Source organism: Methylobacterium hispanicum, from assembly GCF_022179285.1.
GTDB lineage: Bacteria > Pseudomonadota > Alphaproteobacteria > Rhizobiales > Beijerinckiaceae > Methylobacterium > Methylobacterium hispanicum.
The window spans coordinates 1-46902 of the sequence record NZ_BPQO01000040.1 but is presented as its reverse complement, the minus strand read 5'-3'; the positions used below and the strand labels follow the sequence as shown (position 1 = coordinate 46902).

At 73.3% G+C, this 46902-nt stretch carries 36 protein-coding genes and 1 pseudogene; 16 read left to right on the top strand and 21 right to left on the bottom strand.

Features of this window, described 5'->3' with window-relative positions:
• Both MFF56_RS29035 and MFF56_RS29030 read right to left on the bottom strand, forming a co-directional pair.
• Positions 1-222, bottom strand: a pseudogene (locus MFF56_RS29035) (Holliday junction branch migration DNA helicase RuvB); the annotation flags it as partial.
• Between the two features lie 7 nt (positions 223-229).
• Positions 230-472: a DUF6894 family protein gene (locus tag MFF56_RS29030; RefSeq protein WP_066920416.1), complete on the bottom strand. Its 243-nt coding sequence runs from the start codon at positions 470-472 to the stop codon at positions 230-232.
• 786 nt (positions 473-1258) lie between these two features.
• Here MFF56_RS29030 and MFF56_RS29025 point away from each other — a divergent pair.
• Positions 1259-2902 carry a porin gene (locus MFF56_RS29025; protein WP_238231928.1) on the top strand — a complete coding sequence of 548 codons (1644 nt, stop codon included), beginning with the start codon at positions 1259-1261 and terminating at the stop codon, positions 2900-2902.
• Between the two features lie 173 nt (positions 2903-3075).
• Here MFF56_RS29025 and MFF56_RS29020 read toward each other — a convergent pair whose 3' ends face one another.
• The gene (locus MFF56_RS29020) at positions 3076-4197 is read right to left on the bottom strand and encodes an aminotransferase class I/II-fold pyridoxal phosphate-dependent enzyme (RefSeq protein ID WP_066926998.1); all 1122 of its coding nucleotides are present in this window, start codon (positions 4195-4197) and stop codon (positions 3076-3078) included.
• An 89-nt stretch (positions 4198-4286) separates the two neighbouring features.
• Here MFF56_RS29020 and MFF56_RS29015 point away from each other — a divergent pair, with 89 nt between their 5' ends.
• From MFF56_RS29015 to MFF56_RS29000, 4 genes are all read left to right on the top strand, one after another.
• Positions 4287-5558, top strand: coding sequence for an adenosylmethionine--8-amino-7-oxononanoate transaminase (locus tag MFF56_RS29015; protein WP_066927000.1), 1272 nt, complete (start codon positions 4287-4289; stop codon positions 5556-5558).
• Positions 5559-5648: 90 nt separating this feature from the next.
• On the top strand, positions 5649-6047 hold the full coding sequence (locus MFF56_RS29010) for a response regulator (protein ID WP_197430740.1): 399 nt from the start codon (positions 5649-5651) through the stop codon (positions 6045-6047).
• Between the two features lie 160 nt (positions 6048-6207).
• Positions 6208-6915 carry a MarR family winged helix-turn-helix transcriptional regulator gene (locus MFF56_RS29005; protein WP_082773333.1) on the top strand — a complete coding sequence of 236 codons (708 nt, stop codon included), beginning with the start codon at positions 6208-6210 and terminating at the stop codon, positions 6913-6915.
• Positions 6916-7421: 506 nt separating this feature from the next.
• Entirely contained in the window at positions 7422-9515 is a 2094-nt protein-coding gene (locus MFF56_RS29000; RefSeq protein ID WP_238231930.1) for a TonB-dependent receptor, read from the top strand.
• 278 nt (positions 9516-9793) lie between these two features.
• Here MFF56_RS29000 and MFF56_RS28995 read toward each other — a convergent pair whose 3' ends face one another.
• Entirely contained in the window at positions 9794-9967 is a 174-nt protein-coding gene (locus MFF56_RS28995; protein WP_066922734.1) for a metallothionein, read from the bottom strand.
• 168 nt (positions 9968-10135) lie between these two features.
• Here MFF56_RS28995 and MFF56_RS28990 point away from each other — a divergent pair, with 168 nt between their 5' ends.
• From MFF56_RS28990 to MFF56_RS28980, 3 genes are all read left to right on the top strand, one after another.
• Entirely contained in the window at positions 10136-12445 is a 2310-nt protein-coding gene (locus tag MFF56_RS28990) for an FdhF/YdeP family oxidoreductase (RefSeq protein WP_066922736.1), read from the top strand.
• Between the two features lie 84 nt (positions 12446-12529).
• Positions 12530-13864: a pentapeptide repeat-containing protein gene (locus MFF56_RS28985; RefSeq protein ID WP_066922738.1), complete on the top strand. Its 1335-nt coding sequence runs from the start codon at positions 12530-12532 to the stop codon at positions 13862-13864.
• Between the two features lie 22 nt (positions 13865-13886).
• Positions 13887-15152: a lytic murein transglycosylase gene (locus MFF56_RS28980; RefSeq protein WP_066922740.1), complete on the top strand. Its 1266-nt coding sequence runs from the start codon at positions 13887-13889 to the stop codon at positions 15150-15152.
• A 48-nt stretch (positions 15153-15200) separates the two neighbouring features.
• On the opposite strand, the gene MFF56_RS28975 is transcribed toward MFF56_RS28980, so the two are convergent.
• From MFF56_RS28975 to MFF56_RS28935, 9 genes are all read right to left on the bottom strand, one after another.
• The gene (locus tag MFF56_RS28975) at positions 15201-16535 is read right to left on the bottom strand and encodes a nucleotide sugar dehydrogenase (protein ID WP_066922742.1); all 1335 of its coding nucleotides are present in this window, start codon (positions 16533-16535) and stop codon (positions 15201-15203) included.
• Between the two features lie 10 nt (positions 16536-16545).
• On the bottom strand, positions 16546-17676 hold the full coding sequence (locus MFF56_RS28970; protein WP_238231926.1) for an ABC transporter permease: 1131 nt from the start codon (positions 17674-17676) through the stop codon (positions 16546-16548).
• A complete protein-coding gene (locus MFF56_RS28965; protein WP_373324227.1) occupies positions 17676-18707 on the bottom strand; it encodes an ABC transporter permease in 1032 nt (343 codons plus the stop codon). The genes MFF56_RS28970 and MFF56_RS28965 overlap by 1 nt, the downstream gene beginning before the upstream one ends.
• A 229-nt stretch (positions 18708-18936) precedes the next feature.
• Positions 18937-20805, bottom strand: a complete 1869-nt coding sequence (locus MFF56_RS28960; protein WP_082773378.1) for an ABC transporter substrate-binding protein — start codon at positions 20803-20805, stop codon at positions 18937-18939.
• Between the two features lie 326 nt (positions 20806-21131).
• A complete protein-coding gene (locus MFF56_RS28955; RefSeq protein ID WP_238231924.1) occupies positions 21132-22001 on the bottom strand; it encodes a hypothetical protein in 870 nt (289 codons plus the stop codon).
• Positions 22001-23833, bottom strand: coding sequence for an ABC transporter ATP-binding protein (locus tag MFF56_RS28950; RefSeq protein ID WP_066925946.1), 1833 nt, complete (start codon positions 23831-23833; stop codon positions 22001-22003). The genes MFF56_RS28955 and MFF56_RS28950 overlap by 1 nt, the downstream gene beginning before the upstream one ends.
• Positions 23830-25797: a glycosyltransferase gene (locus MFF56_RS28945; protein WP_066925943.1), complete on the bottom strand. Its 1968-nt coding sequence runs from the start codon at positions 25795-25797 to the stop codon at positions 23830-23832. The genes MFF56_RS28950 and MFF56_RS28945 overlap by 4 nt, the downstream gene beginning before the upstream one ends.
• Positions 25785-27119 carry a glycosyltransferase gene (locus MFF56_RS28940; protein WP_238231922.1) on the bottom strand — a complete coding sequence of 445 codons (1335 nt, stop codon included), beginning with the start codon at positions 27117-27119 and terminating at the stop codon, positions 25785-25787. Before MFF56_RS28940 ends, MFF56_RS28945 begins: the two co-directional genes overlap by 13 nt.
• On the bottom strand, positions 27116-28300 hold the full coding sequence (locus MFF56_RS28935) for a glycosyltransferase family protein (RefSeq protein WP_238231920.1): 1185 nt from the start codon (positions 28298-28300) through the stop codon (positions 27116-27118). The genes MFF56_RS28940 and MFF56_RS28935 overlap by 4 nt, the downstream gene beginning before the upstream one ends.
• Before the next feature lie 171 nt (positions 28301-28471).
• Here MFF56_RS28935 and MFF56_RS28930 point away from each other — a divergent pair, with 171 nt between their 5' ends.
• Positions 28472-31141, top strand: coding sequence for an ABC transporter ATP-binding protein (locus MFF56_RS28930; protein WP_238231918.1), 2670 nt, complete (start codon positions 28472-28474; stop codon positions 31139-31141).
• Positions 31142-31226: 85 nt separating this feature from the next.
• Here MFF56_RS28930 and MFF56_RS28925 read toward each other — a convergent pair whose 3' ends face one another.
• Positions 31227-32138: a LysR family transcriptional regulator gene (locus MFF56_RS28925; RefSeq protein WP_066926296.1), complete on the bottom strand. Its 912-nt coding sequence runs from the start codon at positions 32136-32138 to the stop codon at positions 31227-31229.
• A gap of 135 nt (positions 32139-32273) precedes the next feature.
• On the opposite strand from MFF56_RS28925, the gene MFF56_RS28920 reads away from it, so the two are divergent.
• From MFF56_RS28920 to MFF56_RS28910, 3 genes are all read left to right on the top strand, one after another.
• Positions 32274-33215, top strand: a complete 942-nt coding sequence (locus tag MFF56_RS28920) for a ring-cleaving dioxygenase (RefSeq protein ID WP_066926327.1) — start codon at positions 32274-32276, stop codon at positions 33213-33215.
• A gap of 27 nt (positions 33216-33242) precedes the next feature.
• A complete protein-coding gene (locus MFF56_RS28915) occupies positions 33243-33878 on the top strand; it encodes an alpha/beta hydrolase (RefSeq protein ID WP_066926299.1) in 636 nt (211 codons plus the stop codon).
• 98 nt (positions 33879-33976) lie between these two features.
• Complete coding sequence (locus MFF56_RS28910) at positions 33977-34414, top strand: RNA polymerase sigma factor region1.1 domain-containing protein (RefSeq protein ID WP_066926302.1); 438 nt, start codon at positions 33977-33979, stop codon at positions 34412-34414.
• A 24-nt stretch (positions 34415-34438) separates the two neighbouring features.
• Here the strand turns inward: MFF56_RS28910 and MFF56_RS28905 are convergent, their stop codons facing one another.
• On the bottom strand, positions 34439-34717 hold the full coding sequence (locus MFF56_RS28905; protein ID WP_066926305.1) for a hypothetical protein: 279 nt from the start codon (positions 34715-34717) through the stop codon (positions 34439-34441).
• A 252-nt stretch (positions 34718-34969) separates the two neighbouring features.
• Here MFF56_RS28905 and MFF56_RS28900 point away from each other — a divergent pair, with 252 nt between their 5' ends.
• Together MFF56_RS28900 and MFF56_RS28895 are read left to right on the top strand one after the other, a co-directional pair.
• A complete protein-coding gene (locus tag MFF56_RS28900) occupies positions 34970-35155 on the top strand; it encodes a hypothetical protein (protein ID WP_066926309.1) in 186 nt (61 codons plus the stop codon).
• A 418-nt stretch (positions 35156-35573) separates the two neighbouring features.
• On the top strand, positions 35574-35792 hold the full coding sequence (locus MFF56_RS28895) for a DUF6894 family protein (protein WP_066926311.1): 219 nt from the start codon (positions 35574-35576) through the stop codon (positions 35790-35792).
• Positions 35793-35805: 13 nt separating this feature from the next.
• Here MFF56_RS28895 and MFF56_RS28890 read toward each other — a convergent pair whose 3' ends face one another.
• Positions 35806-36219 carry a rhodanese-like domain-containing protein gene (locus MFF56_RS28890; protein ID WP_066926314.1) on the bottom strand — a complete coding sequence of 138 codons (414 nt, stop codon included), beginning with the start codon at positions 36217-36219 and terminating at the stop codon, positions 35806-35808.
• A gap of 88 nt (positions 36220-36307) precedes the next feature.
• On the opposite strand from MFF56_RS28890, the gene ftrA reads away from it, so the two are divergent.
• Positions 36308-37276, top strand: coding sequence for a transcriptional regulator FtrA (gene ftrA, locus MFF56_RS28885; RefSeq protein ID WP_066926316.1), 969 nt, complete (start codon positions 36308-36310; stop codon positions 37274-37276).
• Between the two features lie 90 nt (positions 37277-37366).
• On the opposite strand, the gene MFF56_RS28880 is transcribed toward ftrA, so the two are convergent.
• Together MFF56_RS28880 and MFF56_RS28875 are read right to left on the bottom strand one after the other, a co-directional pair.
• A complete protein-coding gene (locus MFF56_RS28880; protein ID WP_238231916.1) occupies positions 37367-38206 on the bottom strand; it encodes a class II glutamine amidotransferase in 840 nt (279 codons plus the stop codon).
• Between the two features lie 104 nt (positions 38207-38310).
• The gene (locus MFF56_RS28875; protein ID WP_066926321.1) at positions 38311-40080 is read right to left on the bottom strand and encodes an N-acetylglutaminylglutamine amidotransferase; all 1770 of its coding nucleotides are present in this window, start codon (positions 40078-40080) and stop codon (positions 38311-38313) included.
• A 286-nt stretch (positions 40081-40366) separates the two neighbouring features.
• Between MFF56_RS28875 and MFF56_RS28870 the strand changes: the two genes are divergently transcribed.
• Positions 40367-41488, top strand: coding sequence for a DUF2336 domain-containing protein (locus MFF56_RS28870; RefSeq protein ID WP_238231915.1), 1122 nt, complete (start codon positions 40367-40369; stop codon positions 41486-41488).
• A 139-nt stretch (positions 41489-41627) separates the two neighbouring features.
• Here the strand turns inward: MFF56_RS28870 and MFF56_RS28865 are convergent, their stop codons facing one another.
• From MFF56_RS28865 to MFF56_RS28855, 3 genes are all read right to left on the bottom strand, one after another.
• Positions 41628-44534 (bottom strand): bifunctional [glutamine synthetase] adenylyltransferase/[glutamine synthetase]-adenylyl-L-tyrosine phosphorylase, encoded by a 2907-nt coding sequence (locus tag MFF56_RS28865; RefSeq protein ID WP_066919378.1) that lies wholly within the window; start codon positions 44532-44534, stop codon positions 41628-41630.
• 71 nt (positions 44535-44605) lie between these two features.
• Entirely contained in the window at positions 44606-46060 is a 1455-nt protein-coding gene (locus tag MFF56_RS28860) for a HAMP domain-containing sensor histidine kinase (protein WP_066919376.1), read from the bottom strand.
• A complete protein-coding gene (locus MFF56_RS28855; RefSeq protein WP_066919374.1) occupies positions 46050-46739 on the bottom strand; it encodes a response regulator transcription factor in 690 nt (229 codons plus the stop codon). Before MFF56_RS28855 ends, MFF56_RS28860 begins: the two co-directional genes overlap by 11 nt.
• Positions 46740-46902 lie beyond the last annotated feature (163 nt).

Sequence of the window (46902 nt, the reverse complement as noted above, 5' to 3'; positions counted from 1 at the left end):
GGCGAGCGTGGTCTTGCCCAGCCCCGGCGGGCCGACGAACAGCACGTGGTCGAGGGCCTGGCCGGTCTTGCGCGCCGCCTCGATGAAGATCTGCATGTTGGCGCGTGCCGCACGCTGGCCGACGAACTCGGAGAGCGACAGCGGGCGGATGCTCTGGTCCGGCTCGCCCGGACGCGCCTCCGGCGTCAGCAGGGTCCGGGTCAGGTGTTTCGGTGCCGTCATCGCGGAATCAGGCGGCCAGCGCCCGATCCTCCCCGCCGGTGAAGGGTTGGAGAAGGACGCGTCGGCCCTTCAGGTCGTGCACCGTCACCTGCCATTGCGACCAGTCCGTGCGCGCGTCGAGATCGCGCATCACGCCCTGCGCCACCCGCCGCGCCCGCTCCGCCAGCCGGGCCGGCGCGCGGACATCCGCACCCTCGGCGTCGAACACGCACTCGTATCCGTTGGTGCAGTGGAAGCGGTAGCGGGCCATCGCTCATCCTCTCTCGATCCGTGCCGTCCCGGAACGGTGCTCCGGGATATGTTCATCATATGTTCTCAACGCTGTCCAGGCCGGACCGAGCCGCCCGCGACCGTATGTCCGACGGATCCCGCACCGTCATCCCAATGGTCCGGTTCGGAAGCGTAACGCGTGAGAGCCATCGCGACGGGATTGATCGTCGATAAGGCCCAGCCCCTCCGCCCCGAATGACGGGCCGCGTGATCGCGCCCGAATGCCGAGCATCGATTCACTTCATCGATCATCACACCATAAGACGCGTCTTTCGCGAACGAATAACGTCGATCCAAGGTTGTTCGTCATCACGTAACTTTATCGCTTCTCTACACAGAGACGGAGAAATTCCTCTTATCCCCCTCCGACACGCGGCGCCTCGATTGATCGGCGATCATACGCGGGCGAGCGCGACATCATCGAGACCCGAGCGGCAACGCTGCAATTCGCTCGCGCGTGCCTCGATAAGGCGGCGCATTCCTTCGCGGATACGACTTATAACACACGAAGTCTGATTTCATCTGTCGTTGCATGACATATCGAATTACAACCAATAATACACGTGTTGCAGGATTGCAATCATTCTCGCAAATGCCGGAATGTACGGCATTATGATTTGTTCGACGCGCGCTTACGGACTAAGTTGCTGTCGTCGGCGTCGCGCCGGCTCCAAAATTCGAAGATGCTCGACCAGATAATCAAAACGACCACGCGCTGAGCGGGCGGTCTGGCGTCTTGTGGGTCTCGAAGCTTGTGGAGATATCGATGAAGCTCTTGAAGAGCGCCCTGCTCGGCTCGGCCGCGGCGCTCGCCGCCGTCGCCGGCGCCCAGGCCGCCGACCTTCCGATCAAGAAGGCCGCCCCGATCGAGTACGTGCGCGTCTGCTCGACCTACGGTGCCGGCTTCTTCTACATCCCCGGCACCGACACCTGCCTGCGCCTCTCGGGCCGCGCCCGCTTCGAGTACGGCTACCAGGCCCCGCTCGCCCGCGGCACGGGCAACGGCGACTACAGCGGCTACCGCGGCCTCGCCCGCATCAACCTCGACGCCCGCACGCAGACCGCCTACGGCACCCTGCGCGCCTTCGTCCGCCTCGAGGGGGCCAGCCGCACCGGCTTCCCCGGCATGAACTCGGGCACCCAGAACCGCATCGCCAACGCCTTCCCGGCGCTCGGCGTCGACGGGTTCGGCCGCGTGCAGCAGTACTTCAACACCGACAAGGCGTTCGTGCAGTTCGCCGGCTTCACCGCCGGTCGCGCGTCCTCGTTCTTCGACTTCTACGCCCACGACTTCGAGATCCAGGCCGGCACGCTCGGCTCGGACGTCGCCTCGACCAACCTCGCGGCCTACACCGCCACCCTCGGCAACGGCTTCTCGGCCACGCTGTCGATGGAAGACCCGAGCTTCCGCCGCACGCCGGTCTACTCGCCCGCCAACGTCGCCGCCGCGGCGGCGGTGCTCGGCAACTCCAGCCTGCAGACCTTCGCGGTCACGCAGTCGCCGGCCCCGGTCTTCCTCGGCTTCAACGCCGCCGGCCTGCCGGTCGGCCTCGGCTTCGTGGACGTGATCGAGCGCAACCGCATGCCCGACTTCGTCGGCGTGCTGCGCTACGACCAGCCCTGGGGCTCGGCCCAGATCTCGGGCGCCGTGCACGAGGTCAACGTCGGCGCGCTCAACAGTGCACCTGCGCAGATCATCGGCACGAACCCCGGCACGCTCGGCCGCACGGCCTCCGAGTACGGCTGGGCCGTCCAGGGCGGCCTGAAGATCAACCTGCCCTTCATCGCGCCGGGCGACACCCTGTACCTGCAGGGCTCCTACGGCGAGGGCGCGGGCTCCTATACCGGCGTCTCGGCCTGGGCGGGCTCCTACATCCAGTCGGCCACCTCGCTCCAGGGCGCGGCCTTCGCGCAGTTCTTCTCGGACGCGGTGCTGAACCCGCTCAGCAACCGCCTCGAGCTGACGCAGAGCTTCTCGGTCGTCGCCTCGATGCTGCACTACTGGAGCCCGACGCTCCGCTCGGCCCTGTTCGGCTCCTACGGCGAGATCGCCTTCGCCCCCGGCGTGCGCGCCGCCCAGGCCTCCTACAACGGCCTCACCGGCACCGGCTTCGCCAGCGTCGGCGCGTTCAACAGCGACTACTACCGCCTCAACGCGATCCTGCGCGACACCTACGCCTTCAACGTGGGCGGCAGCCTGATCTGGTCGCCGGTGAAGGACCTCGATATCGGCGTCGAGGGCGTCTACCAGAACTACGGCGTGCAGAACGGCCGCGTGATCGACCTGAACCGGACCCCCGGCGCCACGTCGTCGGCCGGCTTCGCCACCGCCGTGGCCAACGGCACCCTGCGCACCGTCACCAACGCCGACGTGTTCCAGGTCCGCGCCCGCGTCCAGCGCGACTTCTGAGCTCCGGTCCAGGCGCGCGACGGGTCGCCGTCACGGCACCCCGCGCGCCTGGGCTTGAGACCCGAGAACTCGACCCGGTTCGCGAGAGCCGGGTCTTTTTGTGCGGGACGTCCGCGTCCGCGGACCGGCCCGTCGCTCCCGGCGACGGTCGTCCGGCGCGGGGGCCGCGCGCCTCAGCGGCCCGACAGCGCCGCGACCCGTTCCGCCAGCGCGTCCACCTGCGCTTCGTCATGGGCGGCCGAGAAGGCGACGCGCAGGCGGGCGGTGCCGGGCGGAACGGTCGGAGGGCGGATCGCCACCACGAGGAAGCCCTCCGCCTCCAGCGCGCGCGACAGCGCGAGGGCAGCCTCCGCCCCGCCGACCAGCACCGGCACCACGGCGCTCTCGGCCTCCGGCAGGCCGAGGCGCGCCGTGAAGCGGCGGGCGAGCGCGAGCGGCCGGGCGCGGCGCTCCGGCTCGGCCTCCAGGATCGTGAGCGCCTCCAGGGCCGCAGCCGCCGAGGCCGGGGGCAGGCCGGTGGTGTAGACGAAGCTGCGGGCGCGGCTCGTCAGCAGGTCGATCACGGGCCGCGAGGCGCAGAGATAGCCGCCATAGGAGCCGAGCGCCTTCGAGAGCGTGCCCATCTCCAGGGGCGCCCGCGGGCCGTCCTCGGCCACGCCGAGACCGTGCGCGTCGTCCACCAGCGTCCAGGCGTCGTGGCGGCGGGCCACCTCCAGGATGTCGCCCATCGGCGCCCGGTCGCCGTCCATGCTGAAGACGCGCTCGGTCAGGACGAGGCAGCGCCCGTGCGCGGGCCGCTCCGCCTCCAAGAGGCGCGCGAGGTCGGCGACGTCGTTGTGGCGGAAGCTCAGCGTCCGCGCCCCCGAGAGCCGGGCGCCCGCCCACATGCAGGCGTGGGAGAGTTCGTCGAGCAGCACGAGGTCGCCCCGGCCGGCCAGCGCCGGGGTGATGCCGAGATTGGCCATGTAGCCGCTGCCGAAGACCAGAGCCGCCGCCTTGCCCTTGTGGTGGGCGAGGCGCTCCTCCAGCGCGTCGAGGAGCGGGTGGTTGCCGGTCACCAGCCGCGAGCCGCCCGAGCCCGCGCCGTAGCGCGCCGCCGCCGCCTGCGCGGCCGCGACCACCCGCGGGTGGTGGCTGAGGCCGAGATAGTCGTTGCACGAGAAGGAGACGAGCCGGCGCCCGGCCCGCTCCGCCGCGGCCCCCGGCCCACGCGCGGTCGGCACGAGGCGCCGCCGCAGGGCGGCCTCATCGAGGGCGGCGAGTTTCCCCGCGGCGAAGGCGTCGAGGCTGTGCATGGGCCGTCATGGGGCCGGGTGCGCCGGCCCTGTCAAGGGCGGCCGCGCGCGGCCTTGACCGCGCCGGGCGCCGGCACCATCCCGGTCCGATGGATGCGACGCCCGCCGGCCGCCACCTCTGGCGCCCCTACACGCAGATGAAGAGCGCGGCCGCCCCGCTCGAGGCGGTCGCGACCCGCGGCAGCCGGATCGTGCTGGCGGACGGGCGCGAGCTCGTGGACGGCATCGCCTCGTGGTGGACGGCGGTGCACGGCTACAACCACCCGCACATCGCGCAAGCCGTCGCCGACCAGCTCGCCCGGATGCCGCACGTGATGTTCGGCGGCCTCACCCACGCGCCCGCCGAGCGGCTGGCCGCGCGGCTCTCCGCCCTGCTGCCGGGCAACCTCGACCACGTCTTCCTGGTCGATTCCGGCTCGGTCGCCGTCGAGGTCGCGCTGAAGATGGCCGCCCAGCTCTGGCTCAACCGGGGCGTCGCGGGCCGGACCCGCGTGCTGTCGTTCCGGGGCGGCTACCACGGCGACACGATGGGGGCGATGTCGGTCTGCGACCCCGAGGAGGGCATGCACCGCCGCTTCGGCGCCTACCTGCCGACGCAGGTCTTCCGCGACCTGCCGCGGACAGCCGAGCAGGAAGCGGCGCTCGACGCGGCGCTCGGCCGCCACCGGGACGAGCTCGCGGCCGTGATCGTCGAGCCCCTGGTGCAGGGCGCGGGCGGCATGGTGATGCACGGGCCGGAGGTGCTGGCCACGGTGGCGCGGCTCGCCCGGCGCCACGGGCTGCCGCTGATCTGCGACGAGATCTTCACCGGCTTCGGGCGCACCGGCACCCTGTTCGCCTGCGAGCAGGCGGGCATCGTGCCGGACATCCTCTGCCTGTCGAAGGCGCTCACCGGCGGCACGATGGCGCTCGCCGCGACGGTGGCCACCACCGAAATCTTCGAGGGCTTCTGGTCGGACGATCCGGCCGCCGCCCTGATGCACGGGCCGACCTTCATGGCGAACCCGCTGGCCTGCGCGGCGGCCAATGCCAGCCTCGACCTGTTCGAGCGGGAACCCCGCCTCGACCAGGCGCGGGCGATCGCGGCCCGGCTGCGCGACGGGCTGGAGCCCCTGCGCGGGGTCCCGGGCGTCGCCGACGTGCGGGTGCTCGGGGCGATCGGCGCGGTGCAGTTCGCGAGCCCGCCGGATCTCGCCGCCCTCAAGGCGCGGCTCGCCGCCCGCGGCGTCTGGGTGCGGCCCTTCGGCGACATCGCCTACCTGACCCCCGCCCTGACCATCGGTTCGGCGGATCTCGATCACCTGCTGGCGACGCTCGCCGAGAGCGTGACGGAGACCGGGCGATCGGCCCGGCTTTCCTGAATCGATCATGAACGGGCTGCAACCCGGACCGGATTTGACCGTTGGCACAGCGTCCGGGCGTTCGGGCGGGGCCGGACGGAACGCGGGAGGATGCGCATCGTGTCGAGTGGGCAGACGATCTCTCAGGACGACCGGCCGGTGATCCTCCTCGTCGAGGACGAGGCGCTCACCATCATGGACCTCGGCGACGTGCTGGAGGACGGGGGATACGAGACCGTGCAGTGCGCATCGGCCGAGCGCGCGCTGAGCATCCTGCAGGCCCGGCCCGACATCTGCGGGCTGGTCACCGACGTCGAGCTGTCGGGCAAGACCAACGGCTTCGAGCTGGCGAACTCCGTCGCGGAGGCGCGGCCGAAGCTGCCGATCCTGATCGTCTCGGGCCGCGCCGCGCCCGATCCCGAGCGGATGCCGCCGGGCGCGCAGTTCCTCGCCCGCCCCTGCAGCGGCGACGAGATCCTCGACCGTCTCAAGAGCCTGATGCCCTGCTGAGGCGGGGTTTTCCGCCGGGCCGAGGGCTCCGCGGCCTCCATTGTCATCGTGGCTTCACGCAGGCGCGCCACAGGCTGGCCCTGCGCGACCCGCTCGCTCCGCACGGGCGGGACGAACGCGCGCGGAAACCGGCTTGGAAGCCGGACGAGCGAGGTGCACGATGTCGACGGCGGACGAACGTTCGGCGACCCCGCCGGACGATGCGACGGTGGGCGGCCCCGTGAACGGCAAAGGCGAGACCGGCAAGGGCGAGACCGGCAAGAGCGAGACCCGCAAGGGCAAGCGCGGCAAATCCGGCGCCGGGGCGGAAACCGGGGCGGCCGCGGCCCGGCGCCTGCGGCCGCCGGGGCAGAAGAGCGTCGGCTGGGCTCTGGTCCAGGCCGCGCGCCTCCACCGCGGCCGCATCGGCGACCGGCTGGCCAGTCTCAACCTCTTCGCCGGCCAGGAGCAGGTGGTTCAGGTGCTGGCGGCCGCCGGCACCATGACGATGGGGGATCTGGCCGCCACCCTGCGGGTGCGCCCGCCAACCGCCTCGAAGACGATCTCACGGCTCGCCGCCCTCGGCTTCGTGGAGCGCCGGGCCGAGGCCGGCGACGGGCGCATCGTGCGGGTTCGCCTGACGGAGACCGGCCTCGCCAAGGCCGAGGCGATCGAGCGGATCTGGGACGAGGTCGAGGCGGAACTCCTCGACGGGTTCGACGGCAAGGAGCGGCGGCGCCTGCGCAAGCTGCTGCGCAAGGCCGCCCGCAACCTCGCGGACGCGTCCGGCGTCGCCGGCCAGGAGACCGAGGCCGACGCGGAGATCGAGGCCGAGGACGACGAGGCGGATGCCGCGGGCCTCAACGGCAGCGCGCTGCGGGCGCTCTGAGGTTCGGGCTCCGCTATTGGACCCCCCGCCCCGGCGAAGCCGGGGGACGGTTCCAAATGCAGGGCTCTGCCCTGCACCCGCCAAAGGTCTCGACCTTTGGAATCCAGGACTGCCGATCCGGCCCGTCCGGGTCCTAGCTGTTCCGGTACCAGTCCCAGACCAGGAAGGCGGGGACCGGGAGTACGATCGCGAAGAAGATCCAATCGAACATCTGCGGCATGGCGCGGCCCTGCTGTCCGGTATCCTCCCCCGTCTACGGAGCCGTTCGCGCCCAAGTTCCGGAATCCGGGCGACCTCGGCGCCGCCCTTGATGGCCCGCGTTCAGCGATCGCCGCCGGACAAAACGGTGTTGTAATAACGTTACGCATCCCCGGGATCGCGCGATCGCGCCGAGACGCCGGTTGCAGTCGCTCGCCAGGACATGCAGCGTTATACTGTCACGTTGCTGGAATCCTCCCTTGCGTCTCCCTCACCGTCTCGTCGTCGGCGCAGCCCCGCTCTGCCTGATCCTGCCGTTCGCCGGGGGCGCGCGGGCGCAGCAGGCCGTCACCCTCGACGAGATCAGCGTCACCTCGCCGAGCCCGGTCCAGGCGGTCCGCCCGGTCCAAGCCCCGCCGAGCGCCGCGAGCAGTGTGGGCGGCATCGGCCTGCTGCCGGTCGTCACCGACACGTTCTCGCCGGTCACCGTGGTGACCCGCGACCAGATCGCCCGCGACCAGCCGCGCACGCTCGGCGACGCCCTGTTCGACCGGCCCGGCATCTCGGCCTCGACCTACGCGCCGGGAGCGGCCTCGCGCCCGATCATCCGCGGCCTCGACAACGCCCGGGTGCGCATCCAGGAGAACGGCATCGTCAACGGCGGCGTCTCGGATCTCGGCGAGGACCACGCCGTGCCGGTGAACCCGCTGGTGGCCGACCGGCTGGAGGTGATCCGCGGGCCGGCGACGCTCCGTTACGGCTCGGGCGCCATCGGCGGCGTGGTCTCGGCCGAGAACAACCGGGTGCCGACATTCATCCCGGCGAACGGCGTCACCGGCCAAGTCACCACCGGCTACACCAGCGTCGACAACGGGCGCCTCGGCGCCGCGACCGTGGATGCGGGCAAGGACGGCATCGCGGTCCACGCGGACGGCTTCAAGACGGCCGCCGACAGCTACGCCATCCCCGGCGGCATCCAGCGCAACTCCTACAACGCGTCGGAAGGCGGCTCGGTCGGCATCTCGGCGATCGGCGAGCGCGGCTTCGTGGGCGTCGCCTTCAGCCATTACAACGCGCTCTACGCGATCCCGGGCGGCGAGGCGGAGCAGGCGCGCACGCGGCTGACCCCGAACCAGGACCGGGTGATCTCGCGCGGCGAGTACAGGCCGCTCGACGGGCCCTTCGAGGTGATCCGCTACTGGGCGGGCTACTCCGTCTACCGCCACGACGAGATCGGCATCGGCGAGGACGGGCGCGAGGGCCAGCAGGCGATCTTCAAGAACCGCGAGGCGGAGGTCCGAGTCGAGGCGCAGCACGTGCCCGTCTTCACGAGTCTCGGCAAGCTCACGGGCGCCGTCGGCGTGCAGGCCGACCGGCGGGTGATCAACACGCAGCTCGAGAGCTTCCTGCCGCGCACCGATTCGCGGGCGAACGCCGTCTACCTGTTCGAGGAGTTGGAGGTGGTGCCGGGCACCCGCCTCCAGGCCGCCGGGCGCATCGAGGGCGACCGGCTGCGCAGCACCGCCGTGCAGTTCCCGGCCGATTACCTGCCGGTCGAGGGCGAGGATCCGCTGCGCTATCCGCTCACCCGCCGCTTCGCGCCGAAGAGCGCGAGCTTCGGCCTGTTGCAGGATCTGCCGCTGGGCTTCGTCGGCAGCGTGACCGGCTCCTACGTGGAGCGGGCGCCGACCGGCTACGAGCTGTTCTCGCAGGGGCCGCACGACGCCACCGCCACCTTCGAGATCGGCGACCCGCGGCTCCGGCTCGAGCGCGCCCGCACGGTCGAGGCCAGCATCCGCCACGCGGTGGGGCCGCTCCGCTTCGAGGCGACGGGCTTCTACACGCGCTACACCGGCTTCATCTACAAGCGCCTGACCGGCCTCCTCTGCGACGACGACTTCGCGAGCTGCGGCGCGGGCGACGAGTTGCGCCAGGTCGTCTACTCGCAGCAGAACGCGACGTTCTACGGCGCGGAACTCATCGGCCAGTACGATGCCATCCCGGTCGGCAACGGCTTCTTCGGCATCGAGGGCCAGTTCGACTCCGTGCGGGCAAAGTTCGACGACGGCACCAACGTGCCGCGCATCCCGCCCTACCGGATCGGCGGTGGCGTCTACCTGCGGGCGGAGGGCTGGTTCGCCCGGGTGAACCTGTTGCACGCCTTCGCGCAGAACCGGGTCGCGCCCAACGAGACGCCGACACCGGGCTACGACGACCTGCGGGCCGAGCTCAGCTACACCAAGCCGCTCGACCCGGCGGTCTACGGGATGAGCGAGGTCACGCTCGGCCTCCAGGGCCGCAACCTGCTCGACGCCGACATCCGCAACGCGGCCTCGTTCAAGAAGGACGAGATCCTGCTGCCGGGGCGCAACGTGCGGCTGTTCCTGACGGCGCGGTTCTGAGCGGGCTGATCGGGATACGGTTGTGTCCGGCCTCGCCGGCCCTCGCGGATGAAACACAGGCCTTTTCCCGGACACCTGGAACGCAGTGGAAGGTGATCCGGGATCCAGACGGCCAAGTGCCGCAAAGCGGCTCCATCTTCAGCAACCTTGCAGCAGATGGACGCTTCGCGACATCGTGTGCTGGGTCCCGGATCACCCTCCGCTGACGCTCCGGGCGTCCGGGAAAGCGGCGGTCCGGTCGAGGCCAGGCAGCCGGCATCCGTTGAGCGGCGACAGGCTCACCCGTGGCAGGTGCAGCCGGCATGGTCGCAGCCGGCATGGTCCGGGTGCCCCGCGGCGCACTCGTCGCAGCAGAAGGCCTTGCCGTCCCGCTCGACCGCCTTCGCCACCGGGACCACGCAGACGCAGTCCGGGCAGGCGCATTTCACCATCTCGACATCGACGCTCGCCATGATTCCACTCCCCGTGCCGGGTATCGGCAGGTCATCCTCCCCCATCCCGACGCCGGAGGCCAGAGCCTCGGCGCGACACCGCGGACTGTGATCCTCCGCGCGCCGAGCGCGTTGCCTCCCAAAGCCGGCCCGCCGCGTTGCCGGACCGGGCGAAGGGATGCGTGCGCGATGACCGACCAGAAGATCGAAGCCTACGAGGGCCCGGCGGGCGGCTGGGGCTCGGCCAAGTCCCTGGCCGAGATCCTGACCCGGGAGCAGATCCCGGCGTCGGGCGCCGCGATGCTGATGAAACAGAACAAGCCCGACGGCTTCATGTGCGTCTCGTGCGCCTGGGCGAAGCCCGCCAAGCCCTTGGCCTTCGAGTATTGCGAGAACGGCGCCAAGGCCACCGCCTGGGAGCAGACGAGGCGGCGCACGACCCCCGACTTCTTCGCCCGGCACAGCGTCACCGAACTCCTCTCCTGGCCGGACTACGACCTGGAGGAGCAGGGCCGGCTCACCCATCCGATGCGCTACGATCACCAGAGCGACCGCTACGTGCCGGTCGCCTGGAGCGAGGCGTTCGCGGAGATCGGCCGCGAACTGAAGGGTCTCGATCCGAAGTCGGTGGTCTTCTACGCCTCGGGTCGCGCCTCGCTCGAGACGAGCTACCTGTACGCGCTGCTGGCGCGGATGTACGGCAACAACAACCTGCCCGACTCCTCGAACATGTGCCACGAATCGACCTCCGTGGCGCTACCGCAATCGATCGGCGTGCCGGTCGGCACCACGCGGCTGGAGGATTTCGAGTCGACGGACCTGATCCTGTTCTTCGGCCAGAACGTCGGCTCCAATTCCCCCCGGATGCTGCATCCGCTGCAGGAGGCCCGCCGCCGGGGCGTGCCGATCATCACCTTCAACCCCCTGCGCGAGCGGGGTCTCGAGCGGTTCACCAACCCGCAGGCGCCGCTGGAGATGCTGACCAACAGCTCCACGCAGATCTCGACCCAGTACCATCAGGTCAAGGCGGGCGGCGACCTCGCGGCGCTGACCGGAATGTGCAAGGCGATCCTCGCCGCCGACCGCGACGCCCTGGATGCCGGCCGGCCCCGCATCATCGACGTCGCCTTCGTCGAGGAGCACACCCACGGGCTGGCCGACTTCGTACGCTTCTGCGACGGCCAGGACTGGGCGGACCTGGAGAGCCGATCGGGCCTGAAGCGCGAGGCGCTGGAGGCGGCGGCCAGCGTCTACATGCGGGCGCGCAGCACCATCGGCATCTACGGCATGGGCCTGACCCAGCACCGCCGGGGCACCGAGACGGTGCAGATGCTGGTCAACCTCTTGCTCCTGCGCGGCAATATCGGCCGGCCCGGCGCCGGCATCTGCCCGGTGCGCGGGCACTCGAACGTGCAGGGCCAGCGCACGGTCGGCATCTCGGAGAAGCCGGAACTGGTGCCGCTCGACCGGCTCGCCGAGCAGTACGGCTTCGAGCCGCCGCGCGAGAAGGGCCTCAACACCGTCGAGGTCTGCGAGGGCGTGCTCGACGGGAGCGTGCGGGCCTTCATCGGGCTCGGGGGCAACTTCGTGCGCGCGGTGCCCGACACCGCCCGGATGGAGGAGGCGTGGCGGGGCTTGCGCCTCTCCGTGCAGGTCTCGACCAAGCTCAACCGGGCGCATCTGGTGCGCGGCGAGATCGCCTACATCCTGCCCTGCCTCGGCCGGATCGAGGTGGACCGGCAGGCGAGCGGGCCGCAGGCGGTCTCGATGGAGGATTCCTGCTCGGCCTTCCACGGCTCGCGCGGCGTGTCCGAGCCGGTGAGCGAGCATGTCCGCTCCGAGCCCTGGATCGTCGCCGAGATCGCCAAGGCGACGCTCGCGCCCAACCCCAAGGTCGATTGGGACGGCTGGGTGGCCGATTATTCGACGATCCGCGACAGCATCGAGGCGACCTATCCGGACACGTTCCGGGACTTCAACAAGCGGATGTTCGAGCCCGGCGGCTTCTACAAGCCGCTCGCCGCGCGCGACCGCAAGTGGGAGACGAAGACCGGCAAGGCCAACTTCATCGTGCCGCCGGGCCTCGAGGCCGACCCCGACATGCCGCGCTCCGACCGCTCGGTGATCGACCTGATCACGCTCCGCTCGAACGACCAGTTCAACACCACGGTCTACGGCTACGACGACCGCTTCCGCGGGGTGAAGGGCACGCGCCAAATCCTGTTCATGAACGAGAACGACCTTGCCCGCCTGGGGCTCGCGGACGGCGAGACGGTCGATGTGTCCACCGACGCCGACGACGACGTCGCCCGCGTCGTGCGGGGCCTGCGCGTGGTCCGCTACGACATCCCCGAGGGCAATTGCGGCGGCTACTACCCGGAGATGAACGTGCTGATCCCGCTCTGGCACCACGACGAGCAGGCCAAGACCCCGGCCGCCAAGGCGATCCCGGTGCGCGTCACCCCCGCGGTGCCGGAAGCCGTGACCGGCGGCGCCTGAGCGGGCTCTGGACGCGGGCGCTGCGGCCCGGCAAGGAGGCCGGGCCCCTCGACTCTCGGGCCCGCTCCGGACCTCCTTGCACCGATGACCGACACCGCACCGGACGGACGCCACGCCGCGCTCCTCGACCAGATCGGCGCGGGCGCCTCCGGTCTCGACCTCTCCGGAGCCGCGCTCGGGCGCGCGGGGCTGGCGCCGCTCGCCGATCCGGCGGCGTCCCCGCCCTGGTGGGATGCCGGCTGGGGCGGCCTCGCGCTGGCCGGGCGCGATCTTGGCGATGCCAAGCTGGAGGCGGCCGACCTCTCCGGCGCCAACCTGCACGGCGCCCGGCTCGGCGGTGTGGTCGGCCGCTCGGCCCGCTTCGACGGGGCGAATCTCGAGGAAGCCGACTGCGCGGGCGCCGACCTCAGCGGGGCGGGCTTTCGCGGGGCGGTGGCGGGCCAAGTCAGCTTCGCCGAGGCGATGCTGGAGGATGCCCGCTTCGGCGAGGCCGCCATGCGCTTCGCCAACTTCCGCCAGGCGCTCCTCGACGGGGCGGACTTTTCCGGTGCCGACCTCTGGGGTGCCGACTTCACCGGGGCGGACGCCGACTACACCAACTTCCGCCGTGCCCGCCTCGACGAGGCGAACCTCTCGGACGTCAACCTCACCCACGCGGATTTCGAGGGCGCGAGCCTGACCAAGGCGCGGCTCGTCGGCTCGCGCCTGCGCGGCGCGAACCTCGCCGGGGTCAAGCTCGACGGGGCCGACCTCTCGGGAGCGGACTTCTCCGACACCAGCCTCGTGCGGCTCAACCTCGCCACCTGCCGGCTGACCCACGCGCGCTTCGCGGGCGCCTTCGTCACCGGCACGCGGATGCGCGTCGAGCAGCTCGGCGGCGCGGTGGGCGAGGAGGTGGCGCAGGCCTACGAGGCCGCACAGGCGAGCTACCTCGCCCTGGAGCAGAACTGGCGCAGCATCGGCAGCCAGGACGCGGCGAGCTGGGCCTACAAGCGCGGGCGCCGCATGGGCCGGATGCAGGCCGGCGTCCAGGCACGCGCCGCCTGGACGGCGCGCGACCCGCGCGCCCTCGTCCGCCACGGCTACCGCTGGGTGGCCGACCGCTTCGTGGAGTGGCTGTGCGATTACGGCGAGAGCCTCTCGCGCATCGCCCGCGCCTTCGCGATCGTGATCCTGGTCTTCGGCCTGCTCTACGGCCTGACCGGCGGCATGATCCTGGAGGGCGAGGGCCGGGCGACCTACAACCCCATCGACCTGATGAGCTACAGCGCCCTCAACATGATGACGGCGAACCCGCCCGAGATCGGCATCAAGCCCACGGGCCGCATCGCCAACCTGCTGGTCGGCGTCCAGGGCGCGGCCGGCATCATCCTGATGGGCCTGTTCGGCTTCGTGCTGGGCAACCGGCTGCGGCGCTGAGGACGGCACGGGAGGACTCGGCATGCGCGATGGGACTCGACATCGGGGCGGACGGACGGCCCGCGCGGGTCTCGCCGCCGCGCTCCTGGGGCTCGCCCCCTGGCCGGCCGGCGCCCAGACGCCCGCCGAGCAGGCGCCGCCGGCCGCGACCGAGCCGGCGGACCGCCTGCCCGCCGCCTGCCGCGCCGGGATCGACGCGGGGGCGCGGGCGGCGGGGCTCGATCCGGCCCGGGTCGCGGCCCGGCTCGACGGGCTCGCGCCCGATCCGGCGATCCTGGCGGCGACGGGCGCGCAGGCCGAGTTCGTGCGCCCGATCTGGGCCTATATCGACGCCGCCGTCACCGAGGCGCGGGTCGCGGACGGACAGGCGCGCCTGCGCGACCTCGCGCCGACCTTCGCGGCACTCGAGGAGCGCTACGGCGTCGATCGCCACATCCTGGCGGCCTTCTGGGGCGTCGAGTCGAACTACGGCGGGGGGATGGGCGAGGCACCGGTGCTCCGCTCACTCGCGACGCTCGCCTGCGGCGACGGCGCTCGCGCCGGCTACTGGCGCGACGAGCTGGTCGCCGCCCTGCGAATCGCCGAGGCCGGCGACGGGCCCGACCCGCTCCTCGGCTCCTGGGCGGGCGCGATGGGGCATACCCAGTTCATGCCGAGCGTCTATCTCGCCCACGCGGTCGATTTCGACGGCGACGGGCGGCGCGACATCTGGCGCTCGGCCCCCGACGCGCTCGCCTCGACGGCGCAGTACCTGCGCGCGTCCGGCTGGCGGCCCGGCGAGGGCTGGGGCCAGGAGGTCGCGCTGCCGGCAGGGTTCGATTACGCCCTCGCCGACGAGACCACCGAGCGCAGCCTCGCCGAGTGGGCCGGCCTCGGCCTGCGCCCGGCCCGGGGCGAGCGCTTCGCGGATGCGGAGGCGCAGGCCGTCCTGATCCTGCCGGCCGGCGCGCGGGGGCCCGCCTTCCTGCTCCGGCCGAACTTCCGGGCGATCCTGCGCTACAACACGGCGCTCGCCTACGCGCTCACCGTCGGCCACCTCGCCGACCGCCTGCGCGGCGAGCCGGGTTTTTCTCGCGATTGGCCGCGGGGCGACCGCGCGCTCACCGTCTTCGAGATCCGCGACCTGCAGACGCGGCTCTCCGAACGCGGCCACGCGGCGGGGAGTGCGGACGGCAAGATCGGACCGCGGACGCGGGCGGCGATCCGCGCTTGGCAGGCCACGATCGGCCTGACGCCGGACGGCTACGCCGACCCGGCCCTGCTGGAGCGGATCCGGGCGGAGCGCTGAGGCTGCCACTCTCCCTCCCCCCTCTGCGGGGGAGGGAGAACCGGCGCCTCACGCCTTCACGATGTGCGCGCCCGCGAGGCCGTGCCGGGCGAGCGCGTTGCGGGTGTCGACCACCAGCGGCGCCTCGGCGGCGATCAGCGCGTAGTCGATCCCATCGTGGTCGGTGACGACGAGCGCCGCGTCGCAGGCCCGGAGCGCCTCCGGGGTCAGCGCCACGGAGCGGCGGCCGGCAAGCCCCGGATGGGCGCGGCTCGGCGGGATCTCGGGCACCAGCGGATCGTGGTAGGCGATCGATGCGCCGCGCTCCTCCAGGAGCGCGATCAGCTTGAGCGCCGGGCTCTCGCGCATGTCGTCGAGGTCGCGCTTGTAGGCGACACCGATCAGCAGGATCCGGGCGCCGCCGAGCGGCCGGCCGCGCTGCCGGTCGAGGGCCAGCGCCAGCCGCTCGACCACGTAGCGCGGCATGCCCCGGTTCACCTCGCCGGCGAGCTCGATGAAGCGGGTGGCGACGTCGAACTCCCGCGCCTTCCAGGTGAGATAGAACGGGTCGATCGGGATGCAGTGGCCGCCGAGCCCCGGGCCCGGCCAGAACGGCATGTAGCCGAAGGGCTTGCTGGCCGCCGCCTCGATCACCTCCCAGACGTCGATGCCCATGGCGTCGTAGACGACCTTCAGCTCGTTCACGAGCGCGATGTTGACGGCCCGGAAGATGTTCTCGGTGAGCTTCACGGCCTCGGCGGTCGCGGTCGAGGAGACCGGCACGGTGCGGGCCACGATCGCGCCGTAGAGCGCGTCGGCGAGGTCTCGCGCGCGCGAACCGTCTCCGCCCACGACCTTGGGCACCGTGCTCAGCGTGTGGGTGCGGTTGCCCGGGTCCTCCCGCTCCGGCGAGAAGGCGAGGAAGATCTCGCGCCCGCTCCTGAGGCCCGTCGCCTCGAGGATGGGCTTGACCACCTCCTCGGTGGTGCCGGGCCAAGTGGTCGATTCGAGCACGACGAGCTGACCGGGACGGAGCGTGCGGGCGATGTCGGCGGCGGTGGCGCGGATGTAGGAGAGGTCGGGCTCGCGCTGCGGCGTCAGCGGCGTCGGCACGCAGATCAGGATGGCGTCGCATCGGCCGAGCTCGCCCATGTCGGCGCTGGCCCGGAAGCGGCCGGTGGCGAGCGCGGCGCGCATCCCGTCCGTGTCGAGATGGCTGATCACCGGCTCGCCCGCGTTGATGCGCGCGACCCGGTCCGGGTTGATGTCGAGGCCGATCACGCAGAAGCCCGCCCGCACGGCGGCGAGCGCCAGCGGCAGTCCGACATAGCCGAGGCCGATCACCCCGACGACGGCCGTGCGCTCGGCGAGGCGGCGGGCCAGAGCGTCCGCGAGATCGTCCATGCAAAAGGTCTCAATGGTAGGGGTCGGCGGCGTCGCGCAGGCCGTCGCCCAGGAAGTTGAAGGCCAGCACCGTGACGAGCACCGGCAGGACCGGCACCAGCAGCCAGGGGTAGAGCTGGACGGCGGCGAGGTTCTGGGCCTCGTTGAGGAGCACGCCCCAGCTCGTCACCGGGGGGCGCAGGCCGAGCCCGAGGAAGGACAGGGCCGTCTCGCCCAGGATCATGCCGGGGATCGAGAGCGTCGCCGAGGCGATCAGGTGGCTCATGAAGTTCGGGATCAGGTGCCGGGCGATCACGCGCGTCGGCGAGGCGCCCATCAGCTCGGCGGCGGCGACGAAATCCTCCTCGCGCAGCGCCAGCAGCTTGCCGCGCACGGCCCGCGCCAGCCCCGGCCAGTCGAGCAGCCCCAGGATGATCGTGATGCCGAAGAACACCCAGAGCGGGCTCCAGTTCGGCGGCAGCGCCGCCGAGAGCGCGAGCCAGAGCGGCAGTTCGGGCAGGGAGCGCACCAGCTCGATCAGGCGCTGGATCGCGGCATCCACCACCCCGCCGAAATAGCCCGCTAAGCCGCCGAACAGCAGCCCCAGCGCGAAGGAGATCGCCACGCCCACGAGCCCGATCACGAGCGAGATGCGCGTGCCGTAGATCATGCGCGAGAGGATGTCGCGCCCGAGCCGGTCCGTGCCGACGAGGAACAGCGTGCCCCCCTCCGGCGGGCAGACGAGGTGGCGCTCGCCCGGGATCAGCCCGAGCCAGAGATAGCCATCGCCCCGGCAGAGGAAGCGCACGGGTTGCGGACGGCTCCGGTCCACGACGTAGTTGCGCCGGAAGGTCTCGAGGTCGAGCTCGGCCCGATACGGGTAGGTGAAGGGCCCGACGAAGCGGCCCTCGTGGAACAGGTGCAGCCCCTGCGGCGGCGCGTAGAGGAAGTCGCCGTTGCGCCTTGCCTGCCCGTAGGGCGCGAGCCACTCGACGAAGGGCACGCTGGCATAGAGGACGAGCAGGATCAGCCCCGAGACCACGGCGAGCCGGTGGCGCAGGAACTTGCGCACGAACAGGCGCCGCGCCGAGGGGGCGTCGCGGTCGCCCTCGCGGCCGGCATCCGGGTCGAAGGGCGCCGGATCGACGAAGTGGGCCACCATCAGCGGCCCCCGAGCCGGATGCGGGGGTCGAGCCAGACCAGCACGAGGTCGGAGATCAGCATGCCGACGAGGGTCAGCGCCGCCACGAACATCAGGATGAAACCCGCCATGAACTGGTCCTGGGTGCGCAGCGCGTCCAGCAGCAGCGGGCCGACGGTGGGCAGGCTCATCACCAGCGAGACCAGCACCGAGCCCGAGACGAGGTGGGGCAGGAGGTTGCCGATATCGGCCACGAACGGGTTCAGCGACATCCGGAACGGGTACTTGAGGAGCGCGCGCATCGGCGGCAGGCCCTTGGCGCGGGCCGTGACCGTGTAGGGCTTGGCGAGCTCGTCCAGGAGGTTGGCGCGCATCCGCCGGATCATCGCGGCGGTGCCGCCGAGCCCGATCACGAGGGTCGGCACGACGAGGTGGGCGAGGAGCGAGCGGATCTTGGCCCCGTCCCAGGGCTTGCCGGTGAAGCCCGCGTCGTAGAGGCCGCCGATCGAGAGGCCGAACCAGCGGTTGGCGTAGAAGAGCAGGATCAGCGCCAGCAGGAAGCCCGGCACGGCGAGCCCCACATAGCCCAGCACCGTCACGACCGCGTCGCCGAGGGAGTGCCGGTGGGTCGCCGAGTAGATCGCGATCGGGATCGAGACGAGGTGGACGAAGACCAGGGCGGCGAGGTTCACCACGAGCGTGAGCCAGAGCGCGTCGCCGACCACCTCGGCCACCGGCCGGTCGTACTCGAAGGACCAGCCCCAGTCGCCCTGCAGCAGGCCGGAGAACCCGGCGGGCCCCGGCATCAGCCCGACCCACATCAGGTATTGCTGCCAGACCGGCCGATCGAGGCCGTACTGGCGGATCAGCAGCTCGGCCTTGGCGATCGAGGCCGCCTCGCCGCCCGCGCGCAGCTCCGCGATGCGGTTCGAGAGGTAGTCGCCCGGCGGCAGCTTGATCACGAAGAAGACGAGCGCCGAGATCAGCAGCAGCGTCAGCGCCATCGTGACGAGGCGGCGGAGGACGAGGCCGGTCACGGGGTGCGCACCCACGCGCGACCTCCCTCCCCCCTCTGCGGGGGAGGGTACCCTGCGTAGCAGGGGGGGAGAGGGGAGCGACGGTGCAGGATCGGGCTCTGCCCTGCATGAAGGCCGCGCCTCTTCCGTTCACCGGGTTCCCCTCTCCCGACCCCTGCTGACGCAGGGGCCACCCTCCCCCGCAGAGGGGGGAGGGAGAGCGGCGTGGGGGACGGAAACGCCTGCGGATGGGTCGTCGCCCGCATCATCCCCGCCCCCCGCCGGCCGCCGCGTTCCGCTCCGCCGCCCGGTCCCAAAACACCTCGTCCAGCCGCTGCACGCCGATCAGCGCGGTCGGCTCCCACGAGTACAGCGCCCGATCCGGCAGGTTGGCGAGGCGCTTCGAGGCCACCACCGGCTGCAGCGCCCCCGCCACGGTGCCGATCACCCACTGGTTCTCCGCGTGGTTCATCAGCATCTCGCGCCAGATCGCGCCCTGCCGGGCGGGGTCGGTGCTCATGCGCCACTCCCGGTCGAGCGCGATCAGGCGCTCGACCTCGGGCACGTCGCAGGGCTCGCCGCCCGCGCCCCGGCTCTCCAGGTTCAGGCTCCAGCGCGGCCAGGCGTAGTGGTCCGCTTGCGCCGGGCTCAGGCCCGTCGGCGGCATGATCGCGGTCGGCACCGCGAGGTCGAGGCCCTGGGCCGCCACCATCACGGTCATCCCGGCCATGGAGCGGCGGCGCAGGTTCGTCCGCTCCTGGGGCTTGACCGCGAGGCGGATGCCCACCTCCCGCCAGAACTCGCCGATCAGCATCAGCCCGTCGAGGATCAGGCTCGCCTCGCCGTCGCTCTCGACCACGACCTCGAGGGCGCGCCCGTCCGGCATCAGGCGGATGCCAGAGGCGTCCCGCCCCGTCAGCCCGATCGCGTCGAGGAGGCGCGCGGCCTCGGCCGGGTCGTAGGTGGCGTTGCGGGTGCGCATCTCCGGCGCGTAGAGCGGGCTCTCCGACACCACCGTGTCGTTGCCCTCGGTGCCCAGCCCGAACAGCAGCGTGTTGTTGAGGGTGCGCCGGTCGATCGCGTGCGAGAGGGCGCGGCGGTAGCGCGGGTCGCGGTTGAGCTGCCGCCAGAGGGGATCGAGTGTGGTGAGGTTCGGGTAGAGCGCGATCTCGGAGCCGCGCGCCACCGGCCAGAGATGGGTGCGGTAGCCGTGCGCCCGCTCGCCCTCGCGCAGGCTCGGGATGTCGTTCATCGCCAGCCCGCGGAACATCAGGTCCGCCTCGCCCGCGTTGGTCTTGGCGACGAGGAGGCCGGTCGAGGCCACGTCCATCAGGATCGTGTCGAGGTAGGGCAGCCGTGTGCCCGCCGTGTCCACCCGGTGGTAGTGCGGGTTGCGCTCGAACACGAAGCGGGTGGCGGGCGACCGGGTGCGGGGCCGCCAGCCCTGGAGCGTCGGGCAGTCCGGGTTGTTCAGCTCGAAATTGTCGTCGAGCCGGTTGTGCAGCGCCGCCCAGCCGCGCAGCTTCTCGGCCTTGGCGGCCGCGTCCGCCGCCGCGCGCCCGGCGTAGCGGGGGTGGAACGGCTTCAGGTAGTGGGCCGGCCGGTAGATCAGCGGGTCGCGCGGGGCCGCGAGCGCGGGCAGGAAGCGCGGGTTCGGCCGCTCCCAGGCGTAGACCACCGTGCGGGCGTCGGGGAAGCTGACGGCCGGCGGCTTGCCCTCGACGATCAGGAAGTCCGGCGGGCCGCCGGGGCTGAGGTCGGGGTCGTTGGCGACGTCCTCCCAGTAATAGCGGAAATCCTCGGCCGTGAAGGGATGGCCGTCCGACCAGCGGTGGCCCGCGCGCAGGCGCAGGGTGAAGCGGCCGCCCTCCACGGTGACGCTCTCCAAGACGTCGGGCTGGAGGTTCAGGTCGGCGTCGTAGCCGACGAGGCGGGTATAGCCGTAGACCGAGAGGTAGCGCACGTCGCGCGCCTTCGCGATCAAGGTGCGGACCGCGCCGCCGGCCTGGCCGAGGCGCCGGCCGCGGGCGGCGAGATCGATGACGAGGGGGGCTTCGGGCGGTTCTTCCGCGCGGGCGGGGCGCGGGGCGAGGAGCAGCGCGCCGAGGCCGGCGAGGAGGGCGCGGCGGGACACGCCGGATCTCCCTCCCCCCTCTGCGGGGGAGGGTGGCCCTGGTGCGAGCGGGCAGGCGACGGACGAGGCGCGGGTCCCCTCTCCCGTGCGGGAGAGGTCTGCTTTCGCAGAAAGCCGGGTGAGGGACCCGGAGCCATCCGGATTGGACGGTGCGTTTCCGCGGCGGCCTCGCGCTTCGTCCGGAGAGTTCTCATCCCTCACCCCAACCCTCTCCCGCACGGGAGAGGGAGCGCGTCGAGGTTCCGACCTGTCCCGATTTACCGCGCCGTAGAGCGGATGAACTGCCCCGTCTGCAGAGGCGAGAGGGAGCGTCGCGCCTGTCCCGCTCATCCGCCCACCTCCGGATGCAGTTGCACGTAGGTCAGCCGCGCGGGCGAGTACCCCGTCGCCGCGTGCAGGTCGTCGAAGGCGTGGGCGCGGGCGATCAGGCGGGCCGCCTTGCGCACCAGCGGGTCGTCGGCCGGCTGCTCGAAGACGCGGCCGTTGCGCTGCCAGCGGATCGGCTCGGAACGACCCCCGGCCTCGTGCAGCGCCCGCACCATCGCGATGGTCGGGTGCGCGGGCCCGCCATGGGTGTGGATGCGGTGGCCGGCCGCGTCGTCGTCGAAGACCAGCCGCGTGAGGCCCCGCGCCCGCGCCTCCACCACCCGGCGCGCCTGGGCGACGTGGTCGTCGAAGAACGCCACCGTGCGGGCCGGATCGAGGGCCGACCAGTCGGCCGTCGACCAGTCCTGCGTGCAGTAGGTCGCCGCCGGGTCGCGATACTGCAGGCCCGAGAGGTCGGGGTCGCGGCAGAAGATGCGGGCGTCGGGGCGCGCCTGCCGGATCACCCAGGTGGTCAGCCCGCGGAACACGCCCGATTCGATCACGCAATCGGGCTCCAGCGCCCGCATCAGCACGAAGAGCTGGAGCGCTCCGTTGAAGCCGGAGCCGCCCCGCCGCTGCCGCACGGGCGCCCGCGGGATCAGCTCCCAGAACTCGCCCACGAGTGCCCGCACGTCGTGCCGGCAGGCGATCCCGGCGGCCGCCAGATCCTGCCCGAGCCGCGCGGCGGCGTTGTCGAGCAGCTGCGCGACCTCGTGCGGCGAGACCGGGCGGTGCGCCCAGTCGGGGATCGCCGGGACGAGGTCGTAGCCGAGCCGGTCGAACAGGGGGCCGAGCCAGCGGCGGCGCAGGCGTTCCATGAGGCGCGGCATCAGGCGGCCTGCCTCCTGGGCGCGGTGCCGCCGCGGCGGACGCGGTGGCCGGCCTCGATCTCCACCATCGCGCCGGCCTCGTCGGGGCCGAGATGGTAGGGCGCCGGCCAGCGCACGGGGTCCGAGTGTTCCCCCGTCACCGCCGCGAAGTCGAGCGGGTGGTCGAGGCTCGGATCCGGCACCGCGGCGAGCAGCGCCCGGGTGTAGGGATGGGCGGGATTGCGGAACAGGGCGGCGCGCGGCGCCTCCTCGACGATCCGCCCGCGGGCCATCACGCTGATCGTGTCGGCCATGTAGTCGATCACCGCGAGGTTGTGGGAGACGATGAGGTAGCTCAGGCCCAGGGCCGCCTGGAGGTCCTTCAGCAGGTTCAGCACCTGGGCCTGCACGGAGACGTCGAGCGCCGAGACCGGCTCGTCGAGGACGAGGAGCCGCGGCTCCAGGGCGAGCGCCCGGGCGATGCCGATGCGCTGGCGCTGGCCGCCCGAGAAGGCGTGCGGGAAGCGGGCGAGCGCGTCCGCCTCCAGCCCGACCATCGCCAGGAGCTCGCGGGCGCGCTCGCGCCGCCGGGCCGCCGGCACCCCGTGGATCTCCATCGGCTCGGCGAGGATCTGGCGCACGCTGAGGCGCGGATCGAGGGAGGCGTAGGGATCCTGGAACACGAACTGCACCTGCCGCCGGTAGGCGAACAGGTCCGCCCCCGCGAGCGCGTGCACGTCGCGGGGTCCGGTGCCGCCGTCGAACAGGACGCGGCCGGCATCGGGCTTCAGCGCCCGCATGATCATCTTCGAGACGGTGGTCTTGCCGGAGCCGGATTCGCCCACGAGCCCGAGCGTCCGGCCCGGCTCCAGGCAGAGCGACACGTCCGAGACGGCCCGCACCAGCCGGGGCTTGTCCCAGATCCGGCCGGCCCGCAGCGCGAAGGTCTTCGAGACGCCCTCGACCCGCAGGATCGGGCCGGCGGCGCGCGCGGGCGGACGGGCCGGGGGAATCGCCGCGCGGGCCGGGCGGATCGGGGTCAGGCGCTCGCCCGGGGCCATGTCGAAGCGCGGCACCGCGTCGAGGAGCGCCCGCAGGTAGGCGTGGCCGGGCGCGCGCATCACCGCCTCGCGCGGACCGGATTCGACCAGGCGCCCGCGGTACAGCACCGCCACGTCGTGGGCCATGTTGGCCACCACGCCGAGATCGTGGGTGATCAGCAGGATGCCCATGCCGTCCTCCGCCTGGAGGCGGGCGAGCAGCGCCAGGATCTGGGCCTGGGTGGTGACGTCGAGCGCGGTGGTCGGCTCGTCGGCGATGAGGAGCGCGGGCTTCAGGATGATCGCCATCGCGATCATCGCGCGCTGGCGCAGGCCGCCCGACAGCTCGAACGGGTAGGTCCGCAGGCCCCGCTCGGGGTCGGGGAAGCCGACATGGGCCAGCGCCTCCCGGGTGCGCGCGGCCGCCTCCCGGGCGGAGGCGCCGGTATGGACGCGCAGGGCTTCGCCGATCTGGTCGCCGACCGTGTGGAGCGGCGACAGGCAGGTCATCGGCTCCTGGAAGATCATGGCGATGCGGTCGCCCCGCACCGCGCGCATCGCCGCCCCGTCGGGCGGGAGGGCCGCGAGGTCCTGCCCCTCGAACAGGATCCGCCCGCCCGTGATCGCGGCGGCGCGGGGCAGGATCCGCAGGATCGCCTGCGCGGTCACCGACTTGCCGGAGCCCGACTCCCCGACGAGGGCGAGCGTGCGCCCGCGCATCACGTCGAGGGAGAGGCCGTGCAGCGCCTCGAACGGCCCGGACTCGGTGCGGAAGGCGACCTTGAGGTCGCGGATCGAGAGAAGCGGCGTCACGATGGCCTCGCCCCGGGACGAGACCACGGCGCGGCGCCCGCGTCCACGGGCGGGCGCGCGAACAGGTGTCGCGGATCCAGAACCGTCACGGCCGGATGGCCGAGGAGCAGCGGCAGCAGGGCTTCGAGGACGGCCCAGAGCCGGTCGTCGTGGGCGAGGTGGTGGGTGAGGATGCCGACCGGATCGCCGGCCGCCAGCCGCGCCACGAGGTCTTCCACCAGGCGCGCGGGATCGGCGAGCGAGCGGGTGCCGCGCCAGTCGATCGGGTCGATGTGGATGTCGGCGCGCACCAGGCCCGCGGTCGGCAGCGGGGCCCGGCGCGGCACGGCGGCCGAGAGGCCGGCATAGCCGAGATCCGGCAAGGCCGCGGCGAGATCGGGCGCGAGCCGGTTCCAGGGCGGCACGAAGACCGGCAGCAGGGCGTCCTCCGGCAGGCTCTCCCGGGCGCGGCGCAGGCCCTCCCGGGCGTCGGAGGCCAGCGCGGCGAGCGGGCGGTGCGGGCCGAACTCGGCGGGCTTCTCGCCCGCGGGCGCGTGGTTCGCGTGGGCGAGGCCGTGCACGGCGAGGCGCGCGCCCGGCGCGCCGTCGAGGCGCCGCCCGAGCGAGGGCGCGATGCCGGCCGGGATCGCCGCCAGGAGGATCGGGGCGGCGCAGGCGTCGCTCAGGGCGAGCAGCCGGTCGAGGGCGGGCGTGGCCGCGACCGCGTCGTCGTCCCGCCACCAGACGGGGGTGGGCGGACGGGTCTCGGCGTGACGGTCGAGGGCGGCGCGCAGGCGGTCGAGCGCAGATCCCCCTCCCCCCGCAGAGGGAGGAGGAAGGACCGGGGGGAGCGTCGCTCCCACCCCGTTCCGCACCATCGCCTCCACCAGCGCCACCGTCCGCCCCGCCCCGTCGAGCGCGAGCCCGTGCGGCGGCAGCGGGGCGCGGGGTGCCTCCGCGACAGCCCGCAGCAGCGCGTCGGCGTCGAGCCCGGCCTCGGGCACCACCCGCGCCAGCCCGCGCTCCGCGAACCGCTCGGCGCGCAGGCGCTGCTCGGTCTCGCGGCCGGCCTCGAAGGGGACGAGCAGGGCGGGCGTCCCCGTGGCGAGGAGATCGACCGCGGTGTTGTAGCCGCACTGGCTCACCGCCAGCGCCGCACGGGCCAGCAGCGCCCGGTAATCCGGCCGCGCCCGCTCCACCGTGCCGGGGGGCAGCCCGGCCGCGAGCGCGGAGAGATCCGCCTCCGGCACGCCGTGGCCGGCCAGGATCCGCCAGCCGAGATCCGGCCTCCGGCGGGCCGCCTCGGCGGCGGCGGCGAGCATCCCGAGCCCCGCCGCGCTCGACCCGGCCGAGACCAGGATGCCGGCGCGGTCGGACGCTGTGGGGACGGCCCCGCCCTCGTCGACGTAGCCGGTGTAGTGCAGCCGGACTGCCAGCCCGGCATCGACCGGCCAGGAGGCGTCGAGGGGCGCGAGCCCCGGGTCGGCGTGCACCAAGACCCCGTCGTAGAGGGCGGCCACCCGCGCGTGCGCCTCGGCGACCCGCCCGGGCTTCTCCGGCGCGACCAGGATGTCGCGGATCGAGGCGAGGACGAGCGGGCGCGGGGCCCCGGCGCGGGCGGCCTCGACCAGCGCCAGGAACTCGCCCGCCAGCGCCCGCCGGCCGAAGGGGAACAGCTCGGTGATCAGGACGTCGGGCGCGGCCTCCTCCAGCGCCGCCAGGAGCATCGACCGGCGCCGGTCGAGGAGCGCGGCGCCGGCCGGCCCTCCGTCGGCGGCGCGCAGCTCCGAGAAGGCCGTGCCGCGCACGCGCAGCGGCGGCAGCTGGACGAGGCGCACGCGATCGAGCCGCACCAGCGGGGCGGGCATGCCGCCGCTCGCCAGGACGACGTCGTGCCCGGCCGCCGCGAAGGCGCGGGCCAGCGCCGCCGCCCGGGTGAGATGGCCGGCGCCGAGCAGGTGCGTGACGGCGATCAGGACGCGCATGCGCAGGCCCCGGCGGGGCGGGCGGCGGCCTCCCGCACGGGCTCGAGCCCGGCGCTGGCGGCGAGCCGCGCCGCGATCAGGTCGATGCCCGGATCGAGGGCGAAGTCGGCGACGAGGCGCGCCCGCGCGGCCCCGGCGAGGCGGCGGCGCAGGTCCGGGTCGCGGGCGAGCCGCGCCAGCGCCCCGGCCAGGGCCGCCGGGTCGCCGGGGGGCACGAGGAGCCCGTGCGTGCCGGACGCGATGAATTCCGGCGTGCCGGCAAACGCGGTCGCGAGGATCGGCAGGTCCTGGCTCGCCGCCTCCATCAGCACGTTCGGCAGCCCGTCCCGGTCGCCGCCGGGGGCGGGCTTGGTCGGGAGCACGAAGAGGTCGGCCTCGCGCATCGCGGCGATCACGGCGGGCTGGGCCAGCGCGCCCCGGAACGCGACCCGGTCGGCGAGACCGAGCGCGGCCGCCCGCGCCTCGGTCGCGGCCCGGATCTCGCCGCCGCCGATCAGCGCGAGGCGCCAGTGCAGACCGGCCGGCAGGGTGGCGAGGGCGTCGAGCAGGTCGTCGTGCCCCTTCTTGGCGACCATGCGGCCGACGCAGAGGAGGCGCAGCGGGTCGGCCGGGTCGGTGCCGTCGCGCGGCGGGCGCGGGGGCGGCGGGGCGGGAAAGCGCGCGAGGTCGAGGCCGTGATAGGCGAGCGCGAGGCGCGGGGGGGGCCCTCCCCCCTCCGGGGGGACGGAAGGCAGAGCGCGGGGCGGTTGCGCCAACGCTTCCAGCCGCCGCAGCCCGTCCCGCGTGCAGGTGACGCCCCAGGCCGCGTCGGCGAGCTTCTCCCGCAGCTCCCAGTCCGGCGTGGTCCAGATGTCCTTGGCGTGGGCCGAGAAGCTCCAGCCCCGTCCGGTCAGCAGGGCGGCGTAGCGGGCGACGCTGGCCGGCGTGTGCAGGAAGTGGACGTGGATATGCGCCACGCTCCCCGGCAGCTCGCGGGCCAGCACCAGGGCCTGCCCGAGCCGGCGCAGGCGCGAGGCGCTGGGGTCGCGCGCGAGATCGCGCAGGAACAGGCCGAGCAGGCGGGGAAGGCGCGGCCGGCGGAGCGCTTGGCCGAGGCCGGCGAGCACCCGCAGCGGCGCCTCGTGCAGGTACTCCGGCAGGTAGGCGACCGGCGCGGCGATGCGCGCGTGCATCGGGTGGCGGTCCCGCTCGGTCGGGCGGCGCAGCGACCAGATCGCGAGCGGCAGGCCGCGCGCCTCCAGCGCCAGCAATTCCTGCGCGACGAAGGTCTCCGACAGGCGCGGGTAGCCCTTCACCACCACGGCGATGCGGGGCGCGCTCACAGGGCCTCCGCGACGGACAGCGGCCGGCCGGCGGTGAGCGCCCGCACCCGGTCGGCGACGACGCCCAGCCCGTCGAGCAGGCCCGGCAGCACGACCCGCGAGGGGGCGGGCTGGTCCGGCAAGGCGCGGAGCGCCGCGGCCATGCGCCCCGGCGCGCGCCCCCCGGCCTCCGAGAGCACGCGCACCAGCCCGAGCGCCTCGGCCGAGCGCGCCCGGATCTCCTGCTCGCGCCGGGGCTCGGTGCGCGGCACCAGGAGCGCCGGCCGGTCGAAGGAGAGGATCTCGCAGAAGGTGTTGTAGCCGCCCATCGCCACCACACCCGCGGCCCGGCCGATCAGCAGCTCGATCTGCGCGTCGAAGGTGATCGCCGCGAGCCGTCCCGGCAGGCGCTCGATCCGCGCCAGGAAATCCCTTCGCGCGGCCGCGTCCAGGAACGGGCCGAAGGCGACGAGCGCCGGCAGCGGGATGCCGGGATCGGCCTCGTAGGCGGCGATCACCCAGTCGATCAGCGCCGCGCCGTCGCCGCCCCCGCCCGGCGTGACGAGCAGGAAGGGAGCGCCCGCGAGCCCGGGCTCGCGCCGGGCGGGATCCGGCCGCGGCAGGGCGCGGCGCAGATAGCCCGTGTAGATCAGGCGGCGCTCGACGTCCGTCCCGAGGCCGAGCCCCGCCAGCGGCCGGTGCAGGCGCGGCACGCCGTAGACCCAGACCTCGTCGTAGTGGCGCTCCAGCACCGCGCCCGCGCCCTTGCGGGCCCACTCGGCGGCCAGCCGCGCGGGGTCGTCGAGCACGTCGCGCAGGCCCAGCACCGGGCGGCAGCCGCGCGCGGGCGCGCGCTCCAGCACCGGCAGCATCTCGCCGTGGAAGCCCGCCGGCTCCTTGTCCACCACGACGAGGTGCGGCCGGAACGCCTCGAAGGTGCGCAGGATGATCTCCCGGCGGGCCGCGACCGTCTCGTCGAGCGGGATCGCCGGGTCGCGGCTCGCATAGGCCCCGTCCGGGCGCTTCGTCACCGCGGGCACCGCCACGGCCGTGACGCCCGGCGTCGGCGCGAAGCGGTCGAGCACCGGCGAGCCCGAGACGATCGCGACCTGCGCCCGCGCGCCCCGCACGATCGCCTCGGCGAGGGTGCGCGCGCGGCGCAGATGCCCGAGCCCGAAGGTGTCGTGGCTGTAGATCAGCACCCGGCACGGAGGCTCCGGGCCGAACCCTGCCGGAGATGGACGCGACGCGATCAACGGGTGTCTCCCCAGCCGGAGCGCGAGAGCCTGTTCGCACACCCTGTGCCGTCGTGCCAAATGCGTCCGCGGCGGGGCATGCGTGCCGCGCGAGGTGAGGCACGGTTCGGACAGGTGATGATGCGCGCGTTGGAGCCGAAGCTGTTCGGGTACATCTGGCGCTACTCGCGGCGCGACCAGCTCGCGATCTGCATCGTGGTCCTCGCCTCTCTGCCGTTCTACTTCGCCTCGCTCGATCTGCCCCGGCGCATCGTCAACGACGCCATCACCGGCAAGGCCTTCGAGCGGGGCAACGCGACCGCCCCCTTCCTCGGCCTCACCGTGCACTGGCCGGGCTGGCTCGGCGGGGGCGAGAGCCGGATCTTCTCCGGCTTCGAGGTCGGGCGGACCGAGCTGCTCCTCGGCCTGTCCGGCCTGTTCCTCGCCCTCGTGCTGATCAACGGCGCGTTCAAGTTCTGGATCAACCTGCAGAAGGGGGTGCTCGGCGAGCGCATGCTGCGGCGCCTGCGCTTCCAGCTCTTCTCGCTGATGCTGCGCTTCACCCCGGAGACGCAAGGGGAGGTGAAGGCCTCCGAGACCGCCACCATCATCCGCGACGAGGTCGAGCCGATCGGCAGCTTCATCGGCGACGCGATCGTGGTGCCGGTCTTCCTGGGAACGCAGGCCGCGACCGCGCTCGCCTTCATCCTGATGCAGAACGTCTGGCTCGGCCTCGTCGCGGGCGGCATGGTGGGCGTGCAGATGGTGGTGATCCCGCGGCTCAGGCGCGAGATCATCCGGCTGAGCCGGCGCCGCCAGCTCGCCTCGCGCACCTTCGCGGGCCGGGTCGGCGAGGTGCTGGAGGGGCTGGAGACCGTCACCGCCAATGCCGCGGGGCGCTGGGAGCGGGCCGAGATCGGGGGGCGGCTCCACGGCCTCTACGACCTGCGCCTGCGGATCTACCGGCGGAAATTCGCGGTCAAGTACCTGAACAACCTGCTGGCCCAGGTCACGCCGTTCCTGTTCTACGCGATCGGCGGCCTGTTCGCGCTCAAGGGCCAGCTCGACATCGGGCAGCTGGTCGCGGTGCTCGCCGCCTACCGGGACCTGCCGCCGCCCTTGAAGGAGTTGATCGACTGGGACCAGCAGCGCCTCGACGTCGAGGTGAAGTACGAGACCGTGGCGGCCCATTTCGCGCCCCACCGCCTGCGCCCGGCCGAGCCGTCGCTGGAGGCGGAGCCGCCCCATCTCGTGGGGCCGCTCACCACCGAGGGGCTGTCCCTGCGCGACCCGCAGGGGGGCCGCGGCATCGAGATCGCGGATCTCAGCCTGGACCTGCCGGCGCGGGCCGCGCTGGTCTCGCCCGGGAGCGGCCTCGCGCGCCAGCTCGCCCAGGCGATCGCCGGCCTCGTGCCGCCGCAGGCCGGCGCGCTGCGGGCGGGCAGCCAGGATCTGATGGCCCTGCCGGCCGAGGCGCGCGCGCGGCGCATCGCCTATTGCGGCCCGGTGCCGGTGCTGTTCCCGGGCTCGCTGCGGGACAACCTGCTCTACGGCCTGCGCTGGCGGGCGAAGGCAGGCGCCCTCCAGCGCCAGCTGGGCCGCCGGGACCGCTACCTGGCCGAGGCCCTGCGCACCGGCAATCCGGTCGAGACGGCGGACGATCCCTGGATCGACTGCACGGCGCTCGGCCTGCCCGATGCCGACGCCCTCGACGCCCGCATGCTCGACCTGCTCGGGCGGCTCGGCATGGAGGACGACCTCTACCGCTTCGGTCTGCAGGCGCTGAGTTCCGTCACCCATGACACCCCGGCGGGCATGCGCATGATCCAGGCACGCGACTACCTGCGTCGGCACTTCGCGGAGGCCGGCATGGCCGGGCTGGTGATCCCGTTCGCGCAGGGCAGCTACAACCCCCAGGCGACGGTCGCCGAGAACCTGCTGTTCGGCGTGCCGCGCGATCCCCGCCTGAAGGGCCCGGCGCTCGCCACCGACCCGCGCTTCCGCGCGGCGCTGGCCCGCGCCGGGCTCCTCGACGACCTCGCGGCGATGGGCGTGCGCCTCGCCCGCGGCCTGATCGAGATCTTCCGCGATCTGCCGCCCGGCCACCCCCTGTTCCGGCGCTTCTCGCTGATCGATCCGGACGAACTGCCCGACCTCACCCAGCGGCTCGCCGGCATCCGCGGCGACGGGCGCCTGTCGCAACCCGACAACGAGACCTTCCTGGCGCTCACCCTGCCCTATATCGAGCCGCGCCAGCGCCTCGGCCTGCTCACGCCGGCGATGCGGAGCCGCATCGTCGGCGCCCGCTTCTTCGTGCAGCAGGCCCTGCAGGGTCCCGACGGCCATGGGATCGAGCCCTACGACCCGGCCCGGATCAACCCGCTCGCCTCCGTCCTGGACAACCTGCTGTTCGGCCGCATCGACGTGGCGCGCATGCACGGCGAGGTCGAGATCCAGAGCCAGGTACGCGCCGCCGTGCGGGCCTTCGACCTAGAGGCGGGCATCCGCCGCCGCGGACTCGAATTCGAGGTCGGCAACCGCGGCCGCCACCTCTCCGCCCGGCAGCAGGCCGCGGTCGATCTCGTGCGCGCCCTGCTGCGCCGGCCCGACATCCTGCTGGTGGACGGTACTGCGGCAGCCCTCGAGGGCGGGCTGGGGCGACTCGTCGCCGCGCTCGACCCGGATATGGCGGAGACGAGCCTCATCGCGGTCGCGGGCCCGGGCGAGGCGGCGTGCCTGCCCGAGCAGGTCACCGTCGCCCGCGCCGGGGAGACGCGGACGATGGAGCCTGCGGTCGCTTCCGGATGAGCGGCTCGGCTACCGCGCATCCCCTCGCCCCGCTTGCGGGGAGAGGGGATGCATCGGCTACCCAATCGTTTGCCCGGATCCCGCCTCACTCCCGCGCCCAGGGCGCCGCGGCGAGCACCCGCTGCAGGAAGCCCATCAGCGCCGTGACGCGAGCCGGGCGCGGATCGCCCGGCGGGGTGACGAGGTGGAGCGCGATCGGGGGCGGAGCCCAGCCGGGCAGGACCCGCTCGAGGCGTCCGCTGCGCAGATCCTCCCAGATCATGAAGTCCGGCTGGACCGCGAGGCCGAGACCGGCCCGGAGCGCGGGGGTCAGCGCGTCGGCGTTGTTCGCGCGCAGCTGGCCGGCGGGCACCACGCTCACCTCCGCGCCGGCCGCATCGCGGAAGCGCCAGCGGTCCGGGCTCGGCAGGTAGGCGTAGCCGAGGCAGGCGTGCCGGACGAGGTCGTCCGGATGCTCCGGCCGGCCGCGGCTCTCGAGATAGGCCGGCGCCGCCACGAGCGAGCGGTGGACCGGGCAGAGCCGACGGGCACGCAGCGAGGAATCGGGCAGCGCCGCGATGCGCAGGCCGATGTCGAAGCCCCCGCCGACCAGATCGACCTGCTGGTCGGAGAGGTGGAGATCGACGCAGACCTGCGGGTGCTCGGCCAGGAAGTCCGGCAACCGGGGCGCCACGTGCAGCACCCCGAAGGACATCGGCGCGGCGAGCCGCACCAGCCCCTGCGGCACCGCCGCCCCCGCGATCGCCCGCGCCTCCGCCGTCTCGCCGGCCGCGAGGATCCGCGCGGCGTCCTCCCGGGCCGCCCGGCCCGCCTCGGTGAGCGCCAGCCGGCGCGAGGTGCGGTTGAACAGGCGCGCGCCGATCCGCGCCTCCAGCCGGCTCACCGCCTTCGAGACCGTGGCCTTCGACAGGCCGAGATCCTCGGCGGCGCGGCTCAGCGAGCCCGCCTCCGCCACCCTGGCGAAGACGGCCCAGGCCTCGAAATCGGGAAGGCGCATCGGCTGGATCCGGAAACGATGGTTTTCCAGTGTTTCCATTTATAGGCGGGCCGGCAAGCCTCAGATTGTCCCCATCGAGAACGGCGCGACGCGCCCAGGCGAGAACGGCGCGACGCGCCCGGAATGGAGACGATCATGTCCGAGAACGGCATCCACCATGTCACGGCGCTCAGCGGCCCGGCCGCGCGCAACGTGGACTTCTACACCCGCGTCCTCGGCCTGCGGCTCGTGAAGAAGACCGTGAACTTCGACGATCCGGGCACCTACCACCTCTATTACGGCGACGGATCCGGTACGCCGGGCACGATCCTGACCTTCTTCCCCATCGCCCATGCAGGCCCGGGCCGGGTCGGGATCGGCGAGACGCAGGAGACCGCCTTCCGGGTGCCGCGCGCCTCGCTCGGCTGGTGGACGCACCGGCTCGTCGCCGAGGGCGTGCGCCACGAGGCGCTGGTGCAGGTCTTCGGCGAGTCGACGCTGCGCTTCCGCGATCCGGACGGGATGATGCTGGCCCTCGTGGGCGTCGCGGGCGCCGAGGACGAGCCCGCCTTCGCGGACGGGATCCCGGCCGAGCACGCGATCCGGGGCTTCCACGGCGTCACGCTGCTGCTCGCCGAGGCCGGCCCGACCGCCGCGATCCTCGAAGGTGTGTTCGGCTTCCGCGAGACCGGCCGCGAGGGCTCGGCGATCCGGCTGGAGAGCGGGGCCAAGGACGGCGGCCCGAAGATCGGCGGTGCCGTGACGCTCCGGGCGGTCGGCCAGTTCCTGCCCGGACGGGCGGGGGCCGGCTCGGTCCACCACGTCGCCTTCCGGGCGGCCGACGACGCCGAGCAGGCCGCGATGGCCGAGCGGCTCGCGTCGGAGCACGGGCTTAGCGTCACCGAGCAGCGCGACCGCAACTACTTCCGCTCGGTCTACTTCCGCGAGCCCGGCGGCGTGCTGTTCGAGATCGCCACCGACGCGCCGGGCTTCGCGGTCGACGAGCCGGCCGAGAGCCTGGGGCAGGCCCTGAAGCTGCCGCCGCACCTCGAACCGCACCGCGCCTCCATCGAGGCGGTGCTGCCCGCGGTCGCCTGATCGCAACGCCAGACCAAGGAGGTCGCCATGACCACGAGAGATCTCGGCCTGATCCACCGCTTCGAGCCGGGCGCGCCGGACCGCGCTCCGCTCCTCCTCCTGCACGGCACCGGCGGCGACGAGGGCGACCTGCTGCCGCTCGGCCGGATGGTGGCGCCCGGCGCCCCCCTCCTCTCGCCGCGCGGGGCCGTGCTGGAGAACGGCATGCCGCGCTTCTTCCGGCGCCTCGCCGAGGGCGTCTTCGACGAGGCGGACCTGCGCCGCCGCGCCCACGAGCTGGCCGACTTCGTGGCCGCCGCGCGGACGGCCTACGGGATCGGCGCGCCGGTCGCGCTCGGCTTCTCGAACGGGGCCAACATCGCCGCCGCCACGCTGCTGCTGCGCCCCGAGACTTTCGCGGGCGCGGTGCTCCTGCGGCCGATGCTGCCCTTCGGGGAGGCCGAAGCCGGGGCCGACCTCGCGGGCCGGCCGGTGCTGATGCTGTCCGGTGCCCTCGATCCGATTGTACCGGAGGCGAGCGCGGCCGCGCTCGCCGACCGGCTCGCCCGGGCCGGCGCCGCGGTCGAGCACCGCCGCCTTCCCGCCGGGCACGGCCTGTCCCAGGCGGACGTCGCCGAGGCGCAGGCCTGGCTGGGGCGGGCCGCCATCCCGGCGGCGGCGTAGGACCGGGGTCGCGCGAGGAGCGAACGAACCGCCGCGCCGGGGGTTCTCCGACCGGGCGGCCCGCCTCCGGGCCGCCCGGCACCCAAGGAGGCCCGGAGATGAGCGCGGCCATCGAACGCCGGATCCTCGATCGCCTGATCGCCCTCGGACGGGCGACGGGGCGGATCTCGTCGGAGGAACTGCGCGCGCACCTGCCCACCGCGACCATGACGGCCGAGGACATCGCGCTCGTGGTGCTGGAACTGGAGGAGGCGGGCGTCGAGGTGGAGTTCGAGGGGCCGCTGGAGGCCGCCGGGCGCCCCCACCCGGTCCGGCCCGTCGCCGAGCTGCCGCCGCTCCCAACGGCCCCGGCCGTCGCGGTGGCGTCTGCCCCGACGGCGCGGGCCGCGGCTGCGCCCGCCTCCGCCCCCGCGGCGGCGGCGAGATCCGGCCCCGGGCCGGCCGGCGGCGGGGTGACGGCGACCCGCGCCGTGCTCGCGGCCGGTGCGCTCACCGTGCTGGTGATCGTGGTGGTCTTGCTGCTCGTCCGGCGCTGAGCGTCGGGCGAAGGAGCGCGGGCCCTACTTGCGCGACGCCATCAGGTCGTGCGTCAGCACGGTCAGCTTGCCGATCAGGCCGGTGATGTCGCTGCGCTGGCAGGACCACTGCGTTCCGACCGCCTGCCCGTCCGAGGAGACCGACACGACGGCGACCGAGCGCAGCTTGCCCTCGCGGGCGAGCTTCAGCTGTTCCTGGAGCACGTCGATCATCGAGGCGATGTTCTCGTCCGCCTCGACAGTCGCGAGCTGGGCCGGGAACGGGACCACCGGCGCCGTCGAGGCTTGTTCACGCTTGCTCATCGCCGGACCTCTTGAACTCTGCTGCGATCTGCTCCGCCCTTTTACAGGTCAGTGTGGGCGCAGTGTGGCTGATCGCGGGCGGACGGCGTCATTCGTCCGCGGTGTGGCCCTTCGGCAACGAACAGGCCATCGGAAGAACGCGGGGCCGGCCGCGGAACGGCCAAGGTTGATAACGCGAACTCAAGCGGAACATTTAACCCGTCGTTAACCATCGGAGCGCGATGGTGCCCTCAGAACGGAGAGGGAACATCGATGCCCCGGACTGCCCAGCCGCTCGAGGAAGCCCGCCGCCAGGGTGCCTGCGCCGGCTTCGCCGCGAGCTTCCGCACCCGCTACAGCGCGGTCGCCGCCGAGCCCCTGCCGGCCACGCATGTCGATCTGATCCTGGCCCTTCGGCGGCAGGAGCGCGAGCGCGCCCGGGGCGCCGACCGCCATTGACGGAGTCGGTCGCAGACCGCTGTTTCCCAGTCGAGCGCTGTGAAATGCGGGGGTTTTGAGGGGGCAGCCAAGTTTTGGCCAGATTCCACGTATGTCTTGATCGCGGGGGTAACGAGTAAGGAGGCCGCGATGGTGGTCCTCGACCCGCGTACCGGTCGGCTGGTCTCGATCAGCCTGGGCGTCCAGCCCGAGAGTCGCACCGGTCCCGCCGCACCCCGGCCTGCCCGTCCGCCGAGCGCATGGCCGTCGCATCATCAGGATTCGCATCTCCGAGAATCTCACCGACAGGAGCCTCCGGACACTCCGGCGGACCGCCTGCGGACCCGCCGCGAGGGGGCTTGAGCCCCACGGGCTTTGTCCGGGCCCTCGCGTCCGCCTATCCTCCCCGGGACCTGACGGCAGGCCGGATCCGCGAACCGTGGCGCCCCGCTTCTACCTCGACCTGATCGACGGGGACGAGACCGTCCCGGACGAGGGCGGACTGGAGACCTCCGACCTCGACGCGGCCACGGCCCACGCCCAGGACGTGCTCCGCGAGATCCGCATGGCCGGCCGCCTCACGGGGGCCCATGGGCCCTGGGAGATCGTGATCCGCGACGCGCGGGGCCGGCCGCTCCGGCGCATCGCGGTGTCGTGAGGCGGCGATCCGCTCAGCCCGGCCCGGTCGCGAGGGCGAATCCTTCGTCCTGCCAGCCGGTGAGGCCGCCGATCATCAGCTTGACCGGACGCCCGCAGCGGGCGAGCCGCAGGGCGGCCTTGTCGGCCCCGTTGCAGTGCGGGCCGGCGCAGTAGACGACGAACAGGGTGTCGGCCGCCCAGGCCGCCATCCGCTCGGGCGTGATCGCCCGGTGCGGCAGGTTCAGCGCGCCCGGAACGTGGCCCCGCGCGAAGGCGGCCGGGCCGCGGGCGTCGAGGAGCACGAAATCGGGCGCTCCTCCTGCGAGGGCGGCGTGGACGTCGTCGCAGTCGGTCTCCAGCGCGAGGCGGCGGGCGAAATGCGCCTCGGCCTCGATGGCGGGGGCGGGCGAGGTCTCGGTGACGCGGCTTGCGGTCTGGCTTCCCACGGCGTGTCTCCTGTGCCGGTTGCAGGGCCAGGATGCGGCGTGGGATGAGGGGGCGTGAGCGCCGCTCCCGCCGATCCGCGTCAAGATCATGCCAAACGCTTGTCCCGACCGGCTCGTCGTCGCCCTCGCGTATGACGGGCTCTGCATCTTCGAGTTCGGCATCGCGGTCGAGGTCTTCGGGCTGGAACGGCCCGAGATGGGGCCGGACTGGTACCGCTTCGCGGTTGCGGGCATCGAGCCCGGCCCCCTGCGGGCGACCGGCGGCATCCGGATCGCGGTCGATGGCGGTCTCGACCTCCTGGCCGAGGCCGGCACCGTGGTGGTACCGGGCTGGTGCGGGGCCGCCGCACCCGTGCCGGAGCCCCTGTGCGCGGCGCTGCGGGCGGCCGCCGCGCGGGGCGCCCGGGTGATCTCCCTGTGCTCGGGCGCCTTCGTGCTCGCCGCGGCGGGCCTCCTCGCGGGCCGGCGCGCCACCACGCACTGGCGCTACCTCGACGCGCTGGCGCGGGCAGCCCCCGACGCCGTGCTGGTGCCGGACGTGCTCTACGTGGACGAGGGCACGGTCCTCACGGCGGCGGGCAGCGCGGCGGGGATCGACCTCTGCCTGCACCTCGTGCGGCGGGATTTCGGGCCGGAGGCCGCCAACCTCGTCGCGCGCCGGCTCGTGGTGCCGCCCCATCGCGAGGGGAGCCAGAGGCAGCGCGTCGAGCGGCCGGTGCCGACCGCGCGGGAGGGCGCCCGGCTCTCGCCGCTGCTCGACCGGGTCCGGACCCGGCTCGACCGGCCGCACACCCTGGCCACGCTCGCGGCCGAGGCTGGGATGAGCCCGCGCACCTTCCTGCGCCGCTTCCGCGCCACGACCGGCACGACCCCGGCCGCGTGGCTTCTGGCGGAGCGTCTGGCGAGCGCCCGCGCTCTCTTGGAGACCGGTGCCCGGCCGATCGACGACATCGCCGCCGCCTGCGGCTTCGGCAGCGCGGCGACGCTGCGGCATCATTTCCGGACGCGGCTCGGGACCAGCCCCGCGCGCTACCGAGCGGGTCTGGTTACGGCCTGAGGGGAAGGGGCCGGTTGGCGGGACGCGCTCTCCCTCCCCCCTCTGCGGGGGAGGGAGAGCACGCGCGGAAGGTGGCCGAACGGCCCCGCCTCACGCGCTCATCCGCACCTGCATCCGCGGCAGCGGCGCGCTGGGAGCCAGCCCGTACGCCCTCAGCGAGACGACCTCCGCCGGCCGGTCGTGGCGGGCCACCACCACGCTGTTGTCGGGCACCGCGATCCAGTTCCGGTGCTCGCGGTCGAGGGGCTCGGAGACCACCAGCACGCCGTCCTCGGACTCGCGGTAGTACAGGCTGTTGGCCGCGTCGTTGACCGCGTAGCGGAAGGCGTAGAGGTCGCGCCCGTCCGCGAGCGCCGCGGTGAAGCGGAACGGGTGGCCGCCCGCCGGGCCGCCGACGAGATCCGTGAGGGCGGCGAGCGTCGCCGCCGTCGCCTCGATCGGGTCGCGGCCGGCACCCGGGCCGACGAGCCCGGCGCCCGCGATCGCCAGGAACACCGCCTCGGAATCGGTCGTGCCGCCGCGAGACGGATAGAGCGGGTCGGGGATCAGCGCCTCGATCGGGCGGCGCAGGCGCGTCCAGTCGCCGATATAGCCGTTGTGCATGAACAGCCACGTGCCGCAGGCGAAGGGGTGGCAGTTCGGCCGGGTGATCGGCGTGCCGGTGGCCGCCCGCACATGGGCGAAGAACAGGTGCGAGCGCAGGTGCCGGCAGAGGTAGCGCAGGTTCTCGTCCGACCACGCGGGCTGGACCTCGCGGTAGAGGCCGGGCTCGGGATGGTCGCCGTACCAGCCCAGCCCGAACCCGTCGCCGTTGGTGCTGGCGGTCGATTCGAGCGCCTGGATGCTCTGCGCGACGAGCGAGTGGCCCGGCTCGGTGACGTAGCGCTCCAGCGGGATCGTGCGTCCCCGATAGGCGATCCAGCGGCACATGCGCGTCCCCACTCCCTCGTTGGCGCGGCAGGCGCCGCGCCCGGTCCCCATCGGCCAGGATCGTGGAGAAACCGCGTCACCTTGAGCGGACGGGCAGCCCGGCTCTAGATCCCGTGGGTCTGCAGCCAGGATTCCAGCAGGGCGACCTGCCAGAGCTTGGAATGGCCCTTGGGCGTCAGCGTGCCGTCCGGGTCGGCCAGGAGGTGATCGACGTAAGTGCGGTTGAACAGCCCGCGCTCCCGGGCCTGCGGCCGGTCCAGCACGTCGCGCACGAAGTCCATGTAGGGGCCGCGGATGTGCTTGAGGGCGGGCACCGGGAAGTAGCCCTTGGGCCGGTCGATCACCGCGGCCGGCAGGACCGTGCGGGCTGCCTCCTTGAGGATGGACTTGCCGCCGTCCCGCACCTTCAGGGCGGCCGGCACCCGGGCGGCGAGCTCGACCAGCTCGTGGTCGAGGAAGGGCACCCGCGCCTCCAGCCCGCAGGCCATGGTCATGTTGTCGACGCGCTTGACGGGGTCGTCCACCAGCATGACCTGCGTGTCGAGCTGGAGGGTCGCGTCGATCGGGTCCTTCGCGGCGGCACGCGCGTAGTAGTCGCGCACGAAGTCGCCGCTGTCATCCGCCCCGAGATAGTCCGGCGCCAGCGTCTCGCGCATCTCGGCGTGGTCGCGGTCGAAATAGACCCGGGCGTAGTCGGCGGCCGGATCGGTCGAGCCGGCCATCTTCGGGTACCAGTGGTAGCCGCCGAAGATCTCGTCGGCGCCCTGGCCGCTCTGCACCACCTTCACGTGCTTGGCCACTTCCTCGGAGAGCAGGCGGAAGGCCACGGCGTCGTGGCTCATCTGCGGCTCGGACATCGCCGCGATCGTGGCGGGCAGCATCTCCAGGGTGCGGGCCGGATCGACCGCGATCTTGAGGTGGTCGGTCTCGAATTCCCGGGCGACGAGATCCGAGTACTTGAACTCGTCGCCCTCGACGCCGTTCACCGCGTCGAAGCCGACCGCGAAGGTCTTGAGGCCCCGCTGCCCCTTGCGGGCGAGCAGCGCCACGAGGAGCGAGCTGTCGAGCCCGCCCGAGAGCAGCACGCCGGTCGGCACGTCGGCGATCCGGCGCCGCTCGACGGCGAGCGCCAGCATGTCGAGCACCCGCTCGCGCCACTCGGCCTCGCCGACGCCGGCATCCTCGGGACGCGGGCCGACGTCGAGGGTCCAGTAGGTGCTCTCCCGGCGGCGGCCGTCCGGCTCGACGGTCAGCAGCGTCGCGGGCGGCAGCTTCGTCACGCCCTTGAGGATGGTGCGGGGCGCGGGCACCACCGCGTGCAGGCTCATGTAATTGTGCAGGCCGACCGGATCGATCGCGGTGTCGACGTCGCCCGCCGCCAGCAGGGCGGGGAGCGAGGAGGCGAAGCGCAGCCGCCCCTTCGTCTCCGCGAAGTAGAGCGGCTTGATGCCGAGCCGGTCGCGGCCGAAGACGACGCGCCCGCCGTCGCGCTCCAGCACCGCGAAGGCGAACATGCCGAGAAGCCGCTCGACGCAGGCCGCCCCCCAGGCGTGGTAGGCCTTGAGCAGCACCTCCGTGTCGCTCGTCGAGAAGAAGCGGTAGCCCTTGGCCGTCAGCTCCTCGCGCAGCGCCGGGTAGTTGTAGATGCAGCCGTTGAACACGACCGCGAGGCCGAGTTCCGGATCGACCATCGGCTGCTGGCCGGCCTCCGAGAGGTCGATGATCTTGAGGCGGCAATGGCCGAAGGCGACCGCCCCTTGCGCGAAGAGCCCGCTGGCGTCGGGCCCGCGCGGGCTCAGAACGCCCATCATCGCGCGGACCGCGGCCGGATCGGCCGGGCCCCCGAAACTGATCTCGCCGCAGATTCCGCACATGGCAGCCGAACGCCTTTCCTCGGGCAGCCCCCAGGCGGCACAACCGAGCCGCGCCCGGGCCGTTCCAGCCCCGCGCGGTCGAAGGCGCCCCGGCGCGGTCCCCGACCTTTCGAATCCGTGACCGGCCGATGCACCAAACGGGCCGCCCGCCTCTGGATAGCGGGGATCGGTGGGGATGAATCCCGCTCTGGCGCAGGTCGGCGCGGCCTGGCGGGGCAGCGCTTAAAGGTCGATTCACGCCGGTCTCGTTAGCCTGCGGTTACCCACGTTGCGTACCCGAAGTGCCATGCCCCCATCCGTCGAGAATGCGCCGGACCTGTCCGGGCTCATCGAATTGTCGCGCGTCGCGCATCTCGACCTGAAGCCCGTGGTGCTGCGGGTTCAGACGGACCTGTTCGTGCAGGCGGAGCGCCGGGACCGGGCGGAGCGGGAATCCTTCGAGGCGCTGGCCTGCGGCCTGATCCCGACGGTGGACGAGGAGACGGCGCTGATCGTCGCCGAGAAGCTCGCCGCCTTTCCGGGCACGCCGGAGGCGGTGCTCGCCGCGCTCGCCCACCGCGGCGGGGCGGTGCGCGACGCCGTGGTGGCGGGCGTGCCCACGCTCAGCCCGCGCCTGCTCGATGCCGCGCTCGGCGACGGGGCGGACCTCGCGGGCGCCATCGCGGCCCGGCCGGGCCTCGACCGCGCCACGATCGAGGACCTGATCGGGCGCGACGACCCGGCGATCGACCGGGCGCTCGCCGCCAACACCGGCATCGTGCTGCAGGCCTCGGCCGCCGCGCGCCTCGTCGCCCGCGGCCGCACGCAACCCGACCTCGGCCGGCAACTGCTCGCCCGGCCCGATCTCTCGGCCGCCGAGATGGCGCCCCTCTACCTGCACGCCGACCCGCTCCGCCGCGAGGCGATCCGCGAGAGCGTCGAGGCGACCGCGGCGCTCCGCCCCTGCCCGCCCCCGCCCCGCGGGGCCGGCACGGAGCTGACCGGCCTCTCGGCGGCCCACGACGTCACCGGCTTCATCGGCTCGCTCGCCGGGCTGCTCGGCCTGCCGCGCGACTTCCTCTCCGCCTCGCCGGATCCGGGCACGCGCTACGACCTGATCACCCTCTGCCTGCGCGCCGCCGACCTGCACGAGGAGGAGGCGGTCTACGTCTTCCTCACGCTCAACGAGGGCGTGGCCCGCTCGGCCGAGCGCGTCTTCGACCTCGTGCGCCTGTTCCGCACGGTGAGCCGGGCAGCCGCCCGCGACCTGATCTCGGCGATCACCGACCGCCCCTTGCGCGAGCGCGGCGGCCCGGCCGAGGCCTACCAGCCCCACCACGCGCCCGAGAGCCCGAAGGTGCGCGCGGCAGCCTCCGAGCGCCCGGCGCTCCGCCCGGCGCTGCCGGGCCGGGTGCGGATGAGTTCCTGAGGGCCCACGGGATCGTCGGAACCGATCACACCGCGCCGCACCTCCCTCCCCCTTCCGCGGGGGAGGGAGATGCGCGTCATCGGCCCTGCCTGCGCCTGTACCGGGGGATGGCCCAAGAAGATCGGACGACCTGTCGCCCTCAGCCCAGCAGGCTCTCGAACAGCCCCCGCACCGTCCGCCGCTCCTCCTCCAGCTGCGCCGTCAGGGCCCGCGCGTCCGGCAGCCCCGCGGCCACCGCGATCCGGCCGAGCACGGCGGGGGGCGGGTCGGCCGGGTCGCCCTCGATCATCAGCCGCTGCCACTGGTGGATGTCGTCGAAGAGCCGGTAGGCCGCGACCAGGCGGTCGGCCGCCTCCTCCGGCAGCAGGCCCAGCGCGCCGGCCCGCTCCAAGACCTCCGGCGCGTCGCGGCCGACGAGGTCCGGGTGGGCCTGCGCGTGGCCGAGCACCAGCGCCTGGGCCAGGAAGTCGAGATCGAGGAGCCCACCCGGCGCCAGCTTCAGGTCGAGGGGACCGGCGTCCCCCTTCTCGGCGGCGACGAGGTCGCGCATCGCCCGGACCTCGCGCCCCACGCCCGCGGCATCGCGCGGCCGGCCGACCGCCTCCGCGATCACGGCCCGGATCTGGTCGGCGAGCGCGGCGTCCCCGCAGAGCACGCGGGCGCGGGTGAGGGCCATCAGCTCCCAGGTCTCGGCCGACTCGGCGAGGTACTGCCGGAAGCTGCGGGCCTGCGTGGCGATCATGCCCTGGCCGCCGCCGGGGCGCAGGCGCAGGTCCACCTCGTAGAGGGTGCCGCGCCGGGTCGGCGCGGTCAGCGCCGCGACGAGGCGCTGGGTCAGCCGGTTGTAGGCCACCGCGGCATCGAGGGAGCGCGGGCCGTCGCTCTGGCGGTTGTCGGGGTCGAAATCGTACAGAACCACGAGGTCGAGGTCGGAATCGGCGGTGAGCTGGCGCGAGCCGAGCCGCCCGAAGCCCAGGACCACCATCCGCCCGCCCGGGACCCGGCCGTGATCCCGCGCGAAGGCCTCGGACACCGCCTCCAGGCTTGCCGCCACCGCCGCCTGCGCGACGCCCGAGAAGGCCCGCCCGGCGCCTGCCGGCGGCAGGATGCCGGAGAGGAGCCGCGCCCCGGTCACGAAGCGCATCTGCCGGGCCGCGTCGCGGCTGCGGTCCAGGAACTCCTCCACCGACCCCGGCGACCCGACGAGTGCTCGGAACTGCGCGTCGAGCGCGGCCGCCTCGCTGACCGGCTCGACGAAGGCCGGGTCGATCACCGCGTCGAGCACGTGCGGGCTGAAGGCTACGGTGTCGGCGAGCCGCGGCGCGGTGCCGAGGAGGTCCGCGAAGAGCAGCCGCAGCCGCTCGTGCGAGCGCAGGATGATCAGCAGTTCCACCGCCGCCGGCATCTGCCCGAAGGCCCGGTCGAGGGCGGCGAGCGCCGCGTCGGGGTCCGGCGTGCCCGAGAGCGCCTGGATCAGGGCCGGCACCAGCTCCGTCAGCACCTCGCGGGCGCGGGCGCTGCGCACGGCCGGGCGCCGCCCGAAATGCCAGCCGCGCACGGTCTCGACCGCCCGCTCCGGCTCGCGGAAGCCGAGCTGGCCCAGCGTCTTCAGCGTCTCGGGGTCGTCGCCCGCCCCGCTGAAGACGAGGTCGCCGATGCCGGCCGAGAGATCGGGCTCCGCCTCGAACAGCAGGGCGTAGTGCGCCTGCACCCGGCCGGCATGGGCGAGCAAGGCCGCCTCGAAGTCCGCCCGCGTCGCGTAGCCGGCGAACCGCGCGAACCGCTCCAGGGCGTCGGCGGCCTCGGGCAGGCGCTGGGTCTGGGCGTCCTCCTGCATCTGCAGCCGGTGCTCGATGCCGCGCAGGAAGCGGTAGGCGTCGGCGAGTTCGTCCCGCGCCGCCGCGTCGATCCAGCCCTCGGCGACGAGCCCGGCCAGCATCTCCAGGGTGCGGCGCCCGCGCAAGGTGGGCCGGCGCCCGCCGAAGACGAGCTGCTGCGTCTGCACGAAGAACTCGATCTCGCGGATGCCGCCGCGCCCGAGCTTGATGTCGTGGCCGGCCACCGCCAGCCGCTCGTGCCCGCGCACCGCGTGGATCTGGCGCTTCATCGCGTGCACGTCGGCGATCGAGCCGAAATCGAAGTACTTGCGCCAGATGAAGGGGCGCAGCTCCGCCAGGAAGCGCTCGCCGGCCGCGATGTCGCCCGCGATCGGCCGCGCCTTGATGAAGGCCGCCCGCTCCCAGTTCTGGCCGACCGTCTCGTAGTAGCTGAAGGCCGAGTTGAAGGAGATCGCGGTGGGCGTCGAGCCGGGGTCCGGCCGCAGCCGGTAATCGACCCGGTGGACGTAGCCCTCGCCGGTGCGCTCCTGCAGCAGCTTGCCCAATCCTTGCGCGAGCCGGCTGAAGAACGGCGTCGGCTCCGTGCCCGCGCGGAGCGGCGCCGCCTCGGGATCGAAGAAGACCACGAGGTCGATGTCGCTCGAGTAGTTCAGCTCGCCCGCCCCGAGCTTGCCGAGCCCGAGCACGACGAGGCCGCTGCCGGCCTGTAGGTCCCCCGGATCCTTCGGGAGAAACCGGCCGAGATCGGCGGCCTGCCGCAGCAGCGCGTCGAGCGCGCCTGCCACGGAGGCGTCGGCGAAGTCCGAGAGCGCGCCCGTCACCTGCTCCAGCGGCCAGACCCCGCCGATATCGGCCATCGCCACGAGGAGCGCCAGCGCCTGCCGGTTGCGCCGCAGCCGCCGCCCGACCGCCTCGAGATCGACGTTCGAGCCCGGCTCCGGCCGCCCGGCCGCGCGCTGGTCGGCGACGAGCCGGGCGAGGTTCTCCTCCGGGCTGGCCTCAAGGAGCTGGCCGAGCCGCTCGGGATCGCGCGTCGCGATGCCCCACAGGAAGGTCGAGTGCTCGGCAAGCCCCGCCAGAACCGCCCGCACCCGCGGATCCGCGGCCAGCTCCGGCCGGTCCAGATCGGCGAGCCGCGCGGCGGCCCCGTCCGGGTCGGCGAGCACCGGCGCCTGGCACAGGCGATCCCGCAGGCTGTCCCGGCTCATCGACCCTCCCTAGCGCATCGTCCCGAAAGGCGGCGTCCGGCTTTCGGAAAAGACGATGCCGCATCAGGAGGTTAAAGCATCGTCCTGGATCCCGTATCCGGGACGATGCTCTGGCGCTCCTCCGCTCTTGCCGGCAAGGTTACCACGACGCGCAGGCCCGGCGCATTGTCTTCGAGCGCGAGGCTGCCGTGGTGCAGCCGCACCACGGCGTTGACGAGGCTGAGCCCCAGCCCGAACCCGGGTGCGGAGCGGGCCGCCTCCAGCCGCACGAAGCGGTCGAGCACCCGGCCGCGCTCGGCCTCCGGGATGCCGGGCCCGGAATCGGAGACGCTCAACCGGATCGTGTCCCCCGCCCGCGCGGCCGCGACCGCGATGGTGCCGCCGCCCCGGCGCCCGTACTTGATCGCGTTGTCGATGAGGTTCGCCAGCGCCTGTCCGATCAGCTCGCGGTTGCCCGTGACGCCGAGTCCGTCCGGCGCCGCGACGGTGAGGCTCACCCCCTGCTCCTCGGCGAGCGCCTCGTAGAGCTCGCCCACCCCGCGCACCACCGGCCCGAGATCGAGGGTGCCGAGCGCCGCGCCGCGGTCGTCCGCCTCCAGCCGCGCGATCATCAGGAGGGCGTTGAACACCCGGATCAGCCCGTCGCTCTCCTCGATCACGCCCTCCAGCGCAGCGCGCAGCGCCTCCGGCGAGTCGGAGCCCGCAAGCGCCGCCTCGGCCCGGTTACGCAGGCGCGTCAGCGGCGTCTTCAGGTCGTGGGCGATGTTGTCCGAGACCTCGCGCAGGCCCCGCATCAGCTCGCCGATGCGCTCCAGCATCCGGTTGAGGTTGAGCGCCAGCCGGTCGAGCTCGTCGCCGTTGCCGGCCAGCCGCAGCCGGTCGCCGAGATTGCCCGCCATGATGGCCCGCGTGGTTTCGGTCATCGCGTCGACCCGGGCGAGCACCCGGCTCGCCACGAACCAGCCGCCGACGACGCCGAGCAGCACCACCACGGCGAGGGAGGAGCCGAAGGCCCGCCCGATCACCGCGCGCAGCCGGTCGCGCTCCTCGGTGTCGCGCCCGACCAGCAGCCGGAAGCCGCCCGGCAGGGTGAAGATCCGCACGATCGCCCGGTGCACCTCGCCGTCCGTGCTGCCGCGCGCGTAGGCGGTCTCGACCTGCCCCGGGCGGGACAGGATCGCGGCCGGCACCTCGGCGACGTTGCCGACCACGTGCTCGCCCGCCGCCGTGGTGACGAGGTAGAGCGAGGCGCCGGGCTCGCGCGAGCGGCGCTCGACGACGTTGATCAGCCGGCGCAGGCCCCCGGCATTGTACTGCTCGGACAGGCCGTTGATCTCGGCGTCGATCGTCGAGACGATCTGGTCGTCGAGCACGCGGCGCGCGTTCCAGGCGACGTAGCCGAGCGCCACCACCGCGCAGGCCGCGAAGACCACGAGATAGGCCAGCGACAGCTTGAAGGCCGTGGTGCGGAAGAGTTTTTGTACTTTTGCCCAGGCGCTCTCGGGCGTCGCCTCGTCAGCGCTCATCCGCCCGCAGCACGTAGCCGGCGCCCCGCACCGTGTGGATCATCGGGTGCTCGAACCCCCGGTCGATCTTGGCGCGCAGGCGCGACACGTGCACGTCGATCACGTTGGTCTGCGGGTCGAAATGGTAATCCCAGACATGCTCCAGCAGCATCGTGCGGGTCACCACTTGGCCGGCATGGCGCATCATGTACTCCAAGAGCCGGAACTCGCGCGGCTGCAGCACGATCTCCCGACCCTCCCGCGCGACGCGATGCGACAGCCGGTCGAGCTCGAGCGCGCCGACCCGGTAGGTCGTCGCCTCCGCTCCCCCCTGCGCCGGCGCGGCGCGGCGGGCCAGCACCTCGGCGCGGGCCAGGAGTTCGGAGAAGGCGTAGGGCTTGGGCAGGTAGTCGTCCCCGCCGGCGCGCAGGCCCTTGACCCGGTCGTCCACCTGTCCGAGCGCCGAGAGGATCAGCACCGGCGTCGTCACGCCCTGCTCGCGCAGGGACCGGATCAGCGACAACCCGTCGAGCTTCGGCAGCATGCGATCGACGATCAGCACGTCGTACTGGCCCTCGCGCGCCAGCGCGTAGCCGTCGAGCCCGTCCGTCGCCTGGTCGGCGAGGTGCCCGGCTTCGCGAAACGCCTTGGCCAGATAGGCGATGGCCTGCGCGTCGTCCTCGATGATCAAGAGCCGCATGGACGCGCTCCATACAGCGGACGGCGCGGACGGCAAGCTCTGCGGATGCGGCGCGGGCATAAGCCCCCTCCCCTCTCGGTGAGGGCGCAGTCTCGCGCAGAGCCCCTTGCCGGAGGCTTCCCGCCGCATGACGGATCGGTAACTCTGAGCGCGAAAAAGCCGC

Coding starts and splice junctions, on each gene's coding strand:
- MFF56_RS29030 (WP_066920416.1), bottom strand. CDS start 472: ATGGCCCGCTACCGCTTCCACTGCACCAACGGATACGAGTGCGTGTTC.
- MFF56_RS29025 (WP_238231928.1), top strand. CDS start 1,259: ATGAAGCTCTTGAAGAGCGCCCTGCTCGGCTCGGCCGCGGCGCTCGCC.
- MFF56_RS29020 (WP_066926998.1), bottom strand. CDS start 4,197: ATGCACAGCCTCGACGCCTTCGCCGCGGGGAAACTCGCCGCCCTCGAT.
- MFF56_RS29015 (WP_066927000.1), top strand. CDS start 4,287: ATGGATGCGACGCCCGCCGGCCGCCACCTCTGGCGCCCCTACACGCAG.
- MFF56_RS29010 (WP_197430740.1), top strand. CDS start 5,649: ATGCGCATCGTGTCGAGTGGGCAGACGATCTCTCAGGACGACCGGCCG.
- MFF56_RS29005 (WP_082773333.1), top strand. CDS start 6,208: ATGTCGACGGCGGACGAACGTTCGGCGACCCCGCCGGACGATGCGACG.
- MFF56_RS28995 (WP_066922734.1), bottom strand. CDS start 9,967: ATGGCGAGCGTCGATGTCGAGATGGTGAAATGCGCCTGCCCGGACTGC.
- MFF56_RS28990 (WP_066922736.1), top strand. CDS start 10,136: ATGACCGACCAGAAGATCGAAGCCTACGAGGGCCCGGCGGGCGGCTGG.
- MFF56_RS28985 (WP_066922738.1), top strand. CDS start 12,530: ATGACCGACACCGCACCGGACGGACGCCACGCCGCGCTCCTCGACCAG.
- MFF56_RS28980 (WP_066922740.1), top strand. CDS start 13,887: ATGCGCGATGGGACTCGACATCGGGGCGGACGGACGGCCCGCGCGGGT.
- MFF56_RS28975 (WP_066922742.1), bottom strand. CDS start 16,535: ATGGACGATCTCGCGGACGCTCTGGCCCGCCGCCTCGCCGAGCGCACG.
- MFF56_RS28970 (WP_238231926.1), bottom strand. CDS start 17,676: ATGGTGGCCCACTTCGTCGATCCGGCGCCCTTCGACCCGGATGCCGGC.
- MFF56_RS28955 (WP_238231924.1), bottom strand. CDS start 22,001: ATGCCGCGCCTCATGGAACGCCTGCGCCGCCGCTGGCTCGGCCCCCTG.
- MFF56_RS28945 (WP_066925943.1), bottom strand. CDS start 25,797: ATGCGCGTCCTGATCGCCGTCACGCACCTGCTCGGCGCCGGCCATCTC.
- MFF56_RS28930 (WP_238231918.1), top strand. CDS start 28,472: ATGATGCGCGCGTTGGAGCCGAAGCTGTTCGGGTACATCTGGCGCTAC.
- MFF56_RS28925 (WP_066926296.1), bottom strand. CDS start 32,138: ATGCGCCTTCCCGATTTCGAGGCCTGGGCCGTCTTCGCCAGGGTGGCG.
- MFF56_RS28920 (WP_066926327.1), top strand. CDS start 32,274: ATGTCCGAGAACGGCATCCACCATGTCACGGCGCTCAGCGGCCCGGCC.
- MFF56_RS28915 (WP_066926299.1), top strand. CDS start 33,243: ATGACCACGAGAGATCTCGGCCTGATCCACCGCTTCGAGCCGGGCGCG.
- MFF56_RS28910 (WP_066926302.1), top strand. CDS start 33,977: ATGAGCGCGGCCATCGAACGCCGGATCCTCGATCGCCTGATCGCCCTC.
- MFF56_RS28905 (WP_066926305.1), bottom strand. CDS start 34,717: ATGAGCAAGCGTGAACAAGCCTCGACGGCGCCGGTGGTCCCGTTCCCG.
- MFF56_RS28900 (WP_066926309.1), top strand. CDS start 34,970: ATGCCCCGGACTGCCCAGCCGCTCGAGGAAGCCCGCCGCCAGGGTGCC.
- ftrA (WP_066926316.1), top strand. CDS start 36,308: ATGCCAAACGCTTGTCCCGACCGGCTCGTCGTCGCCCTCGCGTATGAC.
- MFF56_RS28880 (WP_238231916.1), bottom strand. CDS start 38,206: ATGTGCCGCTGGATCGCCTATCGGGGACGCACGATCCCGCTGGAGCGC.
- MFF56_RS28875 (WP_066926321.1), bottom strand. CDS start 40,080: ATGTGCGGAATCTGCGGCGAGATCAGTTTCGGGGGCCCGGCCGATCCG.
- MFF56_RS28870 (WP_238231915.1), top strand. CDS start 40,367: ATGCCCCCATCCGTCGAGAATGCGCCGGACCTGTCCGGGCTCATCGAA.
- MFF56_RS28865 (WP_066919378.1), bottom strand. CDS start 44,534: ATGAGCCGGGACAGCCTGCGGGATCGCCTGTGCCAGGCGCCGGTGCTC.
- MFF56_RS28860 (WP_066919376.1), bottom strand. CDS start 46,060: ATGAGCGCTGACGAGGCGACGCCCGAGAGCGCCTGGGCAAAAGTACAA.
- MFF56_RS28855 (WP_066919374.1), bottom strand. CDS start 46,739: ATGCGGCTCTTGATCATCGAGGACGACGCGCAGGCCATCGCCTATCTG.